Origin of the sequence: Corynebacterium diphtheriae, assembly GCF_001457455.1 — a bacterium.
Lineage (GTDB): Bacteria > Actinomycetota > Actinomycetes > Mycobacteriales > Mycobacteriaceae > Corynebacterium > Corynebacterium diphtheriae.
This window is the reverse complement of the sequence record NZ_LN831026.1, coordinates 1,267,063-1,324,733: the sequence shown is the minus strand read 5'-3', so window position 1 is coordinate 1,324,733 and position 57,671 is coordinate 1,267,063. Positions and strand designations below refer to the sequence as shown.

General features: G+C 48.3%; 52 protein-coding genes (1 of these 52 running past the window's edge). 37 read left to right on the top strand and 15 right to left on the bottom strand.

All coding sequences use genetic code 11. The annotated features are described in order from the left end of the window. Positions 1-211: 211 nt before the first annotated feature. The 23 genes from mihF (at position 212) to secG (ending at position 23,333) form a co-directional block, all read left to right on the top strand. Positions 212-535: an integration host factor, actinobacterial type gene (gene mihF / locus AT687_RS06430; RefSeq protein ID WP_003851636.1), complete on the top strand. Its 324-nt coding sequence runs from the start codon at positions 212-214 to the stop codon at positions 533-535. Between the two features lie 3 nt (positions 536-538). Next, positions 539-1,114, top strand: coding sequence for a guanylate kinase (gene gmk / locus AT687_RS06425; protein ID WP_003851634.1), 576 nt, complete (start codon positions 539-541; stop codon positions 1,112-1,114). A 73-nt stretch (positions 1,115-1,187) separates the two neighbouring features. Further along, on the top strand, positions 1,188-1,466 hold the full coding sequence (rpoZ, locus tag AT687_RS06420) for a DNA-directed RNA polymerase subunit omega (protein ID WP_003851632.1): 279 nt from the start codon (positions 1,188-1,190) through the stop codon (positions 1,464-1,466). Positions 1,467-1,567: 101 nt separating this feature from the next. Next, complete coding sequence (gene coaBC, locus AT687_RS06415; RefSeq protein ID WP_014310468.1) at positions 1,568-2,812, top strand: bifunctional phosphopantothenoylcysteine decarboxylase/phosphopantothenate--cysteine ligase CoaBC; 1,245 nt, start codon at positions 1,568-1,570, stop codon at positions 2,810-2,812. Between the two features lie 140 nt (positions 2,813-2,952). Beyond that, positions 2,953-4,185: a methionine adenosyltransferase gene (metK, locus tag AT687_RS06410; RefSeq protein ID WP_014319120.1), complete on the top strand. Its 1,233-nt coding sequence runs from the start codon at positions 2,953-2,955 to the stop codon at positions 4,183-4,185. A gap of 18 nt (positions 4,186-4,203) precedes the next feature. Further along, on the top strand, positions 4,204-6,231 hold the full coding sequence (locus tag AT687_RS06405) for a primosomal protein N' (protein WP_010934983.1): 2,028 nt from the start codon (positions 4,204-4,206) through the stop codon (positions 6,229-6,231). 79 nt (positions 6,232-6,310) lie between these two features. Beyond that, positions 6,311-6,820 (top strand): peptide deformylase, encoded by a 510-nt coding sequence (gene def / locus AT687_RS06400; RefSeq protein WP_014301951.1) that lies wholly within the window; start codon positions 6,311-6,313, stop codon positions 6,818-6,820. A gap of 36 nt (positions 6,821-6,856) precedes the next feature. Beyond that, complete coding sequence (gene fmt / locus AT687_RS06395; protein WP_003851621.1) at positions 6,857-7,792, top strand: methionyl-tRNA formyltransferase; 936 nt, start codon at positions 6,857-6,859, stop codon at positions 7,790-7,792. Next, positions 7,789-9,246, top strand: a complete 1,458-nt coding sequence (locus AT687_RS06390; RefSeq protein ID WP_010934980.1) for an RsmB/NOP family class I SAM-dependent RNA methyltransferase — start codon at positions 7,789-7,791, stop codon at positions 9,244-9,246. The genes fmt and AT687_RS06390 overlap by 4 nt, the downstream gene beginning before the upstream one ends. Before the next feature lie 53 nt (positions 9,247-9,299). Beyond that, entirely contained in the window at positions 9,300-9,974 is a 675-nt protein-coding gene (gene rpe, locus AT687_RS06385; protein WP_014303450.1) for a ribulose-phosphate 3-epimerase, read from the top strand. A 94-nt stretch (positions 9,975-10,068) separates the two neighbouring features. Continuing rightward, positions 10,069-11,073, top strand: coding sequence for a bifunctional diaminohydroxyphosphoribosylaminopyrimidine deaminase/5-amino-6-(5-phosphoribosylamino)uracil reductase RibD (ribD, locus tag AT687_RS06380; RefSeq protein ID WP_014316768.1), 1,005 nt, complete (start codon positions 10,069-10,071; stop codon positions 11,071-11,073). Between the two features lie 57 nt (positions 11,074-11,130). Then, a complete protein-coding gene (locus AT687_RS06375) occupies positions 11,131-11,739 on the top strand; it encodes a riboflavin synthase (protein WP_014319118.1) in 609 nt (202 codons plus the stop codon). A gap of 84 nt (positions 11,740-11,823) precedes the next feature. After that, positions 11,824-13,092: a bifunctional 3,4-dihydroxy-2-butanone-4-phosphate synthase/GTP cyclohydrolase II gene (locus AT687_RS06370; protein WP_042382229.1), complete on the top strand. Its 1,269-nt coding sequence runs from the start codon at positions 11,824-11,826 to the stop codon at positions 13,090-13,092. Then, entirely contained in the window at positions 13,093-13,560 is a 468-nt protein-coding gene (ribH, locus tag AT687_RS06365; RefSeq protein WP_003851610.1) for a 6,7-dimethyl-8-ribityllumazine synthase, read from the top strand. A 138-nt stretch (positions 13,561-13,698) separates the two neighbouring features. Beyond that, the gene (locus AT687_RS06360; protein WP_014316767.1) at positions 13,699-14,259 is read left to right on the top strand and encodes a PH domain-containing protein; all 561 of its coding nucleotides are present in this window, start codon (positions 13,699-13,701) and stop codon (positions 14,257-14,259) included. 9 nt (positions 14,260-14,268) lie between these two features. Then, complete coding sequence (uvrC, locus tag AT687_RS06355) at positions 14,269-16,332, top strand: excinuclease ABC subunit UvrC (protein WP_014319117.1); 2,064 nt, start codon at positions 14,269-14,271, stop codon at positions 16,330-16,332. A 5-nt stretch (positions 16,333-16,337) separates the two neighbouring features. Next, a complete protein-coding gene (gene rapZ, locus AT687_RS06350) occupies positions 16,338-17,237 on the top strand; it encodes an RNase adapter RapZ (protein ID WP_010934974.1) in 900 nt (299 codons plus the stop codon). A gap of 18 nt (positions 17,238-17,255) precedes the next feature. After that, positions 17,256-18,227 carry a gluconeogenesis factor YvcK family protein gene (locus AT687_RS06345; protein WP_003851606.1) on the top strand — a complete coding sequence of 324 codons (972 nt, stop codon included), beginning with the start codon at positions 17,256-17,258 and terminating at the stop codon, positions 18,225-18,227. A gap of 93 nt (positions 18,228-18,320) precedes the next feature. Next, positions 18,321-19,307 carry a DNA-binding protein WhiA gene (whiA, locus tag AT687_RS06340; protein ID WP_003851603.1) on the top strand — a complete coding sequence of 329 codons (987 nt, stop codon included), beginning with the start codon at positions 18,321-18,323 and terminating at the stop codon, positions 19,305-19,307. A 372-nt stretch (positions 19,308-19,679) separates the two neighbouring features. Beyond that, the gene (gap, locus tag AT687_RS06335) at positions 19,680-20,684 is read left to right on the top strand and encodes a type I glyceraldehyde-3-phosphate dehydrogenase (protein ID WP_003851602.1); all 1,005 of its coding nucleotides are present in this window, start codon (positions 19,680-19,682) and stop codon (positions 20,682-20,684) included. 130 nt (positions 20,685-20,814) lie between these two features. Further along, positions 20,815-22,032, top strand: coding sequence for a phosphoglycerate kinase (locus tag AT687_RS06330; protein ID WP_014316765.1), 1,218 nt, complete (start codon positions 20,815-20,817; stop codon positions 22,030-22,032). 111 nt (positions 22,033-22,143) lie between these two features. After that, positions 22,144-22,926 carry a triose-phosphate isomerase gene (tpiA, locus tag AT687_RS06325; protein WP_014316764.1) on the top strand — a complete coding sequence of 261 codons (783 nt, stop codon included), beginning with the start codon at positions 22,144-22,146 and terminating at the stop codon, positions 22,924-22,926. 173 nt (positions 22,927-23,099) lie between these two features. Beyond that, entirely contained in the window at positions 23,100-23,333 is a 234-nt protein-coding gene (secG, locus tag AT687_RS06320) for a preprotein translocase subunit SecG (RefSeq protein ID WP_003851593.1), read from the top strand. A 67-nt stretch (positions 23,334-23,400) separates the two neighbouring features. Here secG and pgl read toward each other — a convergent pair whose 3' ends face one another. The 5 genes from pgl to tkt form a co-directional block, all read right to left on the bottom strand. Next, positions 23,401-24,117, bottom strand: a complete 717-nt coding sequence (gene pgl / locus AT687_RS06315; protein WP_003851591.1) for a 6-phosphogluconolactonase — start codon at positions 24,115-24,117, stop codon at positions 23,401-23,403. A gap of 25 nt (positions 24,118-24,142) precedes the next feature. Further along, positions 24,143-25,102, bottom strand: a complete 960-nt coding sequence (locus AT687_RS06310; protein ID WP_003851588.1) for a glucose-6-phosphate dehydrogenase assembly protein OpcA — start codon at positions 25,100-25,102, stop codon at positions 24,143-24,145. A 24-nt stretch (positions 25,103-25,126) separates the two neighbouring features. Beyond that, positions 25,127-26,776, bottom strand: a complete 1,650-nt coding sequence (zwf, locus tag AT687_RS06305) for a glucose-6-phosphate dehydrogenase (protein WP_010934970.1) — start codon at positions 26,774-26,776, stop codon at positions 25,127-25,129. Between the two features lie 61 nt (positions 26,777-26,837). After that, positions 26,838-27,920, bottom strand: coding sequence for a transaldolase (gene tal, locus AT687_RS06300; protein ID WP_014310460.1), 1,083 nt, complete (start codon positions 27,918-27,920; stop codon positions 26,838-26,840). A gap of 123 nt (positions 27,921-28,043) precedes the next feature. After that, on the bottom strand, positions 28,044-30,146 hold the full coding sequence (gene tkt / locus AT687_RS06295; protein ID WP_014308348.1) for a transketolase: 2,103 nt from the start codon (positions 30,144-30,146) through the stop codon (positions 28,044-28,046). 362 nt (positions 30,147-30,508) lie between these two features. Between tkt and AT687_RS06290 the strand changes: the two genes are divergently transcribed. Then, positions 30,509-31,456 (top strand): heme o synthase, encoded by a 948-nt coding sequence (locus AT687_RS06290; protein WP_003851582.1) that lies wholly within the window; start codon positions 30,509-30,511, stop codon positions 31,454-31,456. Positions 31,457-31,573: 117 nt separating this feature from the next. Here the strand turns inward: AT687_RS06290 and AT687_RS06285 are convergent, their stop codons facing one another. From AT687_RS06285 to mptB, 4 genes are all read right to left on the bottom strand, one after another. Then, positions 31,574-32,512 carry a COX15/CtaA family protein gene (locus AT687_RS06285; protein ID WP_014303445.1) on the bottom strand — a complete coding sequence of 313 codons (939 nt, stop codon included), beginning with the start codon at positions 32,510-32,512 and terminating at the stop codon, positions 31,574-31,576. Between the two features lie 80 nt (positions 32,513-32,592). Next, a complete protein-coding gene (locus AT687_RS06280) occupies positions 32,593-33,390 on the bottom strand; it encodes an ABC transporter permease (RefSeq protein ID WP_003851576.1) in 798 nt (265 codons plus the stop codon). Between the two features lie 2 nt (positions 33,391-33,392). Further along, the gene (locus AT687_RS06275) at positions 33,393-34,346 is read right to left on the bottom strand and encodes an ABC transporter ATP-binding protein (RefSeq protein ID WP_014303444.1); all 954 of its coding nucleotides are present in this window, start codon (positions 34,344-34,346) and stop codon (positions 33,393-33,395) included. Between the two features lie 24 nt (positions 34,347-34,370). Further along, positions 34,371-36,260 (bottom strand): polyprenol phosphomannose-dependent alpha 1,6 mannosyltransferase MptB, encoded by a 1,890-nt coding sequence (gene mptB / locus AT687_RS06270; RefSeq protein ID WP_014303443.1) that lies wholly within the window; start codon positions 36,258-36,260, stop codon positions 34,371-34,373. Positions 36,261-36,766: 506 nt separating this feature from the next. Between mptB and AT687_RS06265 the strand changes: the two genes are divergently transcribed. The 8 genes from AT687_RS06265 to AT687_RS06230 all read left to right on the top strand — a co-directional run bounded on the left by AT687_RS06265 (position 36,767) and on the right by AT687_RS06230 (position 44,725). Then, the gene (locus AT687_RS06265) at positions 36,767-37,423 is read left to right on the top strand and encodes a helix-turn-helix transcriptional regulator (protein WP_014319116.1); all 657 of its coding nucleotides are present in this window, start codon (positions 36,767-36,769) and stop codon (positions 37,421-37,423) included. Continuing rightward, the gene (gene sufB / locus AT687_RS06260) at positions 37,420-38,874 is read left to right on the top strand and encodes a Fe-S cluster assembly protein SufB (protein WP_014319115.1); all 1,455 of its coding nucleotides are present in this window, start codon (positions 37,420-37,422) and stop codon (positions 38,872-38,874) included. The genes AT687_RS06265 and sufB overlap by 4 nt, the downstream gene beginning before the upstream one ends. A gap of 2 nt (positions 38,875-38,876) precedes the next feature. Then, entirely contained in the window at positions 38,877-40,052 is a 1,176-nt protein-coding gene (sufD, locus tag AT687_RS06255; protein ID WP_014319114.1) for a Fe-S cluster assembly protein SufD, read from the top strand. A 28-nt stretch (positions 40,053-40,080) separates the two neighbouring features. Then, a complete protein-coding gene (gene sufC / locus AT687_RS06250; RefSeq protein ID WP_014319113.1) occupies positions 40,081-40,839 on the top strand; it encodes a Fe-S cluster assembly ATPase SufC in 759 nt (252 codons plus the stop codon). Then, positions 40,839-42,119 (top strand): cysteine desulfurase, encoded by a 1,281-nt coding sequence (locus tag AT687_RS06245; protein ID WP_014319112.1) that lies wholly within the window; start codon positions 40,839-40,841, stop codon positions 42,117-42,119. Before sufC ends, AT687_RS06245 begins: the two co-directional genes overlap by 1 nt. 3 nt (positions 42,120-42,122) lie before the next feature. Then, positions 42,123-42,572, top strand: a complete 450-nt coding sequence (sufU, locus tag AT687_RS06240) for a Fe-S cluster assembly sulfur transfer protein SufU (protein WP_014319111.1) — start codon at positions 42,123-42,125, stop codon at positions 42,570-42,572. Further along, positions 42,569-42,997: a metal-sulfur cluster assembly factor gene (locus AT687_RS06235; protein WP_014319110.1), complete on the top strand. Its 429-nt coding sequence runs from the start codon at positions 42,569-42,571 to the stop codon at positions 42,995-42,997. Before sufU ends, AT687_RS06235 begins: the two co-directional genes overlap by 4 nt. A gap of 96 nt (positions 42,998-43,093) precedes the next feature. Beyond that, entirely contained in the window at positions 43,094-44,725 is a 1,632-nt protein-coding gene (locus tag AT687_RS06230; RefSeq protein ID WP_014319109.1) for an ABC-F family ATP-binding cassette domain-containing protein, read from the top strand. A 330-nt stretch (positions 44,726-45,055) separates the two neighbouring features. On the opposite strand, the gene AT687_RS06225 is transcribed toward AT687_RS06230, so the two are convergent. From AT687_RS06225 to acnA, 5 genes are all read right to left on the bottom strand, one after another. After that, on the bottom strand, positions 45,056-46,420 hold the full coding sequence (locus AT687_RS06225) for a PFL family protein (RefSeq protein WP_014303438.1): 1,365 nt from the start codon (positions 46,418-46,420) through the stop codon (positions 45,056-45,058). Positions 46,421-46,436: 16 nt separating this feature from the next. Beyond that, positions 46,437-46,706, bottom strand: coding sequence for an ACT domain-containing protein (locus AT687_RS06220; RefSeq protein ID WP_014303437.1), 270 nt, complete (start codon positions 46,704-46,706; stop codon positions 46,437-46,439). Positions 46,707-46,794: 88 nt separating this feature from the next. Continuing rightward, positions 46,795-47,514 carry a glutamine amidotransferase gene (locus tag AT687_RS06215; protein ID WP_014319108.1) on the bottom strand — a complete coding sequence of 240 codons (720 nt, stop codon included), beginning with the start codon at positions 47,512-47,514 and terminating at the stop codon, positions 46,795-46,797. Between the two features lie 34 nt (positions 47,515-47,548). Beyond that, positions 47,549-48,121 carry a TetR/AcrR family transcriptional regulator gene (locus AT687_RS06210; protein WP_010934950.1) on the bottom strand — a complete coding sequence of 191 codons (573 nt, stop codon included), beginning with the start codon at positions 48,119-48,121 and terminating at the stop codon, positions 47,549-47,551. A 109-nt stretch (positions 48,122-48,230) separates the two neighbouring features. After that, positions 48,231-51,035: an aconitate hydratase AcnA gene (gene acnA, locus AT687_RS06205; protein WP_014319107.1), complete on the bottom strand. Its 2,805-nt coding sequence runs from the start codon at positions 51,033-51,035 to the stop codon at positions 48,231-48,233. 762 nt (positions 51,036-51,797) lie between these two features. On the opposite strand from acnA, the gene AT687_RS06200 reads away from it, so the two are divergent. Together AT687_RS06200 and AT687_RS06195 are read left to right on the top strand one after the other, a co-directional pair. Then, complete coding sequence (locus AT687_RS06200; protein WP_014319106.1) at positions 51,798-53,516, top strand: DIP1281 family NlpC/P60 protein; 1,719 nt, start codon at positions 51,798-51,800, stop codon at positions 53,514-53,516. Between the two features lie 91 nt (positions 53,517-53,607). Next, entirely contained in the window at positions 53,608-54,741 is a 1,134-nt protein-coding gene (locus AT687_RS06195) for a ferrochelatase (protein ID WP_014319105.1), read from the top strand. Here the strand turns inward: AT687_RS06195 and AT687_RS12625 are convergent. After that, a complete protein-coding gene (locus AT687_RS12625; protein WP_014319104.1) occupies positions 54,714-55,499 on the bottom strand; it encodes a hypothetical protein in 786 nt (261 codons plus the stop codon). The two genes, AT687_RS06195 and AT687_RS12625, sit on opposite strands and share 28 nt — an antisense overlap. Before the next feature lie 35 nt (positions 55,500-55,534). On the opposite strand from AT687_RS12625, the gene AT687_RS06185 reads away from it, so the two are divergent. The 3 genes in view from AT687_RS06185 to AT687_RS06175 are tightly spaced (at most 21 nt apart) and all read left to right on the top strand, a layout consistent with a single transcriptional unit that may run on beyond the window. Next, positions 55,535-56,377, top strand: coding sequence for a DUF3097 domain-containing protein (locus tag AT687_RS06185; RefSeq protein WP_003851535.1), 843 nt, complete (start codon positions 55,535-55,537; stop codon positions 56,375-56,377). 21 nt (positions 56,378-56,398) lie between these two features. After that, positions 56,399-56,878, top strand: coding sequence for an NfeD family protein (locus AT687_RS06180; protein ID WP_014319103.1), 480 nt, complete (start codon positions 56,399-56,401; stop codon positions 56,876-56,878). 17 nt (positions 56,879-56,895) lie between these two features. Continuing rightward, positions 56,896-57,671, top strand: partial view of an SPFH domain-containing protein gene (locus tag AT687_RS06175; RefSeq protein WP_080571318.1) — the 5' portion only. The gene runs 328 nt beyond the window's last position; only the first 776 of its 1,104 coding nucleotides appear in the window; the start codon lies at positions 56,896-56,898; its stop codon lies off the right edge, out of view.

The following is a 57,671-nucleotide window of genomic DNA, read 5'->3' as shown; positions in this document are numbered from 1 at the left end:
GTGTCGTGTGAATTATTTTCGAATTTTTCGGCAATGTTTTGAAGTCCTACTCATCCGAAGTGGCATAACTCAGAAGTGGTGTAGTTGTATTTCTGATCGTTGTGACCATGGGTGTCCTGCCCACTGTGGTGGAGAAATGTGTATCGTTGATTCTCGGCAATATGCCGATGCTTAAAGTGAACCAAAATAAACTTCGAATCGGAGGAACCCCGTGGCCCTTCCCAAGTTGACCGACGAGCAGCGCAAAGAAGCACTTGCAAAGGCTGCTGAGGCCCGCAAGGCACGTGCAGAGCTGAAAGAGCAGCTTAAGCGCAGTGACATTACCCTCAAGGAGGTGCTCGACAAGGCCTCTTCGGATGAGATCATCGGTAAGACTAAGGTTTCCGCACTCTTGGAGTCCTTGCCAAAGGTAGGCAAAGTGAAAGCCAAGGAAATCATGGAGGAACTTGAAATTGCTCAGACCCGTCGTCTGCGCGGTTTGGGTGATCGTCAGCGTCGTGCTCTGCTCGAGCGTTTCGGATACTCGGAGGACTAATTCATGAGTGGCGATAACCCAGTAGGCCGTCTGGTGGTACTCGCAGGGCCTTCTGCCGTGGGTAAATCCACGGTGGTTCATCGCCTCCGCGAAGAAATTGAAGACCTCTACTTCAGCGTATCTATGACCACGCGTGCTCCTCGACCAGGAGAGCGCGATGGCGTGGACTATTTTTTTGTGTCACCTGAAGAGTTTCAATCCAAGATTGATGCGGGGGAGATGCTGGAATGGGCTGATATTCACGGTGGTCTTCAACGTTCGGGAACTCCTGCGGGACCTGTTGAAGCTGCACTTCTGGCCGGTCGACCTGTTCTCGTTGAGGTGGATTTGGTCGGTGCGCGAAACGTGGCATCGCTAAAACCTGAATCTGAGACTGTATTTTTAGCACCGCCATCGTGGGAAGTTTTAGTGGAACGTCTGACAGGACGTGGTACTGAACCCGAAGACGTAATTACTCGTCGACTGGAAACAGCGAAGAATGAACTTACTGCTCAGCATGAGTTCAAACACGTTGTTGTCAATGAGGACGTGGAAAAAGCTGTGTCGGACATCAAGGAAATCCTTGTCGGCCGTCGTTAAAGCTAGCGCCTGCTACATTTTTGTGTAGCTGTTGAATCCGAGAACTATCAAGCTGTGAAGAAGAGGTGCCTCCGTGAGCAACGTGGCAGAGAACAATGACGGTGTATATGATGCACCAACCGGTATTACCGCCCCACCGATCGACGAGCTGCTGAAGCATGTTTCTTCGAAGTATGCTTTGGTGATTTTTGCTGCAAAGCGTGCCCGTCAGATCAATAGCTACTACCAGCAGGCAGACGAAGGCGTATTTGAATTCGTTGGACCATTGGTAACTCCTGAGGCTCAGGAAAAGCCGCTTTCAATCGCTATGCGTGAGATTGAAGCTGGTTTGTTGGACCACGAAGAAGGCTAAGGTCTTCGCGGCTTAGGCGGACCATAGTTGAAGCAACCCCCTTTGCACTATGTTTTAAACAGCAAAGGGGGTTCGTTTTACTCCAAAATAAGTGAGATTTTATGACGAATACTTCATTTGATAACAGCACAATTGTAGTAGGTGTTGCCGGCGGTATTGCTGCCTACAAATCCTGCCATGTAGTGAGAGGATTTAAAGAGGATGGTGCGAACGTTGTTGTTGTACCAACTTCTGCAGCATTGAATTTTGTTGGTAAGGCAACTTTTGAAGCTCTTTCTGGAAATCCAGTTTCTACTACCGTTTTTGATGCTGTCGATGAGGTCCGCCATGTCAATGTTGGGCAGCACGCTGATCTGATCGTCGTGGCTCCCGCCACAGCTGACCTGATTGCTCGAGTGGCTATGGGGCGAGCAGATGACCTATTGACTGCAACTTTACTTGTAGCTACTTGCCCAATTGTTTTGGTGCCAGCAATGCATACAGAGATGTGGAGTAACGCCGCTACCCGTGAAAACGTTGCTACGCTGCGTCGCCGGGGCATCATCGTTATGGATCCAGCTCACGGTCGTCTCACAGGCGCAGATACTGGCCCAGGGCGTTTGCCTGATTCCGATCAAATTATCGATTTTGCTAAAACTGTGGCACGCACGAAAGTCATGCCTCGCGATCTTGTGGGTAAGAAAGTGCTAATTTCGGCAGGAGGCACTCAAGAGAACATTGATCCTGTGCGTTATGTAGGCAATAGATCGTCAGGTAGGCAAGGATTCGCGCTAGCAGAGATCGCGTCACAGCGTGGGGCCGAAGTTACCGTCATTGCCGGTGCGACAGATAAGCTTCCGGTTCCTTGTGGTGCACGAGTAGTGAATGTTACATCGGCGGTGGAAATGCAGCGGGAATGCATGCGGGAAGCACGTAATAGTGATGTTGTGATTATGGCTGCTGCGGTAGCGGATTTTCGTCCGCGTGAAATTGCCTCTGCAAAGATGAAGAAGGGGGTGGCTGACTCTTCACTTCAAATGATATCGATGGTGGAAAATCCTGATATTTTGCGAGGACTTGTCGAACAACGACAAGGTGAAAAACCTGTCATCGTTGGGTTTGCAGCTGAGACTGGGGATGCGAATCATACGCCCTTAGAGTTTGCTCGACAGAAGTTGAACAGAAAAAAGTGCGATCTTTTGATGTGTAATGAAGTCGGCGTTGACAAAGTATTCGGTAAGGCGGATAACAGTGGATATCTATTGTCTCGTCAAGGAAACGTTGAGGAAATCTCGCAGGGATCGAAACACTGGATTGCTTTTAATATTTTAGATCACGTCGTAAGGTTGCTAGAAGCCGAGATGTGACTGATCTCGCGAATCTTGTCTTTTTAGACAGCTTGGTCTATATTGAGTGAAATCAGCTTAAACGGTGAGGTCTTTATTGCGTAAAAGCTTTGTCTGACGGAAGCCGTTTAAATCAATCTTTTTCACTGAAGGGCAATCGAGTGTCTGAAACTGCTGCCTCCGGCTTGCGTTTGTTTTCTAGCGAATCGGTTACCGAGGGGCATCCAGACAAAATCTGCGATGCGATCTCGGACACCATATTGGATGCCTTGCTGAGCGTGGATCCTCACGCTCGCGTGGCTGTGGAGACTGTCACCACAACAGGTTTAGTTCACGTTGTGGGAGAAGTTCGTACCTCCGGCTACGTGGAAATTCCGAAATTGGTTCGTGACAAACTAATTGAAATTGGGTTTAACTCTTCTGAAGTTGGCTTTGACGGTCGCACCTGTGGTGTGAGCGTATCCATTGGTGAACAGTCTCAGGAAATTGGTGCTGGTGTTGATCAGTCCCATGAGGTTCGTTCGGGCGAGAATACAGATGCAGATGACCAGGCTGGGGCGGGCGATCAGGGGTTAATGTTTGGCTACGCTACGAACGAGACAGCCACGTTGATGCCTTTACCTATTGATTTGGCGCATCGACTTGCTCGTCGCCTGACTCAGGTGCGTAAGACCTCTGTTGTTTCCCATTTGCGTCCTGATGGAAAAACTCAGGTAACACTTGCGTATGACGAATCAGGTCGCCCGGTACGTTTGGATACGGTAGTTGTTTCAACTCAGCATGACCCTGATGTAACCCAGGAATGGCTGTTTGCTCAGATTAAAGAGCATGTTGTTGACTGGGTGCTTCGCGATTCAGGCTTGGAGTCCACACTCGATATCAGCGGTTATTCATTGCTGGTTAATCCATCGGGTTCCTTTGTTGTTGGTGGCCCCATGGGCGATGCTGGGTTGACGGGACGAAAGATCATCGTCGATACCTATGGCGGCATGGCGCGGCATGGTGGCGGTGCGTTCTCTGGAAAAGATCCTAGTAAAGTAGACCGTTCAGGTGCGTACGCTATGCGTTGGGTTGCTAAGAATATTGTTGCTGCGGGATTGGCTGATCGAGCAGAGGTACAGGTTGCTTATGCGATTGGTCGTGCAAAACCTGTCGGTTTGTATGTCGAAACTTTTGGAACGGCCAAATTTGGTTTGACGGATGAACAGATTCAAGATGCAGTATTGCACGTGTTCGATCTTCGTCCTGCAGCGATTATTCGAGAGTTGGATCTTCTTCGTCCGATTTATGCTGGTACGGCCGCCTATGGCCATTTCGGACGCGATGATCTGAAGCTGCCTTGGGAAAATACGGATCGAGCAGAACAGTTGCGTGACGTGTTGTCTTTAGGCTAAGTATGTAGAATCGTTGCCATGTCTAAAACCCGCGTAGCTGCTTCAAGTCTTCCAGTTGCGCGGGTGTTGCCATTACTAGGCGTTGCTCATCTGGATCGCGTTTTCGAATATCTAGTGGATTCGACGATGTCGGATGATGCTCAGCCAGGTGTCAAAGTTCGAGTACGATTCGGTGGCAGGCTGGTTGACGGAATTATTTTGGAACGAACATCAGGTCAGGAACATGAGGGGAGACTTGCTTGGCTAGATAAAGTACAGTCGTCCGTTCCCGTCTATACTCCAGCGTTGCGACGACTCATCGAATCTTTGTCCACTCGATATGCGGGGATCACTTCAGATGTGATCCGTTCGGCAATCCCTTCGAGACATGCAAAAGTAGAAGAAGGGGATTTTTCCACTAGTTGGGACGATCTAGGTGATGTCGATGAACCTGATTTGTCTATGTGGGCAAAATACGTTCATGGGAAATCATTCGTGGACGCTGTAATTGCGTGTCAAACCGCTCGTGCTGCTTGGCAAATTGCACCGGGGGAAAACTGGGCAGCTGCGATTGCAGCGTTGGGTACTAAAGTTGCGATTGCGGGTGGTGGAGTACTCATCGTTGTTCCTGATCAACGGGATGTAGAAACATTAGAAGCTGCATTTCGTGGTTTGGTATCTGCTCGACAAATAACGGTGATGACATCCGCTCAAGGACCGCAGGCTCGCTATCGGCGGTTTTTAAGTATTTTGCATGGACAAGGCCGAATCGTTGTTGGCACTCGGAGTGCCGCATTTGCTCCTGTTGTCAACCTACAATTAGCAGTTATTAAAGACGATGGAGATGAAAATCTAGTTGATCCACGTAGCCCTTACATTCATGCGCGTGAAGTCCTGAGTACACGGTCTACACAAGAGCATTGTTCGCTTATTCTCGCAGGGCATTCGCGTAGTACCGAGGCGCAACTTTTGGTCCAATCAGGTTGGGCTCATAATCTAGTAGTCGATCGCGAACGAGTGCGAAAAATGATGCCGCGCATTCATGCTGTTGCAGATACGAACACAGCGTTGGAACGTGATCCACTTGCGAGGGCTGCGCGGATTCCTTCAGCAGCTTTTTCTTCATTAAGAGATGCATTGAAGCGAAATCGACCGGTGCTTATTCACGTCCCTAGGAAAGGGTATATTCCTGTACTAGCTTGTCAACAGTGCCGTTCTGCCGCGCGTTGTAGATATTGCAATGGTCCCTTGGAATTGCCATTTCCAGAATCTGGTGCACCACAAACACCTCAATGTCGATGGTGTGGTCGGCCTGATAGTCATTTTCGTTGTACCCATTGTGGATCCTCGAATCTTAGGGCAATTGTATTGGGTGCCGAACGGACTGCTGAAGAAATCGGTCGAGCATTTCCTCAAACTCGAGTAGTTGTTTCTGGTGGAAACCGAGTGCACGATACGATCCCAGATGCGCCAATAGTGGTGGTAGCTACCCCTGGAGCTGAACCAGAAATAGCGGACGATGGACGTTATGGAGCTGCAGTGTTGCTTGATACTTGGGCTTTACTGAGCCGTCAAGATTTGAGAGCTTCCGAAGACACACTGGCAAAATGGTTTTCTGTATGCACTTTAGTTGAGCCCTGTGTGGTGGGCGGAGAAGTCGTTGTTGTAGCAGATGCAGGACTTTTCGAAGTTCAAGCATTAATTCGATGGGATCCCATTTGGGCTGCATCGCGTGAGCTTGAACTAAGACAAGAAGTACATTTTCCGCCTGCTGCTCACATGGCGGCTATCGATGGTGCTCGAGATGCTATAGATGAATTTTTGGATATGATTCAACTTCCTGACCATGCAGAAATTTTGGGGCCGGTGAGCCTTCCTGCAGGAAACAAACTTCCGGGCGAATACGATGAAAATACCTATGGTCCGCCACAACGCGTGTTGATTCGTATTCCATTGAAAGACCGTAATGAACTAGGGGAAGTTTTACGATCTGGGATTGTGCAACGATCTGCTAAACGTAAAGAATTACCTCTCCGCGTGAAAATCGATCCTATCCATGTAGGGTAGATGTTTTGGCGTGAGCCTATATATGTGGACTCTATTTGATTTGTACTTGGCAGAATAAGAAGAGACTAAAGGAAACAAAGTGGCAATCCGCGATATTCGATTGTTTGGTGATCCCGTTTTGACTACGAAGTCGTCGGACGTGGAAGTCTTCGACTCCAGTATTCGAAATTTGGTTAATGACATGTTGGAAACCATGGATGCGGCTGGCGGAGTTGGCTTGGCAGCTAACCAAGTCGGAGTAACTAAACGAGTCTTTGTGTATGACTGTTCGCACATTGAGGATGGACTTCGCGGGCATATCATCAACCCGGTTTGGGAGCCCATTGGGGAAGATATTCAAATTGGTCCAGAAGGTTGCTTGTCCATTCCAGATGTTCAGCAAGAAACTGAGCGTTGGATGACAGTAAGCGTTAGTGGCCGTGATATTGATGGAAACCCGATTTCACTGGTTGCTTCTGGCTTGATGGCACGGTGTATTCAACATGAAACAGATCATCTAGATGGTGTTTTATTCTTGAGAAAGCTTGATAAAGTCCACCGGAAAGACGCAATGGCTCAGATCAGGAAGTCTGAGTGGTTTAATCAATAGCTATAGAGTCCGACTCGAAGACTTAATGAGGAAAGTATGCGTCTAATTTTTGCTGGAACACCTGAGCCTGCAGTTGTAGCTTTATCCCGATTGCTCGAAAGCGAACATGAGGTCGTAGCGGTGTTAACCCGTCCTGATGCACGTCGTGGACGTGGAAGGACTCTGCACCCTTCACCTGTGTCGGAGCTTGCGCAACAACACGGCATCGAAGTGCTAACTCCGGCTACGATCAAGCCAAATACTCCTGATGGCGACGCTTTTCGAGCCCGTCTCACCGAGCTAGCACCAGACTGTGTTCCAGTAGTTGCATACGGAAACCTCATTACAGAGGATCTTTTACAAGCTGTTCCGCATGGATGGATCAATCTGCATTTCTCGCTCTTGCCACGTTGGCGTGGCGCAGCCCCAGTTCAGGCTGCTATTGCCGCTGGAGACACGTCGACGGGTGCTACTACTTTTAGAATTGATAAAGGACTCGATACCGGTCAAATTCTCGGAGTAATTCACGAGCCGATTCAATCAACTGATACCGCTGACGATTTACTCACTCGGCTGGCGTACTCAGGTGCAGATCTTCTGGTTAACACTATGGATAATTTGGCGCAGGGAATTGCTACATACAGTGAGCAAATTGGCACTGCGACGTATGCACCTAAGATAACAACAGAGGACGCACGAATTCAGTGGACACATCCAGCCGAAGCCGTCGACAAGCATATTCGTGCTGTTACACCAGGTCCAGGGGCTTGGAGTTTACTAGGTGACCAGCGCTTTAAAATTGGCCCTGTAAGCGTGGCAGAAGAATCAGATTTACAACCAGGACACATGAGAATTGAAAAAAACCGTGTGTTAGTAGGAACCGGCGATCTTAATATTGAGCTTGACCAAATTCAGCCGCAAGGGAAGAAAAGAATGAAGGCATCTGATTGGGCTCGCGGATTGCAAAACACAGAAGGCTTGGTGCTGTCATGAGTGGTGGTTTTCGTTCCCGTTCGCGCTCAGGCGACCATCTTCCCGTACGTAGTGAAAAGAAGCAATCTACAAATAGGTCTCGCCAACCAAAGAGATCATCGCAATCAGATCCGCGATGGAAGCCGCTTAGAGGAATTGACCTACCGCGGTCAGTTGCTTTTTGGGTAATTCAACGAGTTGAAATAGATGCAGCATATGCGAATCTCACCCTTCCTAAAGTTCTCAAACAGTCGAAGCTTTCTGGTCGCGATGCGGCATTTGCTACGGAGTTAACCTACGGCACTTTAAGAACACAAGGTGTTCTCGATACCGTGATCGCAGAATGTTCTTCACGGGAACTTGAAGCTTTAAAACCGGAAGTGCGGGCAGCGCTGCGCCTAGGCGCCTATCAGCTTTTATACACACGGGTAGGTGCTCATGCAGCTGTAGATACAACCGTTCGAATCATGGAAGCAATCGGTCAAGATCGTGCAAAAGGATTTGTCAACGGTGTTCTCCGTACAATTTCAAGAACTTCTCCTCAATCGTGGATCGAAAAATTAACTCCATCGGGTGAGGTTGAGTCAATTGCCTTTCAGCATGCACACCCCGCTTGGATTGCTCGAAGTTTTTCCCAGATAGTTGGAATGAACGAGCTGGAGGCTGCATTATCAGCAGATTCTGAGCGTCCAAAGGTGCACTTGGTAGCACGCCCAGGGGAGATGAGTGCAGAAGAACTTGCGCTTATTGTTGGAGGCGATGAAGGTAAGTATTCTCCCTATGCTGTTTACCTAGAATCTGGTGATCCAGGAGCGCTGGAACCAGTTCGTGAAGGTTTGGCTGCGGTCCAAGATGAAGGCAGTCAACTAATTGCGAGAGCAGTGACCGAGGCTCCAATACATGGAGAAGATCAAGGAAAATGGCTTGATCTGTGTGCTGGTCCCGGCGGGAAAGCAGCATTACTTGGCGCAATTGCACGTATTGACGGTGCGACAGTGGATGCTGTCGAAGTGAGCAAGCACCGTGCGAAGTTGATCGAAAACATTGTTCGCGGTTTGCCCGTCAAAGTTACAGTAGGTGACGGACGCTCCCCAGGATTGGCGCCAGGATATGACCGAGTATTAGTTGATGCACCATGTTCTGGACTTGGAGCATTACGACGCCGCCCTGAAGCGCGGTGGCGAAAACAAGAAACTGACATTGAGGAACTGACAAAGCTGCAATCGCAGTTGCTCGAATCGGCTTTACGGCTTGTACGAACTGGTGGAATCGTTGTCTACTCAACGTGTTCCCCAGATTTAAGGGAAACACGACAGATTGTGGATCGAATACTTCGTTCTCACGAAGTTGAAGAGCTTAACGCTGCGGAGCTCGTTCCCAGTATGGAAAACACTGGTGAATACAAGTCGGTACACATGTGGCCACATCGACATGGCACAGATGCGATGTTTTTCGCAGTGCTGCGTAAAAAATAACGAGATGGGGTAGCGTCGCGTCGAGCTTATGGTTTCCACGCTAGACTGAGGCTATGACTCAGACTCGACAGTGTCCGATTATTGCACCATCAATTTTAGCTGCAGATTTTCGTAAGCTTGAAGAAGAAATCCAGTCGGTTAACCATGCCGACTGGATTCATGTCGATGTGATGGACGGTCATTTTGTGCCAAATCTTTCTTTTGGGGCAGATATCACTTGTGCTGCACGGTTGAGCACCTCACAACCACTTGACGTTCATCTAATGATCGAAAATCCAGAAAATTGGGTGGATTCGTACATTAAAGCTGGTGCGTTTACTGTCATATTTCATGTGGAAGCAACAGACAACCCAGTAGATCTTGCACGACATATTAGACAACAGGGTGCAAGAGCAGGGTTTTCGTTAAAACCAAGTACTCCGATTGATCCTTATCTCGATATGCTAGAAGAGTTTGACGAAGTTTTGATCATGAGTGTCGAACCTGGTTTCGGCGGACAAAAATTTATGCCGGAGCAATTAGAGAAGGTCCGTCAACTTCGTCGAATTATTGATGAACGCAATCTAGACGTGACTATCGAAATTGACGGTGGTATTTCAGAGTCCACAATCCGCCAAGCTGCAGAAGCAGGGTGTGATGCCTTTGTTGCCGGTTCTGCTGTCTTTGGTAGTGATGACCGTAATGCTGCCATTGACGCATTACGCGAACGTGCGCGCAGTCGTGCCTAGACAGAAAGACATGCAGGTGAATTGTGGGGTGCCGCTTAGTGCTGAGTTGCCGTTAAACACCATTTATGCGGAAACTACGGTTATTGGCACTGAAATGAACTTTATTTATCCTGCGGTCATTGCAGCAGTTCAAGAAGGAGAAAAGGCTTGGGGAACTACACACCCTAATCCTCCGGTTGGGGCAGTGGTGCTGTCTAGCAATGGCTCGATTGTGGGAAGGGGGCATACCCAACCACCTGGGGGCTCTCACGCTGAAATAATGGCATTGAGGCAGGCAGGGGAGAATACAAAAGGTGGCACATTAGTGGTCACTTTAGAGCCATGTAATCACTGGGGAAGAACTGGTCCCTGCAGTCATGCTATTTCTGAATCCGGTATTGAGCACGTAGTTTATCTCATGCAAGATACCGGTTCGCTAGAGAAAGGCGGGGCGGAATATCTTCGGCGCCAAGGATTAAAGGTGACCTTTTTAGACCTCAGTGTTGCTGCTCTTATTCCTTGGCAAGCATCTAAAGATCGTGGTTGGCCGTATGTTGTAGGGAAAACTGCCCACACTCTGGATGGCTTTGTTGCTGCTGAAGACCACAGCTCCAAATGGATAACTGGCAGTGCATCGCGTGATTACGCCAATCGGCAACGACGGCATTTTGATGCGATCATTGTTGGAACTGGCACTGTCAAAGCTGATAATCCAGCTTTGACAGCTCGAAAAGACGATGGCACCTTATTGCCGCATCAACCACTCAAAGTGGTCATCGGAACGAGTAAAATTTCTGAGGGTACGCAGTTAGCACGATCGGGATTTGTGCAGTTTTCAACGATCGAAGAAGCATTGGTACAACTTTGGGACCGAGGGGTGCGTTATGTGCTGGTTGAAGGCGGTCCACATTTATTACATGGATTTTTAACGAGCGGTAATCTCGACCAGTTACATTCGTATAGTGCGCCCATGCTTTTAACTCGAGGAGTTTCCCTTCTACAAGAGGAGGAGAAGAAATCTGCGGAAAGTGCTAATACTACGATTGCAAGTTCATTAAGAGGAAGTCCTCAATCCATTTCGATGCTCGGGGACGATATTCTTCAAGTAATTAATATTTGATCTGAACACCGAGTGGTTGTGACGAAATCTCATCGAAAAAATAAAAGGATTAGCAAAATGTTTACTGGGTTAATAGAAGAAATCGGAACGATTACTGGAATGGAAGAGCAAGGAGACTCACTCGTTCTCAGTATTTCAGCACCGGCACTTATGGTTGATGTGAAGCAAGGCGATTCAATTTCAGTCAACGGTGTGTGCTTGACCGTTGTTATTTGTGACGCTACTGGCTTCACAGCTGATGTAATGAGGGAGTCTCTCGATCATTCTAGTCTGGGTCAACTCCGAACTGGCAGCAACGTAAATCTGGAACGCGCCATGCGTGCGGATGCTCGCATGGGAGGGCATATCGTGCAAGGTCATGTTGATGGCACTGGTGTGCTGTTGTCTCGGGATCATTCGGAACATTGGGATGTATTGCGATTTAGTCTTCCAGCAGATATTTCGCAGTATGTGGTTGAAAAAGGTTCGATTGCTGTTGACGGAACTTCATTGACGGTGTCGTCGATAAGCGAACCTCTTGCAGAAAATCATTGGTTTGAAGTTTCGTTAATTCCCACCACTTTGGAGCACACTACGCTCGGTGAGCTAAAACTACGTGAGGTTGTGAATTTAGAAGTAGACATCGTTGGAAAATATGTTGAACGAATGCTTGCAGGACATAAATAACATCACAAATAGCGAGAAACGAGTAAGGTAGTGCGGGTGGATATAACCCGAAGCGGTACGCCTCGTAACAACGAGGCTTACCCGATAGATCAGCAGAATAACGATCATCCAAGGGTGACTTTGGATAGCATCGAAAGGGCCATCGCGGATATTGCGAATGGAAAGCCTGTGGTCGTAGTCGACTCAGAAGATCGTGAAAACGAAGGCGATTTAATTTTTGCGGCTGATAAAGCAACGCCAGAGTTAGTAGCCTTTATGGTTCGATATTCTTCGGGTTATATATGTGCCTCTTTGACGTCAGAAGAGTGCGATCGACTTCAGCTTCCGCCAATGACATCCCATAACGAGGATGCGCGGGGTACCGCATATGCCGTCACGGTAGATGCGAATACAGGAACAACTGGTATTTCTGCAACAAGTCGTGCAGATACGTTGAGGAAACTTGCCGACAGTCAATTCGGACCTCAAGATTTCACGCGTCCTGGCCATGTGGTTCCACTGCGTGCGAAAGCAGGAGGTGTGCTTGAACGGGCAGGGCATACTGAAGCGGCTGTCGATCTAGCTCGAATGGCTGGCTTGAATCCAGCAGGCGTCCTGTGTGAAGTCGTCAGCGAAGATGATCCCACAGACATGGCACGAGCACCTGAACTACGACGATTTGCGGATCGACATGATCTTGCACTTATTTCGATTGAACAGCTTATTGAGTGGCGACGTAGGTACGAATTACTTGTTGAACGAGCCGTGTCAACACAACTGCCAACTGAGTTCGGACGGTTTACCGCGGTCGGCTATCGTGGAATCGTTGACGGTGTAGAACATATTGCGCTAGTTGCTGGGGATATTTCTTCTGATGAGGGCAAGGATGTTCTCCTTAGAGTCCATTCTGAATGCTTGACCGGAGATGTTTTGGGTTCTCGTCGGTGTGACTGTGGGCCGCAATTACAAGCGTCCCTTCGTGCTATTTCCGAGCGAGGGCGCGGAGTCGTGGTGTACTTGCGTGGACATGAAGGACGTGGAATCGGATTACTTCATAAGCTTCAGGCGTATCATCTGCAAGATGAAGGGGCCGATACGGTTGACGCAAATAAGGCATTAGGCCTACCAGTTGACGCCCGTAATTACTCTGTTGCTGCACACATTCTACGAGATCTTGGCGTGCAGTCAGTATGTTTGCTGACGAATAATCCAGAAAAATCCCTTGAACTGGAACGCTATGGGGTCAAAGTAACTGGACGAGAGCCTGTCAAAGTGGAAGTGCACGAAGATAATATTCGTTATTTGACCACAAAACGGGATCGAATGAACCATGATCTGCCATGGATTGCCGAATACAACAAGGAGCAAAGCTAAGTGAGCAAAGAGGGACTGCCCAATGTATCTTCGGTAGCAGGAGCAGGTCTTGTTGTCGGAATAGTCTCCGCAACGTGGAATGAAAAGATCTGTAATCAGCTCCATGCTGAAGCGATTCGCACGGCAAAGGACTGCGGTGCAAAAGTCATCGAAACACGAGTGATCGGTGCGCTGGAGCTACCGATTGTAGTGCAAAAACTCGCTCAGACCTGTGATGCGGTGGTTGCTAATGGTTGTGTGATTAAAGGTGGCACTCCTCATTTTGACTACGTTTGCGACTCGGTAACTGAAGGGCTTACCCGAATTGCTTTAGATAGTGGAGTACCAGTCGGTAACGGAGTGCTTACTACTTTGAATGAAGAACAGGCGATTGACCGCGCTGGTTTTGATGGTTCCACTGAGAATAAAGGAGCAGAGGCAACCATTGCGGCTATGCATACTGCGCTTGTTCTAAGGGATTTGCCGTAAAGTACAACGTCGCAGTCACGTAAGCTGAGATCCTTACGATTGAAGCTGTGGCGCCTTAAGTACTAGAGTCGTGTGAAGGCAAACGCATGATAAGTGCTTCCGTATTGAGAATAATTTCAGTGAATTAGGGTAAAAATTGTGACTGCATCTTCTAGCAACAGCAATGGTGATAATCCATCTACTCAACGTGCCATTAGGCTTAGCGATCAGGAAATCCAGCAATATGTTGCTTTAGACGCTCCACTTACGACGGGTAAGCCGTGGGACTTAGAAATTAATTCTGCTTATCTGCGGCGATGGGCATGGAGTGGTGCCATTTTTATTTTAGCGATTCACATTTTCTTGGCGGTTGTCGTAGCAATCGGTGACACTGGTACTACAGTGACGCTTATTGATCAGTGGGGTTATTTCTTAGTTGGTCTTGTATTTGCGTCAGCATTTTATCTTGCTTTTGCGCGGCCACGTGTTCGAGCTAATGAAGATGGGGTAGAAGTTCGAAATTTTGTGGGTACTCGGTTCTACCCTTGGTCCGTTATATACGGTTTGAACTTCCCACAAGGAAGCAAATTTGCTCGCCTTGAGCTGCCAGAATTTGAATATGTCCCGTTGTGGGCCATTCAAGCTGGTGATAGTGCACGATCAATCTCAGCCATTGAAGATTTTCGTATTCTTGAGTCTCAATTTATGCCAGAGGATTAAGCCACAGCAGTGTCTGACCCATCTACATATCGCCCAGCCCCCGGCACCATTCCAACGGAACCGGGGGTCTATAAGTTTCGTGATCCCGAAGGCAGGGTCATTTATGTAGGTAAAGCAATCAACCTACGATCGCGGTTGTCCAATTATTTCCAAGATCTCAGTGTTTTGCATCCGCGCACGCGGCAGATGGTAACCACAGCTACCTCAGTAGAATGGACAGTCGTTGCCTCTGAAGTAGAAGCGCTTCAGCTGGAATATACTTGGATTAAAAAATTCGATCCGCATTTCAACGTTAAATATCGCGATGATAAAACGTACCCAGTACTCGCAGTTTCAGTAGGTGAGAGGTTTCCCCGTGCTTATTTTTATCGCGGTCCGCAGCGAAAAGGAGTGCGATATTACGGCCCATATTCCCATGCATGGGCTGTTCGAGAAACTTTGGATTTGCTGACACGAGTTTTCCCCATTCGAACTTGTACCAAAGCCGTATTTAATAGGCATGAATCATTAGGAAGGCCATGTTTGCTGGGGTATATCGACAAGTGTTCAGCTCCGTGTATTGGTCGAGTGAGCGAATCTGAACATCGAATAATAGTAGATGGATTCTGCTCATTCATGGCGGGTAACACCGATTCGGTCGTGCGGCGCTTAACTAACGAGATGATCTCGGCCTCAGAGGCTCTAGACTTTGAAAAAGCAGCTCGTAAACGTGACGATCTGAATGCTGTTCGTAAAATTACGGAACAACAAGCAGTAGTCCTTGGGGATGGTACCGACGCAGATGTTATTGCAGTTGCTGCTGATGATCTTGAAGCTTCAATTCAATTATTCCACGTGAGAAGTGGCAAGATTCGAGGTCAACGCGGGTGGATTGTTGAGCGTACCGACAATTCTGAAAGTGAATTGGAAGAGCTATTACAATCGTTCCTTATTCGGTTCTATTCCGATGAAGTGGCACATGAGGATCAAGTATCCGATAAAGAACTAACAGTTGCTCGGCGAGGCGTCGATAAGCAGTCCCATGAAAGTGATCTTGCCAATCGTCGTACTAACACCTCGGTGGTTCCTAAAGAGGTGTTAGTACATAAAGCTCCTGCAAATGTTGAGCAAACTACCGCAGTTTTGCGTAGTTTGCGTCATTCGAATGTGGATGTGCGCGTACCTCAGCGTGGCGATAAACGAGCGTTGGCAGATACAGTTTTTGCCAATGCTCAAGAAGCTTTGCGACAGCATAAAATTAAGCGAGGATCGGATTTAACTACACGATCCGCTGCCCTACAAGAGATTCATGAGGCTCTTGGCCTAGACGAACCGCCTCTGCGCATTGAATGTACAGATATTTCTCATATTCAAGGCACAGACGTAGTGGCCTCACTTGTGGTTTTTGAAGATGGACTGCCGAAAAACTCGGACTACCGTCGTTACAAAATCAAAGAGGCGGCAGGCGAGGGTAAGTCCAACGATGTTGGGTCTATTGCAGAAGTCGTACGTCGAAGGTTCGCACGATACAAAAACGATCGCCGCATGGTTCCTCAAGAGGATGAGTTTGACGGCTCGCGATTTGAAGATGAATCGTTGGCGGGAGAAAACACTGTGGCAGCGAAACAGAGGTTTGCTTATTCACCTCAATTGTTCATAGTCGACGGTGGAGCGCCCCAAGTAGCTGCAGCACAAGATGTGCTCGATGAATTGGGGATTACGGATGTAGCGCTAATCGGAATTGCTAAACGCTTAGAGGAAATATGGTTACCTGGCGAAGAAGACCCATTGATTCTTCCACGAAATTCTCAAGGGTTGTACCTTATTCAGCAGCTGCGTGATGAAGCACATCGATTCGCTATTACATTTCACCGACAACAGCGATCGCAACGGATGCGACGGTCTATTCTTGACGATATCAAAGGCCTAGGCCCTGCACGTCGAAAAGTTTTAGTAGCGCATTTTGGTTCGGTCAAAGAACTAAAAAAGGCATCGGAATCAGAGATTATGATGGTAAACGGAATTGGTCCTGCTCTTGCACATAGTATTTATGTCGCATTGCACCCAGACTCAGATGACTCCTCAGTACAATAGGCGGTATGAACCTCAACATGAGAACTGATGTCGAGCCTAGAACTGAAATCCCACCAGTAGTAATTACAGGTCTGTCTGGCGCAGGATTGAGTTCGGCAGCCCGCGTGCTTGAAGATATGGGCTGGTATGTGACTCAAAACATCCCATCGCAATTTGTGGTCCAACTCGTTGAGTTGTGCGCCGATCCGCATTCACCAGTCGATAAAATCGCCATCGTTTCAGATGTTCGGTCGAAGGAATTCAGCGGTAGCTTGGAAGAAGTAATTTCGGAGCTTTCCGGACTCGGTTTAAAACCATTGGTCGTATTCATGGATGCGCGAAATGACGTCTTGATCAAGAGATTTGATAATTTGCGACGAACTCACCCTCTTCAGGGAAGCGGCACTTTGCTCGTGGGAATCGAACGTGAACGCGAAATTATGAATCAAATTAAAGAGTCTGCCGATGTTGTCATCGACACTTCAGATCTATCAATTCATGATCTTCGACGTAGCATCGAACTCAACTTCAACGGAATCGCTAATAAGTTACAGCATGTTACGGTGCAATCCTTTGGCTTTAAACACGGTTCTCCACGTGACACAGATTTGCTTATCGACGTTAGGTTCTTACCGAATCCGTTCTGGGTACCTGAACTGCGTCCGTTTAGAGGTACGGACAAGCCTGTGTCTGATTACGTATTGGCAGACGAAGGCGCGCAGAAATTCCTCGACAATTTCACGCGAATGCTACGGGACATGCGCCCCGGTTTTAAACATGAAGGTAAGAACTTTATTACTGTTTCCGTTGGGTGCACTGGTGGACATCATCGATCAGTAGCTATAGCTGAAGAATTAGCGCGTCGTTTGAGAGAGGTTCCGGACCTTGATGTCAGCGTTAATCACCGAGATATCGCCAGAAATTAGTGAGGATTGAGTCTCACAGTGAATAAACTAGACACCTCGCAACTTAAAATCGCGAGTATGGGGGGAGGTCACGGCCTATTTCAAACCCTCCGTGCCGTTCGGCAGCTTAATCCTGCAAGTATCGACGCAATCGTAACTGTGGCCGATGACGGTGGTTCATCAGGGCGAATCCGTCGTGAGTTAGGACAGATTCCTCCTGGCGATCTACGGATGGCCCTTGCAGCACTCGCTCCTTTTGATGATGAAGGTTTGCAATGGGAAACGCTCCTCCAGCATCGCTTTGGTGGGCATGGGGCACTAGCTGGGCACGCAGTAGGCAACCTTATAATTGCTGGTCTGTGCGATACCTTAGGAAGCGAAATTGCCGCTCTAGATGCAGTAGCAAAAGTCATCAAAGCTGAAGGTCGCGTATTGCCAGCATGCGCTGAGCCATTAGAAATTGCGGCAGAGGTATCAGGCTTAGATGATGATCCACGGATTATGCGAGAAGTCATTGGGCAAGTTGCAGTCGCATCAACGCCAGGTACTGTACGGCGTGTCCGTCTTATTCCAGAAAGGCCAGAGGCAACTGAGGAATCGGTTGAAGCTATTGAAAACGCGGATTTGGTGACGTTAGGACCTGGTTCATGGTTCTCAAGCGTTATCCCGCATGTTTTGGTTCCAGGAATTCCTACGGCATTGGCCACCACTAAAGCTTTGCGGGTAGTAGTGCTTAATTTAAGTCCAGAGCCGGGAGAGACAGCAGGATTTACCGCTGAACGGCATATCCATATCCTGTCTCAACATGCCCAGACGTTGAGAGCAGATGTGATTTTAGTGGACGAGGGACTAATCCCGCACAAAGGCGAAAGAGTCCATCTGGAACGAGCTGCAGCGGTGCTTGGAGCACAGATTTCGTATCATGATTTAAGTGAAACCGATCCCAGCGGCCGACGAATTCATCGCCATGATCCTGCAAAATTAGCTGAAGCGTTACGTTTACAGCTTTAGGACGCATACGTGGGCGCGTTAATATAGAGTTTTCGCCCTTGACTTTGCCGCATTGCGCACCAAACATTAACTAAAACGTGAAGGAACGGATACGTGGGAGCTCTTTCTGCTCAAGTTAAAGATGAACTGATCAAGGTGTCATCTACAAAACAGAGGTCTCGCATCGCCGAACTTGCTTCGATCATTAGATTTGCTGGCTCTATTGATTCTGCGCTCGGAAAGACTGTAATAGAAATCGAACTAGATAACGAAGCCGTTGCAATTCGTGTTGCGAAAGAAATAGAGGAGTTATTTGCTATTTCTGCCAAGTTGGTGGATTTAGGGCCGATGGCAACACGTCGGACTCCACGACATGTGGTACGCATCGCCGAGGATGCAGAAACTTTGATTCGTCGAGTTGGGTTAGTAACTCGTAGCGGCCATGCGGTAGTAGGGCTACCGCCTCAGATAATATCTGGATCAATTTCTGATGCTGAGGCTGCGTGGCGTGGTGCTTTCTTGGCTGCAGGCCAGCTTTCTGACCCAGGTAGGACTTCAGGTTTGGAAGTTGCATGTCCTTGCCAAGAAGCATCTTTAGCTTTGGTTGGATGTGCTCGCAGGTTGGGTTTGTCAGCTAAACCCAAAGAGACTCGTGGGGTAGAAAAAGTTGTCATTCGAGATGGTGAAGCAGTTGGGGCATTGCTATCTCGAATGGGAGCACATAAAACGCGACTTGTGTGGGATCAAAAACGAGCACGAAGAGAGGCGCGACCTTTAGGAAACCGATTAGCTAATTTTGATGACGCAAATCTGCGTAGATCGGCGCGAGCGGCGGTAGCTGCGGCAGCGCGTGTGGAAAGAGCTATGACAATTCTTGGTGATGATGTTCCCGACCACTTGGCCCAAGCTGGCCAATTGCGTGTACAACATCGGCAGGCTTCCTTGGAAGAGCTAGGCCGATTAGCGGATCCCCAGATGACCAAAGACGCTGTAGCTGGAAGAATTCGCAGATTGCTGCATATGGCAGATAAAAAGGCTTCTGACATGGGAATTCCGGATACATCAGTAGTCGTAACTGAGGAACTTCTGGACGACTTCTAAAACATTAAAAAGCCGATGTGATAACCTTCACATCGGCTTTTTAATGTGGCAAAGTGTGGGCGTAGGTCATGGTTCGTGATGTGAACTCTATACCTCTAAAACGGGGTAAATTATCAACAAATCGCCGGTCATAAACGGGCATAAAGCAAAATTAAGCAACATTTGCTCGGTTATCCACCCCCAGATTTGGTTCTTCTCGTTGTGGAAGGTCATTACATGCGGGCAAAAAACTTCTGCAAGTCTGACCGGATATAGGTACACTTTGAAAACGAAGGGACACCGGAACGAAACAGTCCCGATCGGACAAGATCGGAAAGAATGTTTCGCATTCGGCTTCCAAAAACAATCACTCAAATGTGAGGAGATATTAAAGTGACGATTCGCGTAGGTATCAATGGTTTTGGCCGTATTGGTCGTAACTTCTACCGTGCAATTACTGAGCGCGGTGCTGACATCGAGGTTGTTGCAATCAACGACCTGACTGATAACCACACTCTTTCACATCTATTGAAGTATGACTCCATCCTTGGTCGTTTGGGCAAGGAAGTCAGCTACGATGATGAATCCATCACCGTCGATGGCCATCGCATGGTTGTCACCGCTGAGCGCGATCCTAAGAACCTTAAGTGGGGCGAGCTGAACGTTGACATCGTTGTCGAGTCGACTGGCTTCTTTACTGATGCTAATGCTGCGAAGGCTCATATTGAGGCTGGCGCAAAGAAGGTCATCATTTCTGCACCTGCAAAGAACGAGGATGCAACTTTCGTTGTTGGTGTTAACCACACCGACTACGATCCCGCTAAGCACAACATCATCTCAAACGCTTCCTGCACGACCAACTGCTTGGCTCCAATGGCTAAGGTATTGGACGAGAAGTTCGGTATCGTCAAGGGCTTGATGACCACCATCCACGCTTACACTGGTGATCAGCGTCTCCACGATGCACCACACCGCGATCTTCGCCGTGCACGCGCCGCAGCTCAGAACATTGTTCCTACTTCCACTGGTGCAGCTAAGGCAGTAGCCTTGGTTCTTCCAGAACTGAAGGGTAAGCTCGACGGTTTCGCAATGCGTGTTCCAGTAATCACTGGTTCTGCAACGGATTTGACCTTCGAAACCACAAAGGAAGTTTCCGCAGAAGAAATTAATGCGGCAATGAAGGAAGCAGCTGAAGGCGAGCTCAAGGGAGTCTTGGCTTACACCGAGGATCCGATTGTTTCCACCGATATCGTTACCGACGCTCACGCATCGATCTTCGATGCTGGCCTAACCAAGGTTATTGGCAACCAAGTTAAGGTTGTTTCTTGGTATGACAACGAGTGGGGTTACTCCAACCAGCTCGTTTCTCTGACCGAATACGTCGGTGAGCGTCTCTAATTAGGGATCGTAAAGTGCTAATAAAAAGGCGCTAACCCTGCGGCCCGGGGTGTACCTCGAGGTACACCCCGGGCCGTGGTGCTTATATTCTTCGCAATACCGAACAACTAACCACGGAATAGGTTTTGTTATGGCTATTAAAACTCTTAAAGATCTCTTGGCAGAAGGCGTTGAAGGACGCCACGTGCTTGTTCGTTCAGATTTCAATGTACCGCTGAACGATGATCGTGAAATTACTGATGCTGGACGTATTACCGCCTCGCTCCCAACGATCAAAGCATTAGTTGACAACGGTGCTCGAGTAATCTTGATGGCTCACTTGGGCCGCCCCAAGGGAGAAGTAAATGAAAAATTCTCACTGGCTCCTGTAGCGGAGGCATTGTCTGAAGCCCTTGGACAGTATGTCGCACTCGCAGGCGACGTCGTTGGTGAAGATGCTCATGAACGCGCGAACGGTCTCAATGACGGTGACGTTCTGCTCCTTGAAAACGTTCGCTTTGACCCACGCGAGACCTCGAAGGTAGAAGCTGAGCGTGGCGAATTTGCGGATCAGCTTGTTGCACTCACCGCTGAAAATGGTGCTTTCGTATCCGATGGCTTTGGCGTTGTTCACCGAGCTCAGGCATCAGTATTTGATGTTGCGCAGAGATTGCCACATTATGCGGGAACACTCGTGGAAAAAGAGCTAGAAGTTCTTGGAAACAAGGTTGCCTCTGCTCCAGAACGTCCTTATGCGGTCATTCTAGGTGGCGCAAAGGTGTCTGACAAGCTTGGCGTGATCGAAGCGCTAGCAACAAAGGCTGACAAACTTATTATTGGTGGCGGAATGTGCTACACCTTCTTGGCAGCCAAAGGTATCAACGTGCAAAAGTCGCTGTTGCAGGAAGAACAAATCAACAAGTGCAAAGAACTTCTAGAAGCATACGCTGATAAGATCGTTCTTCCAGTTGATCTGGTAGCAGCTGCAGAGTTCGCCAGCGATGCAGAAAATAAGATCGTTGCAATTGACGAAATCCCCGAAGGCTGGATGTCTCTTGATGTCGGACCTAAGACTGTTGAGAAGTTTGCTGAGGTTCTAGCGACATCAAAGACCGTATTCTGGAATGGGCCTATGGGCGTTTTTGAGTTTGAAAACTTCTCAGCCGGTACCCGTGGCGTAGCAGAAGCTATTATCGCAGCTACGGCTAAGGGTGCATTCTCTGTTGTCGGCGGTGGCGATTCGGCTGCTGCTGTTCGACTTCTTGGTCTAGACGAGGATGGATTCAGCCATATCTCTACTGGTGGCGGAGCATCACTTGAACTCCTCGAAGGCAAAAACCTTCCTGGCGTTTCGGTGCTCGAAAGCTAAAAGACCTAAAGAGGTAGGCGCGAAAGTTCTTTGATACAAGAAGTATTTGCACCTACCTTTTCATTTTGGTTGTTTGCTAAAACGACCTATTAAAAGGAAGGAAATTCCATCATGGCACGTACTCCACTTATCGCAGGAAACTGGAAGATGAATCTTGATCATCTTCAAGCTGTTGCAACTGTGCAAAAACTTGCTTTTGCACTTCCAAAGGAATACTACGAAAAAGTCGACGTAGCTGTCACCGTACCTTTTACTGATCTTCGCTCTGTTCAAACACTTATCGAAGGCGATAAGCTCGCTATAACTTATGGTGCTCAAGATGTTTCGCAGCACGAGGCTGGTGCCTACACTGGTGAAATCTCTGCCCAGATGCTTGCCAAACTCGGATGTACTTGGGTTGTTGTTGGGCACTCAGAGCGTCGTGAGTACCATGGCGAATCTTCGGAGCTTGTTGCAGTCAAAGCTAAAGCTGCGTTGAACCAAGGAATTAGCCCCATCGTATGTGTTGGAGAGCCCCTTGAAATTCGTGAAGCTGAAACACACGTAGAATATGTCGTCGAACAGACTCGCGCATCGTTGGCGGGTCTTACTGCAGATGATTTGGCAAAGACTGTTATCGCCTACGAACCCGTATGGGCTATTGGTACGGGTAAAGTAGCATCCGCTGCCGATGCACAGGAAGTCTGCGCAGCAATTCGTAACCTCATCATTGAGCTTGCTGGTAAAGAAGTAGCTGAAGGGCTTCGCATTCTTTATGGCGGATCAGTTAAAGCAGAAACAGTAGCCGAGATCGTAGGTCAACCGGATGTTGATGGCGGCTTAGTGGGTGGCGCTTCTCTTGACGGTGAAGCATTCGCCAAACTAGCAGCTAATGCAGCAACTGTTGTCGACTAGTTAGTCGCAGTAAATTAGAGTGGCTCCGTGTCGTGCCTTGCAGCCCACGGAGCCATATTGTTATAGCACTGCGACATTTGGTGTATAGTTACTTGAGATTTAATAAGGTTCGTAGTCGAGTAGTACTGTGCACTAGCGATTGTGAATAGTGTTCGGCATTTATAAGGAATGACATGGCTTTAGCTCTAGAGATCATTTTGGTAGCGGCAAGCGTTATCATGACGCTTTTTGTCCTGCTTCACCGTGGTAAGGGTGGCGGATTGTCAAGCCTTTTTGGTGGAGGCGTACAGTCTAATCTTTCTGGTTCTACAGTCGTAGAAAAGAACCTAGATCGCGTCACCATCTTTACGGGCTTGATCTGGATTGCTTGCATTGTTGCGTTGAACCTCATTCAGGCATACAAGTAAAACCAAAACGTGTGGGGCGGAAAGCTAAAATTCAGCTTTCCGCCCCACACGTTTTGGTTTTATACGACTAAAGAAGCTGTGCTGCCGAATTATCGAGTATAAGTAACGTTTCTTTGGTGCCGTGAACGCCTGCAGCTGGCCATTGGTCGGCTGGTGAAGCAGCAACGACGTGCTGTGCTGCTTCAGCTTTTTCTGCACCGGCAACGAGTAGCCACACACGTGCAGAAGAATTTACAGCAGGAAGCGTGAGCGACACACGCTGTGCTGGTGGCTTTGGAGAGTCGGTAACCACAGAGACTAGGTGTACATCTTCTTTAATAGCCGATGAATCGGGGAACAACGAATTGATGTGTCCTTCGCCGCCCATTCCTAATAAATGAAGGTCAAACCCTCGCGGTGCATATTTATTGATGCATTCGCTATATGCTGAGGCGGGAGTAGACATCTCGCCACCATTGAGATGGAAACCATGGATGTTTGATGATGGAATGGCAATTCGATTGAGTAGTACTTCGCGTGCTTGCCCCTCATTCGAATCTGGATGTGTCACTGGTACGTTTCGTTCATCACCGAAGAACACATGTATTTTTGACCAATCAATTGAACTATGGGATAGCTCCTTAAGTAAGCCAATTCCTGCACCGCCGCCGGTGAGGACTATACGAGCGACACCATCGCCATGTACTCCGCCGTTTGAAACAACATCATCGATAACCTGGAGGAATCTGCGATGGGCTTCCTGAATAACTGCGTCGAGGTCTGATACTCGAATAACTTCAACCATAAAAGTGCTTCATCTTTCGAAAATTTTATTGAGTAGGATAGGACACTCTACTCAGACCGCGAAGTGCTCGAGCATAAGCGATATCTGGGTCGAGATGGCGCAATTCTTCCGCCAAACAATCAGCTTGACTACGTCGTGTCACTGCCACATGTGCTGTCGACCGGCCAGGGATGCTAACTGAAAGTGTTTGGTCGTCGTCAAGGGCTTCGATAACAACGCAACCAGAAGGGCGCTCTAGCTCGATTCGTTTAACCGGTATTTTTGCTAGTCCGGCATCATCAAAAGCTGCTGAACCAGAACCGTAATTATGCCGTTCGACAGAGATTCCGAGCCGCTCGCATAGCCAGCCTGCAGCGAGGTCGACACTGGGACAATCGGATTCGCCATAAACTCGAACGTCTTGGACCATTTCATATGGAGCTTGATCCAAACTTGAAGCGAGAACTCCGCGCCAAGGAGTTAATCGGGCCCATGAAAAATCGGAATCTCCAGGAGCGTAGTGATTCCGGCGATTATACAAAGCGTCTACTGGTGGATCAAAGTGTGAATCTGTAATACGACGCTGTGCAATTTTACCGATGGGATCCTCGGCTGGATTGATCGGAGCAGAAGAGGGCCACCATGCCACGATAGGGGTATCAGGGAGTAGCAGCGGAGTAACGACATGCACAAGGTGCTTTGCGACGCGCCCTGCTAATTTGATGAGAATCATCTCAGAGGCGCCGGCGTCGCCACCAATGCGTACCTCTGCATCAACTTGGGACTCGCCTTCGTGCGAGCCGGCGACCAAAATGATTACACGTGAGGGATGCTCTTGAGAGGCTTCATTAGTAGCTCGAATAATGCCTTCGACATCGCTGGTGTCTCGAGCTACAACAATGAGAGTAAGTACCCGGCTGGTGGTTACCTGACCTCCTGTGTCACGAATTTTTACCAGAGTCTTGGCGATTTCCTGTGTAGTGGTATTTGGCAGTGTAAAAATCACGGCGTATCTCAGCTTCCTCGCTCGTTAAGGTCGACGCCAAGCGCGACCTTCGCGCTCCAGCATCTTGTCTGCACCAGCTGGGCCCCAGGTGCCAGCGGGGTATTCTTCCGGTTGCCCACGATCAGACCAGAAGTTCAATATCGGATCTAGGATCTGCCAGCTAAGCTCAACTTCTTCATTTGTTGGGAAGAGACTTGCTTCGTCGAGAAGTGCATCGAGAATGAGTCGTTCGTAGGCTTCCGGTGATTCTTCGGTAAATGCCTCTGAGTACGAGAAGTCCATGTTGACGTCGCGTACTTCCATCGTGTTACCAGGAACCTTGGAACCAAAACGCATCAGCATACCCTCATCAGGCTGGACTCGGATCACTACGACGTTGCGGCCTTGGGAATGACGGCTACCTTCGCTAAATGGCTGATGAGGCGCATCCTTGAATACAAGGGCGATCTCAGTCACCCGGCGTCCTAAACGCTTTCCAGTCCGAAGATAAAAGGGCACACCGGCCCAACGACGCGAATTTATCTCGAGTGTGCAGGCAGCATAAGTTTCAGTTCCGGAATTAGGATCAAATCCGTCTTCTTCTCGTAGACCTTGGACGAGCTCAGATCCCTGCCAACCGCGCGAATATTGCCCTCGGGCTGTTGTTTTAGCAAAAGGTTCTACTGGGCGAGTGGCACGAAGAACCTTGATTTTTTCAGCCTGAAGCTCTTGTGGGGTAAAAGCTACGGGTTCCTCCATAGCTACCAGCGCCAACAGCTGAATAAGGTGGTTTTGGATAACGTCTCTAGCGGCGCCGATTCCATCATAGTAACCAGCGCGACCGCCTAGACCGATATCCTCAGCCATGGTGATTTGGACATGGTCAACATAGTGAGAATTCCAGAGCGGATCAAATAGCTGGTTTGCAAAGCGCAGTGCCATAATATTTTGCACTGTCTCTTTACCCAAGTAGTGGTCGATACGAAATACTGACTTTTCAGGGAATACTGAATTGATCAAGTTGTTTAGCTGACGTGCTGATTCTTGATCATGCCCAAAAGGCTTTTCCACAATGACGCGACGCCATGAATTGCCCTCGGCTGTAGCCATGCCTGAGCGCTGAAGTTGATGGCAAACATCCGAAAAATAATCTGGTGGAACAGAAAGATAAAAGGCCCAGTTACCGGCAGTTCCACGGGTCTGATCAAGATCCGCCAAAAGCGATGCCAAACTATCAAATGCTGCATCATCATCGAAATTGCCTTGAACGAAGTGCATACCTTCGGCAAGTCGTGCCCAAACATTTTCGCGGAAATCGGTACGGGCACCGGCAACAACTGCTTGCTTGACGTAATTTTCAAAGTCGGCCTTAGACCAGCCTCGTCGACCGTAGCCGACTAGACTGAAACCTGCAGGCAATAGGCCCCTGTGTGCAAGATCATAGATCGCTGGCAGGAGCTTTTTCCGAGCGAGATCACCAGTTACGCCAAAAATAACCATTCCGCACGGGCCCGCGATGCGGGGGAGGCGCTTGTCCTCAGCGTCCCTTAGGGGGTTGACCCATTTGCTTGACGTTCTACTACACGAATTCTCATGTGTATCAGAATAGGAAAAATCAACACCGCCGAAAGCAAGTTCAGCATTGTTACTTTCTACGGTGTTTCCGTTAGCCACTGGTTTACTCACGTTGGGCAAGTTTACCCTCTCGAAGGTGGTTCTCAGAACCCAACGCGATTATTTTTGTGCTGAGACTGTATTATTTCAAGCGAGATTCCATCGAATCAAGAAGGTCGCTCCATGCCGCTACGAACTTATCGACGCCCTCTTGCTCCAGCACAGCGAACACATCTTCAAAATCAATGCCGGTTTGAGAAATGCGTGTAAATATTTCATTTGCCGAATCGCTGCTGGAACTAAGCGTGTCACCATGAATATCATCTGCGGCTAGCACAGCGTCGATGGTAGATTCCGGCATCGTATTGACGGTGTCTGGGCCAGCGAGTTCAGAAACATATAGCGTGGGCGAATAATCTGGGTTTTTTACGCCAGTGGAAGCCCACAAAGGACGTTGAACATGAGCTCCTACAGGTAGATCTGCAGCTTGGAATGCTTCAAGGAAGACAGCGTAAGCGCGTTGAGCATTCGCCACACCTGCTTTCCCACGCAGTGAAAGTGCTTCGTCACTACCAATTTGTTCCAGACGTTTGTCCACTTCGGTGTCCAAACGCGACACAAAGAACGATGCGACTGAATGAATTTGAGATACGTTAAGCCCGTTTTCTGCTGCTTTTTTGATACCTTCGATGTACGCAGCGATGACTTCACGGTAGCGTGCTACTGAAAAAATGAGGGTTACGTTAACGCTTATACCTTCTGCCAATGCATCAGTGATTGCTGGCAATGATCCTCGTGTAGCGGGGATCTTGATCATGACATTCGGTCGATTTACTTTGTTCCACAATTCACGAGCTTGGGCGATCGTGGCATCTCGATCTTCGGAGATTCGAGGATCGACTTCAATACTTACGCGGCCATCTTTGCCTTCAGATTCGGCGTAGATTTCAGAAAAAACGTCGCAAGCTGCGCGCACATCGTCGATGCTCATGGCGTAGACAGCGGAATTAGCATCGGCTTGAGCGGCCTTTAGCTTTTCAATTTGGGAATCATATGCAGTTCCCTTGCTCATCGCAGCCGCAAAGATTGCTGGGTTCGTCGTAACGCCAACGATAGATTTACTCTTGATAAGTTCGGCGAGGTTGCCGGATTGAAGACGATCACGAGATAAGTCATCAAGCCAAGTGGAAGTGCCCACATTTTTGAGTTGGTCAATTGCGGTCATTATAAACCTTTTCAGTCGAATATTGATGGTTGTGATTTCCTAAAGAACAACAAACGCAGGTTAGTGGTGCAGCAACATAAGCGGACCAACAACCTGCGTTTGCAGTATGGAGAAAATCGCGTTTTATTGCTGAGCAGCAGCAAGTGATTCGCGAGCTGCAGCAATAACTGCTTCAGTGGTTATGCCAAATTCACTGAAGAGCTTCTCATACGGAGCAGATGCGCCGAAGTGCTCAAGGGACACGGCCCGACCATGGGTGCCCAGATGGCGATACCAAGACAAAGCGACACCCGCTTCCACCGATACGCGAGCGCTAACCGCCTGCGGAAGTATCTCTTCTTGATAAGCGGCGTCTTGTTCCTCGAACCAATCTAAGCAAGGCACAGACACGACTCGAGCTGCAATCTTTTCTGCTTCCAAAGTTTTAGCCGCTTCGACTGCAAGCTGTACTTCGGAGCCTGAAGCCATCAAAATAACGTCAGGAGTTTTCTTAGATCCTTCAACGAGAACATATGCCCCTCGTGAGACACCATCCCGCGCTTTTTCTTTTGTTCCTTCGAGAACAGGGACGTTTTGACGTGTAAGGGCTAGACCTTTAGGACCTTCCTTATACAGGAGTGCCGCACGCCAAGCCGCAGCAGTTTCGTTAGCATCAGCGGGACGAAGCATCGAAACACCAGGAATAGCACGCAGCGATGCAAGCTGCTCGACAGGTTGATGAGTAGGGCCGTCTTCGCCTAATCCGATGGAATCGTGTGTCCAAACATAGTATGCGTCGGTTCCCATCAAGGCAGCCAGACGAACAGCAGGGCGCATGTAATCCGAGAAAATCAGGAAGGTTCCACCATAAGGACGGGTTCCACCGTGGAGAGAAATGCCATTGATAATTGCGCCCATGGCATGTTCGCGGATACCGAAATGGAGATTACGTCCACCTGGCTCAGCAGTCCATGTGGACGTAGAAATCGTAGATGGACCAAACGATGGAGAACCCTTAATAACAGTGTTGTTCGAGCCTGCTAGGTCGGCAGAACCGCCCCACAGCTCCGGAAGCGTTGCACCGAGTGCCTGTAACGTAGCTTCAGAAGCCTTGCGGGTTGCGACGCCTTTGGCATCAGGCTCCCACGAAGGTAGATCAGCATCGAAACCATCTGGAAGTTCGCGGGAAGCCATCCGGTCAAAGAGGGCTTTATTTTCGGGGTTTGTTTCCGCCCAAGATTCGAAATGCTCACGCCACTCAGCATGTCGTTGAGCACCTCGCTCTAGAAGTTTCCGTGTATGAGAAATGACCTCCGGAGCTACCGCGAAGGATTCCTCAGGATTAAAACCGAGTGCTTTCTTAGTTCCGGCGACTTCTTCAGCACCAAGAGCAGCACCATGCACAGCACCGGTATTCATCTTTGTTGGCGCAGGATAGCCAATAACGGTACGTACGCGGATAAAAGTAGGACGAGAAGTATCGGCTTTAGCCTCTGCGACTGCCTTTTCAATCGCTTCAACGTTTTCGCCGCCGTCAATTTCGATTACTTGCCAGTTATAAGCACGGTAACGATCGACAACCTTTTCGTTGAATGCAATCTCAGTATCTTCTTCGATCGAGATCCGGTTATCATCCCAGAAAACGATGAGATTTCCAAGCTTTTGAGTTCCGGCAAGCGAACATGCCTCCGCAGTGACACCTTCCTGAAGGTCGCCATCAGAAGCAATCACATAAATATAGTGGTCGAATGGAGATGCACCTTCTGCCGCAGTGGGATCGAACAACGCGCGCTCACGTCGTGAGGCCATCGCCATGCCAACAGCCGATGCCAAGCCTTGACCCAATGGGCCAGTTGTGATTTCAACGCCTTTAGTATGGCGGTATTCTGGGTGGCCAGGAGTTAATGCACCCCAAGTACGCAGGGCTTTAAGGTCTTCAAGTTCGAGGCCGTAACCGCCGAAGTAAAGCTGGATGTATTGCGTAAGTGAAGTGTGCCCACATGACAACACAAAACGATCGCGACCAGCCCAATGCGGATCCGCAGGATCGACATTCATGACACGTTGGAAAAGAGTGTAAGCCAGAGGTGCCAAGCTCATTGCAGTGCCTGGGTGGCCCGAACCGCAATTCTGGACTGCATCGGCAGCGAGTACACGTGCTGTGTCAACTGCCTGAGTATCGAGGTCGTCCCAGTCGCTAGGGTAGTGACGGGAGGTAAGAGCCTGAAGCTCCGGAGATAAAGTCACTGTTTGCCATCCTTGTGTTGCGAATATTGTGAAATTTCAATCCAAATGACGGATCAAAAAAGTTACAGTTGCCACCTTAGTAGGATTCGTGGCAGTTATGGGGTCTGAGAAAAAATTTTTAGGCATGTTGCTTTTTGAATCTCTCCGTTGACCGACAAAGGGCCTCCGAACTAGGTGGGGATACATCAATTATTTAAGCGGTACGGTACGGTTGAATGTTCAGTGCCGGTACAATGATTTCGCATGCTGGGCGTTAGTATAAAAACGTTATTCACGCATTACTAAGGCCGTAGTGCTTTGTGAATGGCATGGCCAGTTAACATTGACAGGCCGGCTGTAGTTTACGCACTTAACTTTTGAACATGTTGGAGGAAACCTTGGAGACAATCAAGGCCTATGTAGCGTTAACAAAGCCTAGGGTCATTGAGCTCCTATTGGTAGCAACTATTCCGGCGATGCTTCAAGCAGAACGCGGAGAAAACAACATTGGGCTGATATTGCTTACGTTGTTGGGCGGTTGGATGGGAGCTGCAGCTGCCAACACATTCAACATGGTTGCTGACTCGGATATCGACCAGAAGATGGGACGTACGCGAGCTCGTCCACTAGTACGTAACAAAGTTTCTAATCGACACGCTTCAGTGTTTGCGTGGACTCTCACTGTAGTGAGTTTTTTATGGCTATGGGTGTTATGCCGATCTGTACTCGCGGGATTATTCATCCTCCTTACGATCTTCTTTTATATTTTTGTCTACACAAAATATCTTAAGAGAAAAACCCATCTCAACATCGTTTGGGGCGGTGCAGCAGGTTGTATGCCCGTAGTCGTCGGGTGGGCAGTGATTACCGATAATCTTCCAGCAGGTACACCAGCACAATGGTGGCAGGCGATTGTGCTTTTCATGGTGATCTTCTTCTGGACACCCCCACACACATGGGCATTAGCCATGAAGTACAAAGATGATTACGCACGTGCAGGTGTTCCGATGCTGCCCGTGGTTCGTACTCCCGTGGAAGTAACTCGCCAAATTGTGTGGTACACCGTTGCAACGGTACTCACCACGTTTCTTCTTATTCCTGCTGCCTCATGGATTCACGCAATCATCGCTGTCGTGTCGGGTGCGTGGTTCTTAGTTATGGCTGTCAGGCTACATAACGGGATTAAAAATGGTGGTGAAGTCAAGCCTTTGAAACTATTCATCCTTTCCAACAATTACTTGGCTGTCTACTTTGTCGGATTGTCGATTGATGCAGTACTAGGCTGGGAAACAATCGGCGGTCACCTTGGTTGGACGACCACGTTCTTTTAAATACGAATCAATTTAAATACTTTGGACAAAGTAAAAAGCCTCATGATGATTTATGGAACATCATGAGGCTTTAATTGTATGCGGGTTTCGACCTGTGAATTAGATCCGCAAATAGATCTAAACGCTCACACGTTGCTTGCCCTCTGCCCACAAGAATGCGCAGAACGCGACCACAACAGAGCACATTCCAATATGGACAGGAACAGTCCAACGTGGGACTCCGAGGCGGTATTGAATGACACCAATAAGCGCTTGAATGATAATCATGAGGATAAGCATCCAGCCCACGTTTTGGGCTCGCTTAGGCGCCATTTGAAGTGCTAATCCAACAACAAGCAGAAGCGTAAGTGCTAAGTAGACATACATCGACCAAGCATGAACATGGGCCATCCAATCGATATCGACGTCTAAACGGCCTTCCATGCCAACGCCTGAATCGCCGGAATGCACGCCTGCGCCGGTAGTCATAGTTCCAGTAACCAAAACCAGGGAAAGCAAAAAGGCACTAAAGGCGGCCAAAATTCTTAACGAACCGGCGAATGGATAAACCACTTCGCCGTCGTCAGGTTCTGCAAGTCGTACATAGAGAATAGCCGCCATCCACACAAGGAAGACAGAGGGGAGAAAGTGCACGGCAACCGCCCACCAGCGTAGGTCCAAATGGACTGAAATACCGCCGATTACAGCTTGGACAACGATGCCTAAACACTGAATCCAAGCATTAATTTTGATTTCTTTACGGCGTCCGGTGGAATAAACTGCAACAAAAACGGAAATAGCAATGCCCACGAGGACAAAGGTGAGTAGTCGGTTTCCAAACTCAATTGCTTGGTGGATCCAAGGTGCAGCTCCTTGGACGGGCACTAGGGATCCTTCATGGCAGTTAGGCCACGTGTTACATCCCAAACCGGAACCCGTTACGCGAACAATAGAACCGGTTATGGTGATGCCACCTTGAGCAAAAAGCAACGCCATGGCTAATCGGCGTTGTGTAGAAATCGTGGGTGCAAATTTTCTCGGTCGAGATATATGCGATCGAAGATCTGGGGTAGTCACAAAGCCAGATTGTACTCAGAGTTGTTTAAACATGCGGTACCGCCAGATCCGGCAAGGTAGTGGCTTATACCACTAGCATATTAGCTATTAAATTTGAACCATCGAGTAGCGCCCAAGGCACCTAGAACAAGCCAAAATAATAAGATGACGCATTCCTTGATTGGAACAATGCCTGCGAATGCTAAGGACATACCTTTACCTACTGCAACTGATGGGACAATGGACATCCAAGTGGATGACTCAGAACCGTTTCTAAATACAACAAACGACACGATGCCAATTAAGCCGAACCAAATGAGATTTGCCAATCCCAGAACTAGTTCGGATGATAGCGTTCCGCCCATCAGCAGACCGAGGGCAGTAAAAGTTGCGACTCCGAGGAAGAACACTGCCATTCCGCAAAAATAAGCGCTAGGAGTTACACGCCACCCTAAAGCGAAGGCTATGCAAGAGATCACTAAGACTTGGAGGATACTGACTGTTAAGACTCCAATAACTTTGCCCAACACTATCGTCCATGAAGGGACCCCGCTGGCACCAACTCGCTGGAGTGCGCCATAACGACGATCGAATGCTAGCGAAATTGCTTGTCCTGTGAAACCCGAACTTAGAGACGCCATCGTGAGCATGACGGGGAGAGTCATAAGCAGGGGAGTTGGTTCGTCCACAATATGTAAGAACGAGATTGCGACAATGCTAATAACAGGAATGACAAAGCTTAATAATATTTGTTCGCCATGTCGAAGAAAGAGCTTCGCTTCAATGCGTCCTTGCGACGTGAGCATTTTCAGTATTGATGCTTGAACAGGATGTGGCTCGAAAATTCCAGCTGGGAAGCGGGATACCGTGCTTTGAAAAGGCTCATTAAGTTTGGGCATCGTTAGCTCCTTAGCTCGTTTCCTGTAATAGATAGGAAGATATCCTCAAGATTTTGAGTATCTGTTGTCCAAGAGGTAATAAGCACATTTTTTTGTCGTGCTACTCTGGCTAATTTAGAAAGTGCACCTGCGAGATCAGCAGAAGCAACTCGGTAGCGTAGCGGGCGTAACTCTGAAATCGCTAGATTTGGAATAGCTGCAATAATTTTAGAGATTTCCAGCGGTGCTGCAGTAGTCATTACTGCAGTTTGTTGTCCTGGAGCAGAAGTAAGCAGCTCTTGCGTTGTGCCCGAAGTAATAATTTTGCCTCGATCGATAATTGCAACTCGATCGGCGAGCGCTTGAGCTTCGTCCATTAGGTGCGTCGTGAGGATAACGGTTACACCATCGCGCTTTAGCGATGAAATTAGATCCCAAACGACGAGACGAGACTGCGCATCCAAACCGGCAGTAGGCTCATCGAGAAACACCATTCGAGGACGTCCAATAATCGCGAGAGCTAGTGATAGTCGCTGTTGCTGACCACCCGATAAGCGTCGATATGTAGTTTTCCGAACTCCTTGAAGTCCTAATACATCTAACAACCATTCAGGATCTAATGGATTTTCACTATATGAGGCCGCCAGATCTAACATTTCTGATACGCGAATACCAGAATAAGAACCGCCGCTTTGGAGCATAATTCCGATTTGCCGGCGAACTGCGTCACCTTCAGTGGCGGGATTCATACCGAGAATTGTGACGCTGCCTGAACTTGGTTTAATGAAGCCTTCACACATTTGGATCGTTGTCGATTTTCCTGCTCCGTTGGGTCCAAGAAGAGCAAAGACTTCTCCTTGGTAAACCGACAGGGTAATACCCGCGACAGCTTGCTTTTCTCCAAAAGATTTCACCAAATTTGTTAGTGATAACACTGGTGAATTGCTTGAGGCGTGCGTTGATCCTAACTTAGTCACGAAAAGTCAGTTTAAAGCAAAATTTCATCGACGGTTGAATATCCACCGGACGAAGAGAACAAAAATAATAAAACTTGTGATTGAGCCTAAGTAAATAGAAAGGACAGTGACTGGGGGTAATGATAGGCCACGGGGAAGCACGAAGAATGAAAGAAGCGCGGAATACCCAATAACGGTATATCGGAATAAACGTCTATTAGCCCAAGCTGCGAGTGGCAAAATTGCCCAAAGCATGTACCACGGATGGACTACTGGGAAGCAGATGACAAGGATGAACGTCGATACGCCCAAGCCTCCAATAGCGGCTATTCGACCAACATATGTTGCGACTAGCATTCGGACCATGGCTGCTAAAGCTACAAAAATGCCGGCGGCGCGGGTGACTACTAGGATCGCTTCTGTGTGATCGCCTAAGCCTAGAAGCATTCCAAACCAGCCGAAGATGACACCAATTGCTGTCGAGATAGACATCCAACTCCGAATAGAGACGGCCCCGCCTTGTCCCGTTACCCATCCCAAGCTAATTCCTGAAACGAGGGTAACAAAGGCGATACTGGCCACAAATCCGACAAAATGCAAAGTTGTGGATATGCTCAGCGCTTTCCAATGATTAAAGCCATGAAGATAAAGTGCTCGAGCAAAAGCCATTCCGATAAAGCCTAGCCCGATAAAGCCCGTAACTTTTACCATGCCGGCCGATGAAATCATGGTGATGGACAAAAAGAGGAAAAAAGCTACCAAGCCGTAGCGTTCTAGAGATAGCAAGGTGCAAGCGCGTAGACCCACTTCAAACCCAGCTAGTAGCAAACCCAATAGAATTGCCTCATTGTGAATACCACCTACAAGGTGCAAGATAGTCAGCGGGTTTAACAAGCCGAGCCACAGGGCTGCTTGCGGAAATACACGGCAGCGAATTGCCAGTCGTGAAATTGCCCAGCCCGCTAGGGCGATACCAGCAATCGATAGTGCCCGATGGCAAAATACGCTCCACACTATAGAATCATCGGTCACAATGCTGATTACTTTGGCAAGACCTAAAGCAACTGGACCATATGGTGATGGCGAATGCGCCCAAATAAAAGGAACACTGCGAGCTAGAGGGTTGTCTGCGCCTAATAAGTCTACTGGCCCAGCTGAATAAGGATCGAGCCCTAGTTTGAGAATTCTTCCATTAGCTATATAGGAATAGATGTCTTGAGTGAACATGGGTGCACTCAATAAAATCGGAAGACTCCAAGCTGCAAAAGTGCGTCGTAAGAGAGAAACACTCACTAACGTCTGGGAGTGGCGACTGTGGTGGTTGATTACTCCTACGAAAGGCGCCATTAAAAGCCAAGCCACCACAATAAATCCTACGCCGATGAAGCACATAATCATTGAGGTCTGCAACATCCGAGACATGAGCGAACCGGCGGGAAAACCTGTGTAGGGATTGCCTACTACGGGAAGGGCGCCTGCCCCCAAGCCGCCGAGACCAAGCAGTAACGCTCCAATTGTTCCTAGCCATCGAATCCGCGCAAAACGGTGCAGTTCGGAAAAAGTCAGTGTCGACCCCTTGGTGCCTGGGGAGCGTAGTACCGATCGCACAGCGCTATGCGATGCACTGGAATCTGCGATGAGGTCTGTGCCAGTGGCCGTATTAATAAAGGTGGATCCACCTTGATATGGATCGTGTGGTCCCAGTTTGGTGGGAACATCTGAATAATCACCGGTACTTAGCATTGTTGCTCTTGATCCGGAGCGGCCTAATCGTGGAAGTTCCTCACGAAATGAGCTCCACAGGTGTTTCAGAATATTCTTCACACCGAAGATCTTAGCGGGTGGATACTGGCTACCAATGTTGTAAATGGGGTGTTGGTGGAAAGGGGGCTCAGTGCAAAATTTCCTAGAAATAGCCGGATTTTTAAAGGGCATTCAGAAGGGGGGTTACCCCCGTTCACATCTTGTTGCATGAGTGCAGGCTAGCGGTCGTTCGTATCTCATTTGGAGTCCAATGCTGTCGGTATTTTAGAAAAATATGGATAAATGGACTCAATGAGTGTTGTGGCTTGGTAGTGAGAAATCTACATTTTTGCTGGCCTTTGGAAAATTATCGAAATACATGGGGCTCAGTTAAAAAATCAGTCACCTTTCAACGCTATTGAAGAACTGTGTCAATAGCGTTGAAAGGTGCGGGAGAAATGCCGGTTAGGGTGGGCTAACCTGCACTTTTGTGAGTTATGGCTATTGGCGGAATGAATAACGTCATATTAGTGTTGCTAAATGGTATCTAAAGTTTATTGGCCCTCAAGTCCCGTAACGATGGGACCATTTGGGGATTGATTTTCAATAGAAACTATTCGGAATAGGAGGTGAACGACTTGGCTCCCGCTAAGAAGGTTGAAACGCGAAGCACTGATGGTGAAACGCGTCGACATATCATGCTGATTATGTTGAAAGAAGGTCCAGTTACTGCAACACAACTGGGCCAGCAACTCAAGCTCTCTGCCACTGGAATCCGCCGTCACCTAGATATTTTGCTGGATGAGGGATTCGCTGAGATCTCTTCCGTCCGACGAGGGGCATGCGAAAAAAGTCGTGGACGACCTGCAAAAGCGTTTAAATTAACTGCATCGGGGCGTTCCCAATTTGGTCACGAATACGATTCATTGGCCGCCGACGCTCTCGCAACCCTGAAAGAATCTGGGGGAGAAGCAGCAGTTCGTGCTTTTGCACGAAAGCGTGTCGAAAAAATTCTCGCAGATGTCCATGTTCCAGACAATATTGACGACAACCAACTGGCTGAAGTAGCAACTCAATTGGTTGAAGCCTTTAGTAACAACGGATATGCGGCGACCATTAATAATGCCGCGAACGGAGTTCAGATCTGTCAGCACCATTGCCCGATTTCGGGAGTTGCAGCAGATTTCCCTGAGCTTTGCGAAGCAGAACATGAAATGATCGCAAAAATTCTCGGACACCATGTTCAGCCCTTGGCCTCAATTGCGGATGGGCATGACATCTGCACGACAAACATTCCGATAACCCCAATTCTGACTCCCCGAAAAAATACTCCCACTGAAAGGAGCGGTTCATGACCTCGGCATCGCCAAAGACAGATGTGAATACAGCGAAAGCACCATCAACTGACGAAGAGATCATTAAGTCAATGGGACCGTATAACTACGGTTGGCACGATTCCGATGAAGCTGGAAAGAAAGCTCGTCGTGGACTTGATGAAGACGTCGTTCGCTATATTTCTACACAGAAAAACGAACCTGAATGGATGCTCGAGCAACGTCTTAAGGCATTAAACACTTTTGAAAAAAAGCCGATGCCGACGTGGGGCCCTGATCTTTCTTACATCAACTTTGATGACTTTAAATACTACGTCCGTTCCACGGAAAAACAGGCAACTACATGGGACGATCTTCCTGAAGATATCAAGAACACCTACGACAAGTTGGGTATCCCAGAAGCCGAAAAACAGCGACTTGTGGCCGGCGTAGCCGCACAATACGAGTCCGAAGTGGTCTATCACCAAATTCGTGAAGACCTGGAGACCCAAGGCGTAATTTTCTTAGACACTGATACAGCACTAAAAGAACATCCAAAGCTTTTCCAAGAATACTTTGGAACGGTCGTGCCTGCAGGTGACAACAAGTTCTCTGCTCTTAACTCGGCTGTATGGTCTGGCGGATCCTTTGTCTATGTTCCTAAAGGTGTGCATGTGGAAATCCCGCTGCAGGCTTATTTCCGAATCAACACTGAGAACATGGGACAGTTTGAACGTACGTTGATCATTGTTGACGAAGGCGCATACGTCCACTACGTAGAAGGCTGTACCGCACCGATCTACCAGTCAGATTCTTTGCACTCTGCGGTCGTAGAGATCATTGTGAAAAAGAATGCACGGTGCCGATACACCACAATTCAGAACTGGTCGAATAACGTGTTGAATCTGGTGACACAACGATCCAAGGTCGAGGAAGGTGGCACCATGGAATGGGTCGATGGAAATATCGGCTCAAAGGTCACAATGAAATACCCAGCAGTTTGGATGGTTGGGCCACATGCGAAAGGCGAAGTCTTGTCCGCTGCTTTCGCAGGTGAAGGACAAATTCAAGATACTGGAGCCAAAATGCAACACATGGCCCCTTATACATCGTCCAACATTGTGTCAAAGTCAGTGGCTAGGTCGGGTGGACGTGCAGCTTATCGTGGACTTGTGCGAGTTGCAGCAAATGCACACCACTCAGTGTCAAACGTTGAATGTGACGCATTGCTGGTCGACAATATTTCCCGTTCAGATACGTACCCGTACAACGACATTCGAAACGACCACGTTTCTCTTGGCCATGAGGCGACTGTATCCCAGGTTTCAGAAGAGCAGTTGTTCTATTTACAGTCGCGAGGCATCGCGGAGGACGAAGCAATGGCCATGATCGTGCGTGGCTTTGTTGAGCCGATTGCAAAAGAACTCCCAATGGAGTACGCACTCGAACTCAATCGCCTGATCGAATTGCAGATGGAAGGATCGGTGGGCTAAACATGTCGACAAATAAAGCCGCAACCGTACACAACAATAAGGGCGACCTTTTTAGCTCTTTTGACGTTGAAGATTTTGATACGCCACATGGCAAAGACGAAGTATGGCGATTCATATCGCTTCGTCGTCTCAGAGGCCTGCATAATGGTCGTTTTGTGCAAGCTGTCCCTGCTGAAATTGCAATTGATGCACCTGAAAATGGAGTGAAAGTCGAACGCGTTGCAAAAACAGACGCGAAAGTAGGACGGGCCGGTGCACCAATTGATCGGGTATCTGCGCAGGCCTTCACAAGCAGTGAGGACGCTCATGTAGTGACTATTAATCGTGATGCCGTAGTCGCAGAGCCCATTAAAATTTCTGTTACCGGTCAGGGCAATGATGTCACTTCATTTGGACATATTGTCATTGATGTTGAAGCAAATGCTGAGGCACTTGTAGATCTGCGTTATACAGGTACTGGCACCCATGCCGATAACGTTGAATTCCTCATCGGTGACAACGCACGTCTCACAGTAATTGTTGATGCATCTTGGGATAACACTGCGGTACACCTTTCGGGGCAGCAAGCGGTTTTGGGACGAGATGCAGTTCTTCGTCACAACGCGGCAGTTTTCGGTGGCGAAGTAGTTCGCCTCGTTCCCCGTGTGAAATTCACACAGCCAGGCGGAGATGCCGAGATGCTGGGTGTCTACTTTGCTGATGATGGACAGTACTTTGAACAACGCTTGTTAGTAGACCATGCTGTTCCACAATGCCGTTCGAACGTCCTTTACAAAGGCGCAATTCAAGGCGATAAAAACTCTTCGCTTCCCGACGCTCACGCAACATGGGTCGGTGACGTACTGATTCGTTCTGGTGCTCAGGGCACAGATACATACGAGGCCAACCGCAACCTTGTTTTAACAGATGGGGCACGTGCCGATGCAATCCCAAACTTGGAAATTGAAACTGGCGATATTGCAGGTGCCGGACATGCTGCTACGGTGGGTCGTTTTGACGATGAACATGAATTCTACCTTCGATCTCGTGGTATCCCGCAAGATGAAGCTCGTCGCCTCATCATCCGTGGTTTCTTCTCAGAAGTAATCAACAGGATTCCAGTTGATTCAGTTCGAGAAGACTTAGAAAATCGTGTGTCAGAAGAACTCAAGACCTTCCAGAAAAGTCGAAACGCCTAATATCTACAAACGGAAAGCACATCCCACTATGAGCACTCTTGAAATTAAAAACCTCCACGCCCAGGTCGTACCCGCTGATGAAAGCGCAGCGCCAAAGCCAATTCTTAAAGGCGTAAACCTCACTATCAAATCGGGTGAAACTCACGCCATCATGGGACCAAACGGTTCTGGTAAATCTACCTTGGCATACACATTGTCGGGTCATCCTCGCTATGAAGTTACTGACGGCGAAGTACTACTCGATGGCGAAAATATCCTCGATATGGACATCGATGAGCGTGCACGTGCCGGCCTTTTCTTGGCAATGCAGTACCCAACCGAAATTCCTGGTGTCTCGATGGCCAATTTCTTGCGTTCGGCAGCAACTGCCGTACGCGGTGAAGCTCCGAAACTGCGTGAATGGGTTAAAGAAGTAAAACAAGCCCAGCAGGATCTAAAGATTGATAAAGCCTTTAATGAGCGGTCAGTCAACGAGGGATTCTCTGGCGGAGAAAAGAAGCGTCACGAAGTGCTACAACTTGATCTTTTGCAGCCTAAATTCGCTGTGATGGATGAAACAGACTCAGGTCTTGACGTGGACGCATTGCGCATTGTTTCTGAAGGAATCAACCGTTACCAAGAAAAATCTAACGGCGGTATTTTGATGATTACTCACTACAAGCGCATTTTGAATTATGTTCAGCCCGATTTTATCCACGTGTTTGCCAATGGCCAGATCATTACCTCCGGCGGTCCAGAGCTAGCTGATGACCTAGAAGCAAACGGCTACGACCGGTTCTTGGCATAATGCACACACAATTCGTTACCAAGGCTGGGGAACTTAACTCTGAGGCTATCCGCGCGGAATTTCCAATTCTGGCGCGGACGGTACGTGGCGATAAGCCACTGATCTATTTAGATTCTGGAGCTACATCGCAGCGTCCACTGCGCGTGTGGAAGGCCGAAGAACAATTCGTATTACATACGAATGCTCCGGTTCATAGGGGCGCATATCAACTGGCAGAAGAAGCTACCGACGCATACGAAGAAGCGCGAGATGCCATCGCGAGCTTTGTTGGTGCTGATGGCTTTGAGCTTGCTTTTACTAAAAATGCCACGGAAGCACTTAACTTAGTGGCGTATTCGCTTGGCGACGACCGAGCTGGGCAGTACCAAGTAAAAGCTGGCGATACAGTGGTCGTGACTGAACTTGAGCACCATGCCAATCTCGTCCCGTGGCAAGAATTGTGTCGTCGCACTGGTGCGACGCTTAAATGGTACAAGGTGGCTCCTGATGGCCGTATCGATGTAGATTCATTAGAACTTGATGAATCAGTCAAGGTAGTAGCTTTTACTCATCAGTCCAATGTGACCGGAGCTGTCGCGCCGGTCGCTGAATTAGTCAAGCGAGCACGAGCAGTAGACGCACTTGTAGTTTTGGATGCTTGCCAGTCTGTTCCACATATGGCAGTCGATTTTCATGCTCTCGACGTAGATTTTGCCGCGTTTTCAGGGCATAAGATGTGTGGTCCCTCTGGTGTGGGAGCATTATATGGCAAAGCAGAAATCTTAGAAAAGCTACCACCGTTTTTAACTGGTGGATCTATGATTTCTGTGGTGACTATGGAAGAAACTACATTTGCCGATATTCCGCAGCGATTCGAAGCTGGTACTCAGATGACGAGTCAAGTAGTCGGCTTGGGCGAAGCCGTAAAGTTTCTGTCTGAAATTGGTATGGATAATATTTCGCGTCACGAACACGAAATCACGAAGTACGCCCTAGAGAAACTTTCGAAGATCAAGGGACTAGATATATATGGTCCTCGTACAGCTGAAAGCCGCGGGGCAGTAGTTAGTTTTGCGGTAAAGGGAATACACCCTCACGATCTAGGCCAAGTGCTTGACGATCATGGCGTGTGTATTCGTGTAGGCCACCATTGTGCTTGGCCAGTACACCGTGAACTTAATGCGCAATCTACGGCGCGGGCTTCATTCTATTTTTACAACACTATCGACGAAGTTGATCGCTTAGTAGAGGCTATCGAAGCTGCAAAGAAGTTTTTCGGAGTGAGTGAGGAAGGGAAGTAGGTCATGAATCTGGAATCGATGTATCAAGAAGTAATTCTTGATCATTATAAGAATCCTCTTCATGCTGGTCTGCGGGAATCTTATGATGCAGAAGTGCATCACGTGAATCCTTCCTGTGGTGATGAAATTACACTTCGTGTTCACTTATCGGAGGACGGATCAACTGTACAAGACGTATCTTATGATGCAGAAGGTTGCTCTATTAGTCAGGCATCGACATCTGTTATGGCAGAAGAGATCGTTGGTCAGTCAGTTGCCAAAGCGCTAGAAAAACTTACCGAATTCGAAAAAATGGTTACTTCACGTGGCAAAGAAGAAGGCGATGAGGATCTGATTGGTGACGGAATTGCGTTTGCGGGTGTTTCAAAGTATCCAGCTCGTGTCAAATGTGCATTGCTGGGTTGGAAGGCTTTTCAAGCAGCAACGTCAGAAGCATTGGAAGGGAAAGCATGACCGAATCAAATGGTAACTCTGAAATGACAACTACAGAGGGCAATACTGGTCCAGTAGTAGAAAGCAGCTTGGCCCCTTTAGCAGGACGACCGGAACAAAGTGAGGATGATATTGCTAAAGCCTCTGATGTTGAAGAATATCTTCGTGATGTTATCGACCCAGAGCTTGGCATTAATGTTGTCGACTTAGGTCTGGTTTATGACATTTGGATGGAAGGTAGCATCCATGCGCATGTGAACATGACATTGACTTCTCCTGCGTGCCCGCTAACAGATGTTATTGAAGATCAAGCGGAATCTGCGGTGGTAGGAAACAAAGTTGCGGAAACATTAACCATCCATTGGGTCTGGATGCCGCCTTGGGGACCTCATATGATTACTGAAGATGGCCGTGAACAGTTGCGTGCTTTAGGATTTTCCGTATAACTATAGCCAAGACGATTTTCCCTTCGCAGGTGTCCGTACTTTGACATGGACACCTGCTTTTCTTTTGTTTACTTAGCGTTGATAGGATAACCCGTTGTGATTGTGACCAATGATTTCGAAGTTCGCGTCGGTGCCCGCACTCTCTTGAATGCCCCAGGGCAGCATTTGAGGGTACAGCCCGGTGACAGAATTGGTCTGGTTGGACGAAATGGTGCTGGTAAGACCACGACGATGCGAATTCTCGCAGGCGAAACTCAGCCGTATGGTGGCATTGTCATCCGTTCCGGCGATATTGGGTACCTACCTCAAGATTCTCGTGAAGGAAACATAGATCAGACCGCGCGTGACAGAGTCCTATCAGCTCGCGGTTTGGATCAGATTCAGGCATCCATGGAACGTCAACAAGAAATCATGGAAACAACAGAAGATGAGAAAAAGCGTGATGCTGCGATCCGTAAATACTCGCGGTTGGAAGAGCGCTATCATGCACTCGGCGGATATGAAGCTTCCTCAGAAGCCGCGAGAATTTGCGATAATCTTGGTTTGCCAGCACGAATTTTGGATCAGCCTCTGAAGACACTGTCTGGTGGTCAGAGGCGTCGCGTGGAACTCGCGCAGATTCTTTTTGCTGCTTCAGCTGGCTCTGGAAAATCTAAGACCACGTTGCTACTTGACGAGCCTACTAACCATCTCGATGCAGATTCCATTACATGGTTGCGTGATTTTTTGAGTAAACACGAAGGTGGTCTCATCATGATTTCCCATGATGTAGAACTCCTAGATGCCGTGTGTAATAAGATTTGGTTTCTAGATGCTGTACGCGGGGAAGCAGACGTGTACAACATGGGGTTCGCCAAGTACAAAGATGCGCGAGCGACTGACGAAGCTCGTAGGCGTCGTGAACGTGCCAATGCTGAAAAGAAAGCTGCGGCGTTGAAGGACCAAGCAGCAAGACTTGGTGCGAAAGCGACGAAGGCTGCGGCCGCTAAACAAATGCTGGCGCGTGCAGAACGTATGGTGGGAAGCCTTGACGATGTGCGTGTCGCGGATAGAGTGGCGCACATTTCTTTCCCAGAGCCCGCACCATGTGGAAAAACCCCGTTAAATGCAAAGGGCCTAACTAAAATGTACGGTTCTTTGGAAGTTTTCGCTGGTGTCGATTTAGCGATTGATAAGGGATCGCGAGTAGTAGTTCTTGGTTTCAATGGCGCAGGTAAAACTACGTTGCTCAAGCTCCTTGCTGGCGTGGAAAGAACTGATGGCGAAGGTGGAATCGTTACTGGGCACGGTTTGAAGATCGGCTATTTTGCCCAAGAACACGACACCATCGATCCTCAAAAGTCTGTGTGGCAAAATACCATCGACGCCTGCCCAGGTGCAGGTGAACAGGATCTTCGTGGACTTCTCGGAGCTTTCATGTTTTCGGGTGATCAACTAGAACAACCAGCTGGAACATTATCTGGCGGTGAAAAAACTCGTTTAGCGCTTGCCGCATTGGTGTCTTCACGAGCAAATGTTTTGCTTCTCGACGAGCCTACTAATAACCTTGATCCTATTTCTCGTGAGCAAGTTCTCGAAGCCTTGCGTACATATACAGGTGCAGTCGTACTCGTTACGCACGATCCGGGTGCAGTGAAAGCGCTTGAACCTGAACGCGTAATCGTATTACCTGATGGTGATGAAGATCTTTGGAGCGAAGACTACATGGAAATTGTCGAATTAGCCTAGTTTTAACTGCGTAGAATAACGGTATGAAAATCTTCGGCAGTTTAATCTCTCGTCTTAGAGCAGAGAGCGAATTATCAGATGCTCATCGGAGCCTCATACTAAGTCTCGTCGCCACTGATGTCTTACTTAAATCTATTGTGTGGCACTTTCTTTATCATTTGCCAAAGTCGCGTATTAATGGCCCTAAATACCTTTGGGGCCTTCTGACGAGTGCCGTAGGCACTATTGGCCCTGTGGCATTTCTTTGTGTAGGAATCAAGTACAAAAATTAAAAAAGTTGGTCCGTTTTCGGTATTGACGAGGAAAGGACCAACTTTTTAACGCTAAAACCTAGTTACGGAATCCGTGGACAGGAGCCGGAATAAAGCCGCCGCGATGGATAAATGCGGAGTTATCAACAGTAGAGACTGGGATAACTGGGGCGTAGCCTAGAAGGCCACCAAAGTTGACTTCTTCTCCTGGTTTTGTTCCTGGAACTGGGATAACACGGACCGCAGTGGTTTTATGATTCATTACACCGATCGCAGCTTCGTCCGCGATCATGCCTGAAATAAGCTCTGCACTAGTGTCTCCTGGGATAGCGATCATATCGAGGCCCACTGAGCAGATTGCTGTCATCGCTTCAAGCTTGTCGACTGAAATATTGCCGGCACGGACTGCATCGATCATTCCTTTATCCTCAGAAACTGGAATGAACGAGCCCGAAAGTCCGCCTACTCGAGAGCATGCCATCATGCCGCCCTTCTTCACCGCGTCGTTAAGCAAGGCAAGCGCTGCGGTAGTACCGTGGGTTCCTACTTGGTCTAGACCCATGTGTTCCATAATGTGTGCAACGGAATCGCCAAGTTCTGCGGTTGGAGCGAGAGACAGATCGACGATGCCGAAAGGTACACCAAGGCGTTCAGAAGCAAGATTGCCAACTAGCTGGCCAGCACGAGTAATTTTGAAGGCTGCTTTCTTAATTGCCTCAGCGACTTGGTCTAAAGTAGCGCCATCCAGATCGCCGAGTGCTCGGTCAACGACGCCGGGACCGGATACACCTACACTCACGACGCAATCAGGTTCTTCCACACCATGGAATGCGCCGGCCATAAAGGGATTATCGCCGACAGCATTTGCGAAGACGACGAGTTTCGCGCATGCGATAGCACTGCGATCTTTAGTGAGTTCGGCTGCCTTTTTGACTACGATGCCCATTTCGCGGACAGCATCCATGTTGATACCAGATCGGGAAGATCCAATGTTCACTGATGAGCAGACAAGATCGGTTTCGGTGAGCGCTTGCGGTATCGAGTCGATAAGTTTCTTATCACCAGCTGTCATACCTTTTTCCACTAGGGCCGAATAACCGCCAATGAAGTTGACGCCTACCGTTTTAGCTGCTTTGTCTAGTGCGTGGGCGATCTCAACTGGACTTCCTTCTACAGCAGAAGCAATGAGTGAAATTGGAGTAACTGAAATTCGCTTGTTAACAATCGGAATTCCCAGTTCTCGTTCAATTCCTTCGCAGACTGAGACATGATCTTTTGCAAGGGTGGTTATTTTGTTATATACCGCTTCGCAGGTTTCTTGCATGGTTCCTCGAACGCAATCAAGGAGGCTAATGCCCATAGTGACGGTACGAATGTCCAGACGGTATTTCTCGATCATTTCGATGGTTTCGAGAATGCTGGAATACGAGTGTTGAGTCGTCATAAACCTATGAATCTTCCTAGATGATATTCATTGCGTCGAAGATTGCCTGAGATTGAATTCGAATCACCAGGTTTTGATCCTGTTCTACATCTGCCATTGATTCCTGGATTGTGGCAATATCCGTTGCAGAATCATCAAAGGATACGTGCAGGATCATGGTGAAGTAACCGTCCATGATCGTTTGAGAAACGTTGTTGATGTTAACGCCTAACTCGGCGCATTTTGTAGCTACAGCAGCGATGATTCCGGTGTGATCTGCACCGGTGACAGAGATAATGGCAAACATGGGGGTTATATTACTTCTTTCAAAAGAATTAAACAGGAAGAGGGCAATGGCTTTAATAAGTCGGGTACCCCACACGGGGTAACACTATCTACCGTTTTCCTTCACATACCTCGATAAAATTACGAAGCACTCGATTGGAATATGTGGTGTCAATGCTAGGAAGTGAAGATACGATTGCGTCATAATCCTCAGGTGAGAAGTAACCGTAGTCTTTATAAAAGTCCATTCGAGTTTTCATGGCTTGTGCATCCATCTCTGCGTGAAATTGGCATGCCCATGTGGTTTCGTTAGCTCGAATCATCTGAATCGGACAGGAGTCTCCAGTTGCCAATAAGACTGTAGAATCTCCTAGACAGATCGCGTTTTCTGTATGCCCAGTCAGCGATGTGAAAGTTGTTGGAAGGTCACGAGTAATACGGTCGGTTAGACCATCGGCCGTTAACGAAACTGTAGTAGCTCCGGAATCCTCTGGATGAGTGCGTCCGACTGTTCCACCAGTTAGATCGACGAGAAATGAATTTCCATAGCAAATAAAAAATGATGGAATAGCAGAGTAGACAATGCGAGATAACTCAGTATGGACGTGTTTTTGCCAATCCGAATATGTTTCATTGCTGATGTTAAGTGGACTTCCACCGACGATGATGCCATCGAAACGAGAGAAATCGGGGAGATGCTTCTCGACGTCATCAACAAGTACCTGCTCTAATTGCTCAGGTGCAAGCCCAGTAGCGCGAAGCACGTCATTACGTTCAGCGGTTGCCACATCATGGCTAGGCCGCGGGGATACCAGCAAAATTGAAACCATATATGTCACTCTAGACTACTTTGTCTATATTGGCCTAGCTAGGTTGTGATGATCGAACTGATTCTTCAACCAAATCCAATACTCGTTCTAAGTTATCGGTATCGCCACCAGAAGCGAGACGCGAAATAAAACCATCTAAAACGGTTTCTAAGTATGTGTGTAATACATCAATGGGTACGTCGTCACGCATGCGTCCCAAATGTGCGTTTCTTTGAAGGCGCTCCAACACGGCGTCGTCCAGAACACGCTGGTGTTCTATCCAACGATTTCGAAAACTGGGGTCTGTCCGCAACATCTTGGTTATTTCAAGCCTAGTTGCTAGCCAGTCATGGCGTTCAGGGTGGGCTAGCATATCGCGCATTACTTCCACGAGCCCATTTTCTGCGACGACTTCAGCCATCCGTGCCGCATCTTCGCGGGCAAGTGCCAAGAATAGATTTTCTTTGTCACTAAAGTGATGAAAAATCGCGCCACGGGATTTACCCACGGTTTCTTCTAATCGGCGCACAGTTGCGCCTTCGTAACCATGTTCGGCGAAGCATCGACGTGCGCCTTCGAGTATCTCCTGTCGACGCATCGATAGCTCGGTGTTGCTCACAACGGGCATAATGTATTGGTAGCCCCTTCTCGTTAGAGAGACAATAAATCAGGTTAGGGGGCTCCACCTCGTTTTTGAGATAGAGCCCCCTATGGTTACGACATAATCAGCGCAGAAATTAAGCGTTGATCATGTTGCGAAGCACGTACTGGAGAATACCACCGTTACGGTAGTAATCAGCTTCGCCTGGTGTGTCAATACGAACGACTGCGTCGAATTCAACTTGGTCGCCAGATTCCTTTGTAGCTGTCACATGAACAGTCTTAGGGGTAACACCGTTGTTGAGCTCTTCAATGCCTTCAATATCGAAGGTTTCCGTACCATCCAAGCCCAAAGATGCATGCGATTCACCTGCAGGGAACTGCAGTGGAATAACGCCCATGCCAATCAAATTGGAGCGGTGAATACGCTCAAAGGACTCCGTGATAACGGCTTTGACGCCTAGAAGATTGGTTCCCTTTGCAGCCCAGTCGCGGGAAGAACCGGTGCCGTATTCTTTACCTGCGATTACAACAAGTGGAATACCAGCAGCTTTGTAGTTTTGGCAGGCATCGAAGATGAATGCTTGCTCGCCATTCTTGGTGAAGTCACGCGTGTAGCCGCCAGCGATGTCGACTAGCTGGTTCTGAAGTCGAATGTTCGCAAAAGTGCCGCGCATCATTACTTCGTGGTTACCACGACGGGATCCCAAGGAGTTGTAGTCGTTACGAGCAACTCCGTTTTCATCCAAGTACTGTGCAGCAGGAGTACCAGGTTTGATGGACGAAGCAGGGGAGATATGGTCGGTGGTTACTGAATCTCCCAACTTAGCCAAAACGCGAGCGCCCTTGATATCTGACACTGGAGCAGGCTCCGTCGTCATACCATCAAAGTATGGTGCCTTGCGGATATAGGTCGACTTCTCATCCCAGTCGAAGGTCTTGCCCTCTGGAGTAGGAAGGTTTTGCCACTGCTCATCACCCTTGAAGACATCTGCATAGTCTGCTTCATAAAGTTCGCGAGAAATAGCACCAGCGATGGTTTCTTCAATTTCTTCAGTGGAAGGCCAAATATCCTTCAAGAAGACGTCATTGCCATCGATATCTTGACCAAGAGGTTGCGTCTCGAAGTCGAAATCCATTGTGCCGGCGATTGCATACGCAATTACCATGATGGGGGATGCCAAGTAGTTCATCTTGACATCAGGAGAGATACGACCTTCAAAGTTACGGTTACCAGACAAGACTGCCGTTGCAGTCAAATCATTTTCATTGATAGCCGCAGAAATTTCTTCTGGCAATGGGCCCGAGTTTCCGATGCAGGTAGTGCAGCCAAAGCCGGAAAGGTAGAAGCCTAAAGCCTCAAGATCTTTCCAAAGGTCCGCACGCTTGTAATATCCATCGACGACTTGCGATCCAGGCGCACAAATGGTCTTAACCCATGGTTTTGCCTTGAGTCCCTTAGCTGCAGCCTTACGAGCAATCAATCCGGCGCCAATCATGACTGATGGATTCGAAGTGTTGGTGCAGGAAGTAATCGATGCAATTGCGACCATGCCGTGGTCTAGGGTGTATTCGCCACCATTTGGTGAAGAAACAACAACTGGATTGGACTGGCGGCCAGCTGCCCCTTCAGCGGCAGATTCACCATGGCCTGCACGCGAGGAGTTGTAGCCAGCGACGTCTTCGCCTTCTTTTTGTACAGCGCCTTCAGAATCCATGCGCTTAGCTGGAAGAGACTCGTCAACAGGTTCTGCGGAGCAGTAATCAGGAAGATCCTTACGGAATTGTTCCTTCGCTTCAGTCAGCAAAATGCGATCCTGTGGGCGCTTAGGACCTGCAATAGAAGGTACAACGGTGGACAGATCAAGCTCAAGGTACTCAGAATATTCCGCTTCAGGAGCATCCTGCTCGAGCCACATGCCCTGTGCCTTGGCGTATGCTTCTACGAGCGCAACTTGTTCCTCCGAACGTCCGGTCAAGTGCATGTACTTGACAGTTTCTTCGTCGATAGGGAAGATTGCACAGGTGGAGCCGAATTCGGGGGACATGTTTCCGATAGTTGCGCGGTTAGCGAGCGGAATCGACTTAACGCCATTTCCGTAGAATTCGACGAATTTTTGGACTACGCCATGTTCGCGAAGCATTTCAGTGATGGTGAGAACAACATCGGTTGCCGTTACGCCAGCGGGGATTTCGCCAGTCAACTTAAAGCCAACAACGCGTGGAATGAGCATCGATACTGGCTGGCCAAGCATTGCAGCCTCGGCCTCGATGCCACCAACGCCCCAACCCAAAATGCCAAGACCATTTTCCATGGTGGTGTGTGAGTCGGTTCCAATGCAGGTGTCGGGATATGCCAATCCATTGTTGTCAAAGACAACTCGGGCCAAGTTCTCAATATTCACCTGGTGGACAATGCCGGTTCCTGGAGGAACTACGCGGAAGTTAGAGAATGCCTTTGAGCCCCAGCGCAGGAACTGGTATCGCTCTTCATTGCGCTCATATTCGATTTCGACATTCTTTGCCAACGCTAAAGTTGAACCGAATGCCTCGATGATGACCGAGTGGTCAATAACCATTTCGGCAGGGTTGAGTGGATTAACTTTGTCTGGATCGCCACCGAGCGTCTTAACCGCTTCACGCATGGTAGCAAGATCAACGACGCAAGGCACACCGGTGAAGTCCTGCATCAACACGCGGGCAGGGGTGAACTGGATTTCAATGCTTGGTTCCGCTGATGGATCCCAATTTGCGATCGCATTAATATGATCCGCGGTGATGTTTGCACCATCTTCAGTGCGTAGAAGATTTTCGCCGAGAACCTTTAGAGAATACGGTAGCTTCTCCATGCCTTTAACAGCGCTGAGTGCGAAGTAGTCATACGACTTGTCGCCGACCTCAAGTGTTTGTTTGGCATTGAAGGAGTTCTTGCTTTCAGTCACAGTGAGCTCCACTTCGTTTTGGGGTGATCAGTTGAATGTCTGTTCACAACTTTGCTTCAAAATGGGACAGAGGCAAAGCGTTAAAATCGCGCAGATGTAGCAGAAGACTTTTGTTGGGTAATACCTGCAAGAGCAATCCCACATCGTCGCCTGACGCACATTCTAACAGTACGGGCGTAATGTTGCCTACTGTTTTGCCCGATTGACTTCCGCAAATACCCCCGCATGGAGCAAATGTTAGGGACATCGAAGTGGGGCAAATGTGGTCATACAGCCCTCATGTCTAGGTACTGGGCTTGACTTTGTTGTAGTGTGGCTCAATTTTCAAATATCGTTAGTCCTTAAATTGTCCGATGAAGATTGTTCAGCCTCATATATATGTGGAATGGTGATTGGCCAAGGTTTCAGACTTGATTACGGCCTTAAGCCTGCAGCAACACGCGGATTTTTCTAAAAGTGCCTCATATCACATTAATTATTTTCATGAGGCTTTTGGCAGGTCACGTCCATGGAGGGGTGCATGTGAATAATGTGGTTACATTGATAATTGCATCGTAATGGGGACATAGGGGTGTTAGTGCACTATTGTTCTGAGAATGACTCGTGTGTCGATTCTGGTAACTTGACTTGATGTTTGTCACGCATGTGGGGAAGCACGCGGAGATTACTCAAGTCATAATTCGAAGATCGAGATTCGAGTCACTCAACCTTGTTATTGGTTTGCATGGAAACACCATGTGAAACGTTTATAGGAGTAGCCCTGTGACTATACGATCGTCTATGTCTAGGCGTACCACTACGAAAGTGATGCGCGGCTTGATCGCATCTGGATTATCGATTGCATTTCTCGGGGCTACTTCTCCCGTGGTAGCAGAGCCTGCAAACCCTTCAGACACTGAAATAGCTTCTGCAGACAGCCAAGTAGGCGTAGCCCAAGGTGAGGTGTCAAAGCTAGTAGCATCGGTTTCTAATTCAGACTCCGAAATCGCAGCTTTGGAACTCGAAATGGGGGGATTGCGCGAGGCAGTTAACAAAGCGCTGGTTGATCTGCATGACGCACAAAGTTCAGCTGAACGGGCTCGGCAAGGCGTGACTGTGGCACGCAAGAAGCTTGACGATATTCAAGCGGAGATATTAAAAGCCCAAAAAACGCTCGATGAAATTTCTCGTAGTGCTTATCGGCAGGGGGCAGTACCAAGTGGTGTTGCAGGTGTTTCCGGTAAGGCTACTTCAGAAGAAGCGTTGGATCGCCAAACTTTCCTACGTACTAATGCTCAAAAACAACGCGAAGCGGTAGATGCCCTCGACAGGTTACGAACCGAGCAAGCAAATGAAGAGTCGCGACTTCGTGAGGTCAAGAATCTCGCTGAAAAGCGGGAATCTGAAGCTGAAAGCGCTAAGGCTTCAGCTCAACAAGCAATTGATTCTTCTAATTCAAAGCTGGAAGAAAATCTCCGTAAACGAGCTGAGTTAATTAGTAAGCGCGAAGATGCCCAGCGTGGTCTCGATTCTGCTCGGGGTAATGCCGATTCGTTACGTCAACAACGATCAGAATACGAGGAATACAAGCGGGCAGAAGAAGCTCGAAAGAAAGCAGAAGCAGAAGCTGCCGCAGCTGAAAAGGCACGTCAGGAAGCTGAAGCTGCTCGTAAGGCGAAAGAAGAGGCTGCTAGGATTGCAGCGGAAGCTGCTCGAAAAGCCGCTGACGAAGCTGCCCGAAAGGTTGCGGCGGAAAAAGCAGAAAAAGCACAGCAAGATGCAGAAAAGGCTGCGAAAGCAGCTCAGGCTCAAGCCGAGGCTGAAAGACAGGCTTCAGAGAATCGCCGTTCTACAGCGAACGATTCTGCTCGCGCCGCTGCTGCGTTGATTGAGGCTGCAACGCCAAATCATGCGTCTTTAGATGATCCATATGATTCGAATAACCAAGACGGAAACTACATTGCTGCTGTAGAAAACGAAGATAACGATTCTTCTATTCTTGATGACCTGGACGTTGCTCAGGTTGATTCGATGGAGGATATATCTGAAAAGGCATCTGCGTTAGTAGAAAACGCGAGCCGAAGCGAAAAGATTGAAATAGTCATCTCAAGGGCAATGGCTTATATTGGAACTCCTTACGCATGGGGCGGCGGTAATGCGAGTGGCCCAACGCAAGGTATTCGAGACGGCGGCGTGGCTGATTCTTTCGGTGACTTTAATAAAATTGGATTCGACTGTTCGGGGCTAACTTTGTATGCATTTGCTGGTGTAGGTATAGCTTTGCCTCATTATACTGGTTACCAGTACCAAAAGGGAACCAAAGTTGATCCCTCCAATATGCAGCGCGGAGATCTTATTTTCTACGGCCCTAATGCCGAGTACCATGTGGCCATCTATCTTGGTGATGGAACAATGCTAGAGGCTCCGCAATCAGGATCAAGCGTTAAAGTTTCTCCAGTTCGTTGGTCTGGAATGAGTCCATACGCTGTGCGCCTCATTTAAGCAGTAAATATTGAATAAACGGGTGAAAGTCTTGACTGTGAGGATAACGGTTGCTCAAGACTTTCACCCTTTAGTGTTAAGCTAACTGCTTATGGTCGAACCTGTGCACTCGTCTTTGCTACCGCTGCCTACGTGGACGTTATCGGACGTCGACGCAATATTAGTTCTCTCTTTTGGCGGTCCAGAGGGACAACAAGATGTCATACCTTTTCTTGAAAATGTAACTCGTGGCAGAGGTATTCCTCGTGAACGCCTCGAAGAAGTTGCGGTTCATTACCGACATTTTGGCGGTATAAGTCCACTTAATGCTCTTAATCGAGAAATTATTGGCAATATCATTGAAGTATTGTCGTCGCGTGGACTCGAGATTCCTGTGTATTTTGGAAATAGAAATTGGCGCCCATTTGTCAATGACACCGCTGAGAAAATGGTTCGCGATGGTGTTCGGAATGTCGCAGTTTTTGCTACCTCTGCGTGGGGCGGGTATTCAGGATGTCGACAATATGATGAAGATATTGTCAGAATGAATCACCATCTGGCAGAAAAGGGGCTCCCGACTCTTAACTGTTTGAAACTTCGACAATTCTTTGATCATCCATTATTTATTGAAGAAATGTCTTCGGTTGTATTTCAAGCCGCAAGAGAATTAGGAATTTCGGCACTTGATGAGCTCCAGCTGCATCAAAAAGTCGTTTTTACCGCACACTCCATACCTGAAGTAGCCAATGAGAATTCAGGGCGTGAGGAAGACGGGCCGTTATACTCGCGTCAAGTTTACGAAGCAGCGTCACTCGTCGCAAAGCATCTTGGTATAAGCCAAGCGCGTTACGACGTAGTCTGGCAGTCTGCTTCAGGAAATGGTCAGATTCCTTGGTTAGAACCGGATATTTTAGATTATGCGAAATGTCAACATGAGCAAGGCATTTCCGAACTCGTTGTTGCACCCATTGGTTTCATTTCAGACCATATGGAAGTTGTGTGGGACTTGGATCATGAACTCCAAGACTTAGCTTCAGATTTAGGAATGTCAATTTCTAGAGCTGCAACTGTTGGACATACCGATTCCTTCGCAACCATGATCGTAGAATTAGTCGAAGAATCATTAGGAGTAAAACCGCATCAGAACCTCGGAACTGTTCCGTCGAAGGGATGCTCCTTCAACGGTGAACCATGTGAAGTAAATTGTTGTAAGCCGGTTCAGCGACCCCATTCTGCAAAAGCGTAAGAAACCGCTGCCATTCGAGCATGGCGAACGTGTTGTGCTAGGGGAAATAGATGTGGGTCAAAAGCATGCTCCTGTAAAGATTGAGTCACACCTTCCACGATTGACGCTACCGTGTCTGCCCGAGAGATCAGCTTTAACGCACGCTGGGCTACTTGCTCAGGCAACCCTGGGTTCTCGTAAAAGTCTGTCAAACGTCCAACAGTAAGCCTTGGATTCCGAGCTGGAGTGCGGAAATTTGGTTGTTTCTCGATGAAGGCTGCGCTGTACCGAGTAGCTTCCGCCAAATTGAAATCAGCTTCGCCGGGACTTAATGCAGGAGGTAGCCTCGTCGGTTCGGCGGAAGTAATCCAGTGCCATTGGGTTCTTCCTTGGGCATCCGAACCTCGGGGTATAAGAAAACCATAGGTATGTGGCTGCGCCAAGGCTACGGCTATCGCAGCTTGTGGAGCAGATCTAGCTTGGCTTCCAAGCGTTGTACGCACGTCTTCTGGGAAACAAATGGGATCGCCAGGACCCCCTAGAAGTAAACGAAACTGCGGTTCTTCGCTTAGTGCTGATCTATGATGTAGATCAGTATTTTTCCTCAAGATTCGGAAAATTTCATGATTTCCGTCGCCGATGCCAACAAGGTGGCCTTGACCAAAGAGCTCAGTAAGACTGTAGTCTGCATCGTCAATACTGATATGACCGTATAGCCATGCGCCTATCCAAAGACTAGCGTTTTGCAATGGACTGTAGAGATTGTCGCGGATATTCATAGCTTTAAAGACCTTAGCGGATAGGCTGTGGTGTTATGACTTTCCATGATCCATATGCCGGCAACATTCTAAAAGGACATTCTCGAAATGTTCCGCAACAATTTCCTGAAGTCCCAGCGAAACCTGGTTTAGTGGTCGAGGTACTAGCCGATGGTTTTGTTGGTGCAGTTATTAATTTTGAACGAACTTACGACGGAGATTTCATTCGACTTGAAGATCGCTATCAACATGAGCGCCTTTTTAAGCTGAGAAAAGGAGCGTTCCTCATTGACGGGAATCGGGTTACGCTTACGCGTTTCGTGGAAAAGAAACAGCCCGAACGATCAAATTCAGGTTCCCGAAAAGTAAAACACGTTGAAGCGAAAGTTGCGGCACCATCGCGGATCTGGGTTGAAGGTATTCATGATGCAGCAATCGTTGAAAAAATATGGGGTCATGATCTGCGAGTTGAAGGCGTAGTGGTGGAATATCTGGAAGGACTTGATAATCTTCCGCATCAGTTAGCCCAGTTTAAGCCTCAACTAGGACGGCGAGTCGGAGTATTAGCAGACCACCTAGTGGAAGGATCCAAAGAAACAAAGCTGACCGAAAGCGTCGGGCCAGATGTTCTCGTGACGGGCCATCCCTATATTGACATTTGGGCCGCAGTAAAACCTGAAAGACTAGGTTTGCGAGAATGGCCAAAAGTTCCATACGGCGAGGATTGGAAAATGGGCATCTGCCGCCGAGTTGGCTGGGCTGATCCAAAAGAAGGCTGGAATCGTGTATACAATGCCGTGCATTCATTCCGAGACGTCGATTCCACTTTAATTGGGGCAGTTGAGCGACTGGTTGATTTTGTTACAACCCCAGAGCTAAAGAAAGAAGACCTTTTGTAACACGCCTCGCTCATATTAGGGATGAGGTTTCTACGCGACGATTTGGTTTTCAGTAAGCTAGATGCTGTGGGATCTTTGGAATGGTTTGTAATAGGTGTAGCGCTAGTTGTCTTAGAGCTGTTTATCGGTGAACTGACATTCTTCATGCTTGGCCTTGCTGCTATTTGTGCCGCTGGGGTTGGATTGGTTACAGATAACGTCGCACTACAAGCCGCCGCTTTTTCAGTCTCTGCGATTTCTTTATTATTGTTCCTCAAACCTCTGATAAAGAAACATTTTGAACTACCGACTTCACTGGAGCTTACTCCACGGGCTCTCATCGGAATGAGTGGGGAAGTTGTTGAAAAGATTACGGAGCATTCGGGGCAAATCAAGCTGGATGGTTCCATCTGGTCTGCTCGAAGCCTTGATCCCGCCGTTAATTTCCAGACAGGACAATCCGTTTGCGTAGTAGAAATTGACGGCCCAACTGCCGTTGTATGGAAGGAGAGTAAAACGTGATAGTTCTTGCAGTTATCATGGTGCTTTTTGCAATTGTTATTGCTAAATCCATTGTAATTATTCCGCAAGGTGAAGCCGCCGTTGTCGAGCGCCTAGGTCGGTACACCAAGACTGTTGCAGGCGGGATTAGTTTGTTAGTACCGTTTATCGACAGAGTACGGGCGAAAGTAGACACCCGTGAACGGGTTGTGTCCTTCCCACCACAAGCTGTTATCACTCAAGACAATCTTACTGTTGCTATTGATACTGTCGTCACTTTTCAAATCAATGATGCAGCAAAAGCAATTTATGGTGTTGACAACTACATTGTAGGCGTCGAACAAATTTCGGTTGCAACTCTCCGTGATGTAGTTGGCGGAATGACATTAGAGGAGACTCTAACTTCTCGAGAAGTAATCAATCGTCGATTGCGCGGTGAGCTCGATGCGGCTACTACAAAGTGGGGATTAAGAATTAGCCGAGTAGAGCTCAAAGCGATTGATCCTCCTCCATCGATCCAGCAATCGATGGAAATGCAGATGAAAGCTGATCGTGAAAAACGCGCCATGATTCTGACCGCTGAGGGACGCCGCGAATCTGATATTCGAACTGCAGAAGGCGAAAAACAAGCAAAGATCCTCGCGGCTGAAGGTGAAAAGCATGCAGCAATTTTGGCGGCAGAAGCAGCAAAGGAAGCCAGAATTCTAGAAGCTGAAGGTCAACGCGCTGCGCGTTATCTTGAAGCTCAAGGTGAAGCTCGGGCGATACAGAAAGTTAACGCCGCAATCAAGGCGTCTCGGTTGACACCTGAGGT

What these genes read in the sequence shown, in the direction of transcription:
- coaBC (WP_014310468.1), top strand. Translation starts at nt 1,568, where the DNA reads ATGACGAATACTTCATTTGATAACAGCACAATTGTAGTAGGTGTTGCC.
- AT687_RS06265 (WP_014319116.1), top strand. Translation starts at nt 36,767, where the DNA reads ATGCTGATTATGTTGAAAGAAGGTCCAGTTACTGCAACACAACTGGGC.
- sufD (WP_014319114.1), top strand. Translation starts at nt 38,877, where the DNA reads ATGTCGACAAATAAAGCCGCAACCGTACACAACAATAAGGGCGACCTT.
- AT687_RS06390 (WP_010934980.1), top strand. Translation starts at nt 7,789, where the DNA reads ATGAGTGGTGGTTTTCGTTCCCGTTCGCGCTCAGGCGACCATCTTCCC.
- sufU (WP_014319111.1), top strand. Translation starts at nt 42,123, where the DNA reads ATGAATCTGGAATCGATGTATCAAGAAGTAATTCTTGATCATTATAAG.
- AT687_RS06225 (WP_014303438.1), bottom strand. Translation starts at nt 46,420, where the DNA reads ATGACGACTCAACACTCGTATTCCAGCATTCTCGAAACCATCGAAATG.
- AT687_RS06195 (WP_014319105.1), top strand. Translation starts at nt 53,608, where the DNA reads ATGGTCGAACCTGTGCACTCGTCTTTGCTACCGCTGCCTACGTGGACG.
- rpe (WP_014303450.1), top strand. Translation starts at nt 9,300, where the DNA reads ATGACTCAGACTCGACAGTGTCCGATTATTGCACCATCAATTTTAGCT.
- AT687_RS06330 (WP_014316765.1), top strand. Translation starts at nt 20,815, where the DNA reads ATGGCTATTAAAACTCTTAAAGATCTCTTGGCAGAAGGCGTTGAAGGA.
- ribD (WP_014316768.1), top strand. Translation starts at nt 10,069, where the DNA reads ATGAACTTTATTTATCCTGCGGTCATTGCAGCAGTTCAAGAAGGAGAA.
- mptB (WP_014303443.1), bottom strand. Translation starts at nt 36,260, where the DNA reads ATGCCCTTTAAAAATCCGGCTATTTCTAGGAAATTTTGCACTGAGCCC.
- pgl (WP_003851591.1), bottom strand. Translation starts at nt 24,117, where the DNA reads ATGGTTGAAGTTATTCGAGTATCAGACCTCGACGCAGTTATTCAGGAA.
- sufB (WP_014319115.1), top strand. Translation starts at nt 37,420, where the DNA reads ATGACCTCGGCATCGCCAAAGACAGATGTGAATACAGCGAAAGCACCA.
- AT687_RS06245 (WP_014319112.1), top strand. Translation starts at nt 40,839, where the DNA reads ATGCACACACAATTCGTTACCAAGGCTGGGGAACTTAACTCTGAGGCT.
- AT687_RS06235 (WP_014319110.1), top strand. Translation starts at nt 42,569, where the DNA reads ATGACCGAATCAAATGGTAACTCTGAAATGACAACTACAGAGGGCAAT.
- secG (WP_003851593.1), top strand. Translation starts at nt 23,100, where the DNA reads ATGGCTTTAGCTCTAGAGATCATTTTGGTAGCGGCAAGCGTTATCATG.
- rapZ (WP_010934974.1), top strand. Translation starts at nt 16,338, where the DNA reads ATGAACCTCAACATGAGAACTGATGTCGAGCCTAGAACTGAAATCCCA.
- fmt (WP_003851621.1), top strand. Translation starts at nt 6,857, where the DNA reads ATGCGTCTAATTTTTGCTGGAACACCTGAGCCTGCAGTTGTAGCTTTA.
- tpiA (WP_014316764.1), top strand. Translation starts at nt 22,144, where the DNA reads ATGGCACGTACTCCACTTATCGCAGGAAACTGGAAGATGAATCTTGAT.
- AT687_RS06220 (WP_014303437.1), bottom strand. Translation starts at nt 46,706, where the DNA reads ATGTTTGCCATTATCTCTGTCACCGGTGCAGATCACACCGGAATCATC.
- AT687_RS06180 (WP_014319103.1), top strand. Translation starts at nt 56,399, where the DNA reads ATGAGGTTTCTACGCGACGATTTGGTTTTCAGTAAGCTAGATGCTGTG.
- AT687_RS12625 (WP_014319104.1), bottom strand. Translation starts at nt 55,499, where the DNA reads ATGAATATCCGCGACAATCTCTACAGTCCATTGCAAAACGCTAGTCTT.
- AT687_RS06210 (WP_010934950.1), bottom strand. Translation starts at nt 48,121, where the DNA reads ATGCCCGTTGTGAGCAACACCGAGCTATCGATGCGTCGACAGGAGATA.
- tal (WP_014310460.1), bottom strand. Translation starts at nt 27,920, where the DNA reads ATGACCGCAATTGACCAACTCAAAAATGTGGGCACTTCCACTTGGCTT.
- AT687_RS06280 (WP_003851576.1), bottom strand. Translation starts at nt 33,390, where the DNA reads ATGCCCAAACTTAATGAGCCTTTTCAAAGCACGGTATCCCGCTTCCCA.
- AT687_RS06290 (WP_003851582.1), top strand. Translation starts at nt 30,509, where the DNA reads ATGTTGGAGGAAACCTTGGAGACAATCAAGGCCTATGTAGCGTTAACA.
- AT687_RS06185 (WP_003851535.1), top strand. Translation starts at nt 55,535, where the DNA reads ATGACTTTCCATGATCCATATGCCGGCAACATTCTAAAAGGACATTCT.
- AT687_RS06375 (WP_014319118.1), top strand. Translation starts at nt 11,131, where the DNA reads ATGTTTACTGGGTTAATAGAAGAAATCGGAACGATTACTGGAATGGAA.
- gmk (WP_003851634.1), top strand. Translation starts at nt 539, where the DNA reads ATGAGTGGCGATAACCCAGTAGGCCGTCTGGTGGTACTCGCAGGGCCT.
- AT687_RS06215 (WP_014319108.1), bottom strand. Translation starts at nt 47,514, where the DNA reads ATGGTTTCAATTTTGCTGGTATCCCCGCGGCCTAGCCATGATGTGGCA.
- sufC (WP_014319113.1), top strand. Translation starts at nt 40,081, where the DNA reads ATGAGCACTCTTGAAATTAAAAACCTCCACGCCCAGGTCGTACCCGCT.
- AT687_RS06405 (WP_010934983.1), top strand. Translation starts at nt 4,204, where the DNA reads ATGTCTAAAACCCGCGTAGCTGCTTCAAGTCTTCCAGTTGCGCGGGTG.